Origin of the sequence: Streptomyces sp. NPDC002619 (genome assembly GCF_042889305.1) — a bacterium.
Classification (GTDB): domain Bacteria; phylum Actinomycetota; class Actinomycetes; order Streptomycetales; family Streptomycetaceae; genus Streptomyces.
Genome location: NZ_JBIAQV010000001.1, coordinates 514982 through 571022, shown reverse-complemented (window position 1 = coordinate 571022; position 56041 = coordinate 514982). Strand labels below are relative to the sequence as shown.

General features: G+C 68.6%; 53 protein-coding genes and 4 pseudogenes (1 of these 57 only partly in view). 31 read left to right on the top strand and 26 right to left on the bottom strand.

What is annotated here, in order from left to right:
* Positions 1-182: 182 nt before the first annotated feature.
* The gene (locus ACFYXB_RS02875; RefSeq protein WP_389577050.1) at positions 183-2213 is read right to left on the bottom strand and encodes a thioredoxin domain-containing protein; all 2031 of its coding nucleotides are present in this window, start codon (positions 2211-2213) and stop codon (positions 183-185) included.
* A 141-nt stretch (positions 2214-2354) separates the two neighbouring features.
* On the opposite strand from ACFYXB_RS02875, the gene ACFYXB_RS02870 reads away from it, so the two are divergent.
* Entirely contained in the window at positions 2355-3665 is a 1311-nt protein-coding gene (locus tag ACFYXB_RS02870) for a GH25 family lysozyme (RefSeq protein WP_389577048.1), read from the top strand.
* 180 nt (positions 3666-3845) lie between these two features.
* Positions 3846-7046, top strand: a complete 3201-nt coding sequence (locus ACFYXB_RS02865; RefSeq protein WP_389577046.1) for a tetratricopeptide repeat protein — start codon at positions 3846-3848, stop codon at positions 7044-7046.
* A gap of 10 nt (positions 7047-7056) precedes the next feature.
* On the opposite strand, the gene ACFYXB_RS02860 is transcribed toward ACFYXB_RS02865, so the two are convergent.
* Together ACFYXB_RS02860 and mca are read right to left on the bottom strand one after the other, a co-directional pair.
* On the bottom strand, positions 7057-7287 hold the full coding sequence (locus tag ACFYXB_RS02860; protein WP_351344364.1) for a hypothetical protein: 231 nt from the start codon (positions 7285-7287) through the stop codon (positions 7057-7059).
* Position 7288: 1 nt separating this feature from the next.
* A complete protein-coding gene (gene mca, locus ACFYXB_RS02855; RefSeq protein ID WP_389577044.1) occupies positions 7289-8170 on the bottom strand; it encodes a mycothiol conjugate amidase Mca in 882 nt (293 codons plus the stop codon).
* 148 nt (positions 8171-8318) lie between these two features.
* Between mca and ACFYXB_RS02850 the strand changes: the two genes are divergently transcribed.
* Both ACFYXB_RS02850 and greA read left to right on the top strand, forming a co-directional pair.
* A complete protein-coding gene (locus tag ACFYXB_RS02850) occupies positions 8319-8717 on the top strand; it encodes a DUF4307 domain-containing protein (RefSeq protein ID WP_351344370.1) in 399 nt (132 codons plus the stop codon).
* 169 nt (positions 8718-8886) lie between these two features.
* Positions 8887-9387, top strand: coding sequence for a transcription elongation factor GreA (gene greA, locus ACFYXB_RS02845; protein WP_389577042.1), 501 nt, complete (start codon positions 8887-8889; stop codon positions 9385-9387).
* 141 nt (positions 9388-9528) lie between these two features.
* On the opposite strand, the gene ACFYXB_RS02840 is transcribed toward greA, so the two are convergent.
* The 3 genes from ACFYXB_RS02840 to ilvA all read right to left on the bottom strand — a co-directional run bounded on the left by ACFYXB_RS02840 (position 9529) and on the right by ilvA (position 12830).
* Positions 9529-10386: an ABC transporter permease gene (locus ACFYXB_RS02840; protein ID WP_389577040.1), complete on the bottom strand. Its 858-nt coding sequence runs from the start codon at positions 10384-10386 to the stop codon at positions 9529-9531.
* Positions 10383-11396 carry an ATP-binding cassette domain-containing protein gene (locus ACFYXB_RS02835; protein ID WP_351344379.1) on the bottom strand — a complete coding sequence of 338 codons (1014 nt, stop codon included), beginning with the start codon at positions 11394-11396 and terminating at the stop codon, positions 10383-10385. The genes ACFYXB_RS02840 and ACFYXB_RS02835 overlap by 4 nt, the downstream gene beginning before the upstream one ends.
* 204 nt (positions 11397-11600) lie before the next feature.
* Positions 11601-12830, bottom strand: coding sequence for a threonine ammonia-lyase (gene ilvA / locus ACFYXB_RS02830; RefSeq protein WP_389577038.1), 1230 nt, complete (start codon positions 12828-12830; stop codon positions 11601-11603).
* Positions 12831-12992: 162 nt separating this feature from the next.
* Between ilvA and ACFYXB_RS02825 the strand changes: the two genes are divergently transcribed.
* The 4 genes from ACFYXB_RS02825 to ACFYXB_RS02810 all read left to right on the top strand — a co-directional run bounded on the left by ACFYXB_RS02825 (position 12993) and on the right by ACFYXB_RS02810 (position 14590).
* Positions 12993-13499: a MarR family transcriptional regulator gene (locus ACFYXB_RS02825; protein WP_351344384.1), complete on the top strand. Its 507-nt coding sequence runs from the start codon at positions 12993-12995 to the stop codon at positions 13497-13499.
* A gap of 106 nt (positions 13500-13605) precedes the next feature.
* Positions 13606-14136: a sigma factor-like helix-turn-helix DNA-binding protein gene (locus ACFYXB_RS02820; protein ID WP_389577036.1), complete on the top strand. Its 531-nt coding sequence runs from the start codon at positions 13606-13608 to the stop codon at positions 14134-14136.
* Complete coding sequence (locus ACFYXB_RS02815; protein WP_389577034.1) at positions 14133-14345, top strand: hypothetical protein; 213 nt, start codon at positions 14133-14135, stop codon at positions 14343-14345. Before ACFYXB_RS02820 ends, ACFYXB_RS02815 begins: the two co-directional genes overlap by 4 nt.
* Entirely contained in the window at positions 14342-14590 is a 249-nt protein-coding gene (locus tag ACFYXB_RS02810) for a hypothetical protein (RefSeq protein WP_351344393.1), read from the top strand. The genes ACFYXB_RS02815 and ACFYXB_RS02810 overlap by 4 nt, the downstream gene beginning before the upstream one ends.
* Before the next feature lie 13 nt (positions 14591-14603).
* Here ACFYXB_RS02810 and ACFYXB_RS02805 read toward each other — a convergent pair whose 3' ends face one another.
* A complete protein-coding gene (locus ACFYXB_RS02805; RefSeq protein WP_389577032.1) occupies positions 14604-15758 on the bottom strand; it encodes a cystathionine gamma-synthase in 1155 nt (384 codons plus the stop codon).
* 194 nt (positions 15759-15952) lie between these two features.
* On the opposite strand from ACFYXB_RS02805, the gene ACFYXB_RS02800 reads away from it, so the two are divergent.
* The 9 genes from ACFYXB_RS02800 (at position 15953) to ACFYXB_RS02760 (ending at position 24381) form a co-directional block, all read left to right on the top strand.
* A complete protein-coding gene (locus tag ACFYXB_RS02800) occupies positions 15953-17071 on the top strand; it encodes a hypothetical protein (protein ID WP_389577030.1) in 1119 nt (372 codons plus the stop codon).
* Between the two features lie 34 nt (positions 17072-17105).
* Positions 17106-17237 (top strand): hypothetical protein, encoded by a 132-nt coding sequence (locus ACFYXB_RS02795; protein WP_388502997.1) that lies wholly within the window; start codon positions 17106-17108, stop codon positions 17235-17237.
* Positions 17234-17443 (top strand): hypothetical protein, encoded by a 210-nt coding sequence (locus ACFYXB_RS02790; RefSeq protein WP_389577028.1) that lies wholly within the window; start codon positions 17234-17236, stop codon positions 17441-17443. The genes ACFYXB_RS02795 and ACFYXB_RS02790 overlap by 4 nt, the downstream gene beginning before the upstream one ends.
* 173 nt (positions 17444-17616) lie before the next feature.
* Positions 17617-18507 carry a trypsin-like serine protease gene (locus ACFYXB_RS02785; RefSeq protein WP_389577026.1) on the top strand — a complete coding sequence of 297 codons (891 nt, stop codon included), beginning with the start codon at positions 17617-17619 and terminating at the stop codon, positions 18505-18507.
* Between the two features lie 393 nt (positions 18508-18900).
* Positions 18901-19365, top strand: coding sequence for a YncE family protein (locus ACFYXB_RS02780; protein ID WP_389577024.1), 465 nt, complete (start codon positions 18901-18903; stop codon positions 19363-19365).
* Positions 19366-19484: 119 nt separating this feature from the next.
* The gene (locus ACFYXB_RS02775) at positions 19485-19940 is read left to right on the top strand and encodes a hypothetical protein (protein WP_389577022.1); all 456 of its coding nucleotides are present in this window, start codon (positions 19485-19487) and stop codon (positions 19938-19940) included.
* A 171-nt stretch (positions 19941-20111) separates the two neighbouring features.
* Complete coding sequence (locus tag ACFYXB_RS02770; protein WP_389577020.1) at positions 20112-21425, top strand: Dyp-type peroxidase; 1314 nt, start codon at positions 20112-20114, stop codon at positions 21423-21425.
* Between the two features lie 72 nt (positions 21426-21497).
* Positions 21498-22544 (top strand): beta-propeller fold lactonase family protein, encoded by a 1047-nt coding sequence (locus tag ACFYXB_RS02765; RefSeq protein WP_389577018.1) that lies wholly within the window; start codon positions 21498-21500, stop codon positions 22542-22544.
* A gap of 433 nt (positions 22545-22977) precedes the next feature.
* The gene (locus ACFYXB_RS02760) at positions 22978-24381 is read left to right on the top strand and encodes a sensor histidine kinase (protein WP_389577016.1); all 1404 of its coding nucleotides are present in this window, start codon (positions 22978-22980) and stop codon (positions 24379-24381) included.
* Between the two features lie 402 nt (positions 24382-24783).
* Here the strand turns inward: ACFYXB_RS02760 and ACFYXB_RS02755 are convergent, their stop codons facing one another.
* Positions 24784-25404 carry a hypothetical protein gene (locus tag ACFYXB_RS02755; protein WP_389577014.1) on the bottom strand — a complete coding sequence of 207 codons (621 nt, stop codon included), beginning with the start codon at positions 25402-25404 and terminating at the stop codon, positions 24784-24786.
* Positions 25405-26094: 690 nt separating this feature from the next.
* On the opposite strand from ACFYXB_RS02755, the gene ACFYXB_RS02750 reads away from it, so the two are divergent.
* Together ACFYXB_RS02750 and ACFYXB_RS02745 are read left to right on the top strand one after the other, a co-directional pair.
* Positions 26095-26511 carry a peptidase inhibitor family I36 protein gene (locus ACFYXB_RS02750; RefSeq protein ID WP_389577012.1) on the top strand — a complete coding sequence of 139 codons (417 nt, stop codon included), beginning with the start codon at positions 26095-26097 and terminating at the stop codon, positions 26509-26511.
* Between the two features lie 57 nt (positions 26512-26568).
* A complete protein-coding gene (locus ACFYXB_RS02745) occupies positions 26569-27453 on the top strand; it encodes a hypothetical protein (protein ID WP_389577010.1) in 885 nt (294 codons plus the stop codon).
* Positions 27454-27876: 423 nt separating this feature from the next.
* Here ACFYXB_RS02745 and ACFYXB_RS02740 read toward each other — a convergent pair.
* Together ACFYXB_RS02740 and ACFYXB_RS02735 are read right to left on the bottom strand one after the other, a co-directional pair.
* Positions 27877-28104, bottom strand: a pseudogene (locus ACFYXB_RS02740) (transposase); the annotation flags it as partial.
* Between the two features lie 193 nt (positions 28105-28297).
* Entirely contained in the window at positions 28298-28486 is a 189-nt protein-coding gene (locus ACFYXB_RS02735; protein ID WP_389577008.1) for a hypothetical protein, read from the bottom strand.
* A gap of 682 nt (positions 28487-29168) precedes the next feature.
* On the opposite strand from ACFYXB_RS02735, the gene ACFYXB_RS02730 reads away from it, so the two are divergent.
* Entirely contained in the window at positions 29169-30323 is a 1155-nt protein-coding gene (locus tag ACFYXB_RS02730; RefSeq protein WP_351344428.1) for a glutathione-independent formaldehyde dehydrogenase, read from the top strand.
* Between the two features lie 915 nt (positions 30324-31238).
* On the opposite strand, the gene ACFYXB_RS02725 is transcribed toward ACFYXB_RS02730, so the two are convergent.
* The 3 genes and pseudogenes from ACFYXB_RS02725 to ACFYXB_RS02715 all read right to left on the bottom strand — a co-directional run bounded on the left by ACFYXB_RS02725 (position 31239) and on the right by ACFYXB_RS02715 (position 32817).
* Positions 31239-31499, bottom strand: a complete 261-nt coding sequence (locus ACFYXB_RS02725) for a thiamine pyrophosphate-dependent enzyme (protein ID WP_389577006.1) — start codon at positions 31497-31499, stop codon at positions 31239-31241.
* Positions 31475-32028: pseudogene (locus ACFYXB_RS02720) on the bottom strand (recombinase family protein). The gene ACFYXB_RS02725 and the pseudogene ACFYXB_RS02720 overlap by 25 nt, the downstream one beginning before the upstream one ends.
* A gap of 120 nt (positions 32029-32148) precedes the next feature.
* Positions 32149-32817, bottom strand: coding sequence for a nitroreductase (locus ACFYXB_RS02715; protein WP_389577436.1), 669 nt, complete (start codon positions 32815-32817; stop codon positions 32149-32151).
* A gap of 150 nt (positions 32818-32967) precedes the next feature.
* Here ACFYXB_RS02715 and ACFYXB_RS02710 point away from each other — a divergent pair, with 150 nt between their 5' ends.
* A complete protein-coding gene (locus ACFYXB_RS02710) occupies positions 32968-33618 on the top strand; it encodes an FMN-dependent NADH-azoreductase (protein ID WP_388509242.1) in 651 nt (216 codons plus the stop codon).
* A 382-nt stretch (positions 33619-34000) separates the two neighbouring features.
* Here ACFYXB_RS02710 and ACFYXB_RS02705 read toward each other — a convergent pair whose 3' ends face one another.
* Positions 34001-34486: a MarR family transcriptional regulator gene (locus ACFYXB_RS02705; protein WP_351366144.1), complete on the bottom strand. Its 486-nt coding sequence runs from the start codon at positions 34484-34486 to the stop codon at positions 34001-34003.
* A gap of 52 nt (positions 34487-34538) precedes the next feature.
* Between ACFYXB_RS02705 and ACFYXB_RS02700 the strand changes: the two are divergent.
* From ACFYXB_RS02700 to ACFYXB_RS02685, 4 genes and pseudogenes are all read left to right on the top strand, one after another.
* Positions 34539-34778, top strand: a pseudogene (locus tag ACFYXB_RS02700) (DUF4291 family protein); the annotation flags it as partial.
* Positions 34779-34874: 96 nt separating this feature from the next.
* Positions 34875-35534 (top strand): hypothetical protein, encoded by a 660-nt coding sequence (locus ACFYXB_RS02695; protein WP_389577003.1) that lies wholly within the window; start codon positions 34875-34877, stop codon positions 35532-35534.
* 82 nt (positions 35535-35616) lie between these two features.
* Positions 35617-36036 carry a hypothetical protein gene (locus ACFYXB_RS02690; protein WP_389577001.1) on the top strand — a complete coding sequence of 140 codons (420 nt, stop codon included), beginning with the start codon at positions 35617-35619 and terminating at the stop codon, positions 36034-36036.
* A 129-nt stretch (positions 36037-36165) separates the two neighbouring features.
* Positions 36166-36618 (top strand): SRPBCC domain-containing protein, encoded by a 453-nt coding sequence (locus ACFYXB_RS02685; protein ID WP_389576999.1) that lies wholly within the window; start codon positions 36166-36168, stop codon positions 36616-36618.
* A gap of 302 nt (positions 36619-36920) precedes the next feature.
* Here the strand turns inward: ACFYXB_RS02685 and ACFYXB_RS02680 are convergent, their stop codons facing one another.
* From ACFYXB_RS02680 to ACFYXB_RS02670, 3 genes are all read right to left on the bottom strand, one after another.
* Entirely contained in the window at positions 36921-37562 is a 642-nt protein-coding gene (locus ACFYXB_RS02680) for a hypothetical protein (protein ID WP_389576997.1), read from the bottom strand.
* Between the two features lie 197 nt (positions 37563-37759).
* Positions 37760-38257: a hypothetical protein gene (locus tag ACFYXB_RS02675; RefSeq protein WP_389576995.1), complete on the bottom strand. Its 498-nt coding sequence runs from the start codon at positions 38255-38257 to the stop codon at positions 37760-37762.
* Positions 38258-39817 (bottom strand): sialidase family protein, encoded by a 1560-nt coding sequence (locus tag ACFYXB_RS02670; protein WP_389576993.1) that lies wholly within the window; start codon positions 39815-39817, stop codon positions 38258-38260.
* Between the two features lie 524 nt (positions 39818-40341).
* Between ACFYXB_RS02670 and ACFYXB_RS02665 the strand changes: the two are divergent.
* From ACFYXB_RS02665 to ACFYXB_RS02650, 4 genes and pseudogenes are all read left to right on the top strand, one after another.
* Positions 40342-40530, top strand: a pseudogene (locus ACFYXB_RS02665) (hypothetical protein); the annotation flags it as partial.
* A gap of 284 nt (positions 40531-40814) precedes the next feature.
* The gene (locus ACFYXB_RS02660; protein ID WP_389576991.1) at positions 40815-42032 is read left to right on the top strand and encodes a PP2C family protein-serine/threonine phosphatase; all 1218 of its coding nucleotides are present in this window, start codon (positions 40815-40817) and stop codon (positions 42030-42032) included.
* Positions 42033-42357: 325 nt separating this feature from the next.
* Positions 42358-42480, top strand: coding sequence for a hypothetical protein (locus ACFYXB_RS02655; RefSeq protein WP_389576989.1), 123 nt, complete (start codon positions 42358-42360; stop codon positions 42478-42480).
* 40 nt (positions 42481-42520) lie between these two features.
* Positions 42521-42652 (top strand): hypothetical protein, encoded by a 132-nt coding sequence (locus tag ACFYXB_RS02650; RefSeq protein ID WP_389577466.1) that lies wholly within the window; start codon positions 42521-42523, stop codon positions 42650-42652.
* An 81-nt stretch (positions 42653-42733) separates the two neighbouring features.
* Here the strand turns inward: ACFYXB_RS02650 and ACFYXB_RS02645 are convergent, their stop codons facing one another.
* The 3 genes from ACFYXB_RS02645 to ACFYXB_RS02635 all read right to left on the bottom strand — a co-directional run bounded on the left by ACFYXB_RS02645 (position 42734) and on the right by ACFYXB_RS02635 (position 45138).
* Complete coding sequence (locus ACFYXB_RS02645; protein WP_389576987.1) at positions 42734-43504, bottom strand: SDR family oxidoreductase; 771 nt, start codon at positions 43502-43504, stop codon at positions 42734-42736.
* A 95-nt stretch (positions 43505-43599) separates the two neighbouring features.
* Entirely contained in the window at positions 43600-43983 is a 384-nt protein-coding gene (locus ACFYXB_RS02640; protein WP_351351899.1) for a VOC family protein, read from the bottom strand.
* A 114-nt stretch (positions 43984-44097) separates the two neighbouring features.
* Positions 44098-45138: an NAD(P)-dependent alcohol dehydrogenase gene (locus tag ACFYXB_RS02635; protein ID WP_389576985.1), complete on the bottom strand. Its 1041-nt coding sequence runs from the start codon at positions 45136-45138 to the stop codon at positions 44098-44100.
* A 169-nt stretch (positions 45139-45307) separates the two neighbouring features.
* On the opposite strand from ACFYXB_RS02635, the gene ACFYXB_RS02630 reads away from it, so the two are divergent.
* Positions 45308-46201 carry a helix-turn-helix domain-containing protein gene (locus tag ACFYXB_RS02630; protein ID WP_389576983.1) on the top strand — a complete coding sequence of 298 codons (894 nt, stop codon included), beginning with the start codon at positions 45308-45310 and terminating at the stop codon, positions 46199-46201.
* 88 nt (positions 46202-46289) lie between these two features.
* On the opposite strand, the gene ACFYXB_RS02625 is transcribed toward ACFYXB_RS02630, so the two are convergent.
* The 5 genes from ACFYXB_RS02625 to ACFYXB_RS02605 form a co-directional block, all read right to left on the bottom strand.
* Complete coding sequence (locus ACFYXB_RS02625; protein ID WP_389576981.1) at positions 46290-49601, bottom strand: S8 family serine peptidase; 3312 nt, start codon at positions 49599-49601, stop codon at positions 46290-46292.
* A gap of 232 nt (positions 49602-49833) precedes the next feature.
* On the bottom strand, positions 49834-50517 hold the full coding sequence (locus tag ACFYXB_RS02620; RefSeq protein WP_389576979.1) for an ABC transporter ATP-binding protein: 684 nt from the start codon (positions 50515-50517) through the stop codon (positions 49834-49836).
* Positions 50518-50703: 186 nt separating this feature from the next.
* Positions 50704-52182 (bottom strand): ABC transporter permease, encoded by a 1479-nt coding sequence (locus tag ACFYXB_RS02615; protein ID WP_389576977.1) that lies wholly within the window; start codon positions 52180-52182, stop codon positions 50704-50706.
* A gap of 167 nt (positions 52183-52349) precedes the next feature.
* Entirely contained in the window at positions 52350-53600 is a 1251-nt protein-coding gene (locus tag ACFYXB_RS02610; RefSeq protein WP_389576976.1) for an Ig-like domain-containing protein, read from the bottom strand.
* A gap of 221 nt (positions 53601-53821) precedes the next feature.
* Positions 53822-54169 (bottom strand): hypothetical protein, encoded by a 348-nt coding sequence (locus tag ACFYXB_RS02605; RefSeq protein WP_389576974.1) that lies wholly within the window; start codon positions 54167-54169, stop codon positions 53822-53824.
* Between the two features lie 109 nt (positions 54170-54278).
* Here ACFYXB_RS02605 and ACFYXB_RS02600 point away from each other — a divergent pair, with 109 nt between their 5' ends.
* On the top strand, positions 54279-54596 hold the full coding sequence (locus ACFYXB_RS02600; RefSeq protein WP_351351876.1) for an LPXTG cell wall anchor domain-containing protein: 318 nt from the start codon (positions 54279-54281) through the stop codon (positions 54594-54596).
* Positions 54597-54826: 230 nt separating this feature from the next.
* Here the strand turns inward: ACFYXB_RS02600 and hutH are convergent, their stop codons facing one another.
* A protein-coding gene (hutH, locus tag ACFYXB_RS02595) for a histidine ammonia-lyase (RefSeq protein WP_389577434.1) crosses the window boundary here: on the bottom strand, positions 54827-56041 show its 3' portion. It continues 324 nt past the right edge of the window; only the last 1215 of its 1539 coding nucleotides appear in the window; its start codon lies off the right edge, out of view — the gene reads right to left on this strand; it ends in the stop codon at positions 54827-54829.

The window sequence follows — 56041 nt, the reverse complement described above, 5'->3', positions numbered from 1 at the left end:
TACCCCCTGCCGCAACGGTGAGTCACGCCTGCCGCGGCACTGTGGAGAGAGTAGGAAGGATCTGTGAAGTCCGGGAGCCGTTCAGATAAATAACGCGTTTCTGAACTCCCGTGCGAGTAGCGGGATGTATCCGAACACCTGCCCAATTCGGGCAGATCGAACGCCTCGCTCCACCCCGTCTTTCAGCCGCTCAGCGCCGTGCGCAGCCGCTCCGGGTCGGTCGTCGGGGCGTCACAGGTGAAGTTACGGCAGACGTACGCCGTCGGTTCACCGTCGACGAGCGGCCGGTCGGCGAGAAGCGGGAACTCGTCACTCTCCGCAGCCCCTACGGCGACGACCGCTCCGGGAGCGGTGCCCAGAAGTGCCGTGCGGTGCAGGGTTCTTGTCGCACCGTCGGCGAGACCGGTACCGACGACCGCGACCTCCCGCGGCCCGTCGAGCAGGGCCTCCGCGACCGCCAGCCCCCACCCGACGAACCGCGGGACGCGCGGCCCGAGTGTCTTCACCACGCCCAACGCCCGCTCCGCCGCCGTGCGATGGGGCTCGGACCCGGTGTGGGCGGCATAGCTCAGCAGGGCGCTCGCGGCGGCGGTCCAGCCGGACGGGGTGGCGTTGTCGGTGGGGTCCTGCGGGCGGCGGATGAGCCGCTCGGCGTCGGCCGCCGTGTCGTACAGGGCGCCGGACTCCGGGTCGGTGAAGCGGGCGAGCACCTGGTCGAGGAGCAGCCCGGCGAATTCCAGCCAGACGCCCTCGCCGGTCACGCCGGCCAGCGCGAGGAAGCCCTCGGCGACGTCGCCGTAGTCCTCCAACACCCCGGCGTTGGCACCGGCCCGGCCGTCGCGGCTGGTACGGGCCAGCCGCGCGCGCTCGTCGAGATGCAGCCGTACGAGGAGATCGGCGGCGCCGACCGCGGCCTCGACCAGGTCGGGGCGGTCGAAGTAGGCACCGGTCTCGGCGAGCGCGGCGATCGCGAGCCCGTTCCAGGCGGCGACGATCTTGTCGTCCCGGCCGGGCGCGGGACGCTCCGCCCGAGCGTCGAGCAGCCGGCGCTTGACGGACTCGACCTTCTCGGCATTGAACACACCTTCGTCCTGCGGGAGTTGCAGAACCGACTGCCTGTGCTCGAAGGTCCCCTCCGCGGTCACCCCGAAGTGGTGCGCGGCGAGTTCGGCATCGTCCCCGAGGACCTCACTCAACTGCTCGGGCGTCCACACGTAGTACGCGCCCTCGACATGCGCACCGCTCCCGTCGTCGCTGTCGGCGTCCAGCGCGGAGGCGAACCCGCCCTCCGCGGTGCGCAGTTCACGCACCATGAAGTCGGCGGTCTCCAGCGCCACACGCCGGGCCAGGTCGGAGCCGGTGGCCCGCCAGAGGTGGGCGTAGACGCGGCACAGCAGGGCGTTGTCGTACAGCATCTTCTCGAAGTGCGGGACGATCCAGTCGCGGTCGACGGAGTACCGGGCGAAGCCTCCCCCGAGCTGGTCGTAGATCCCGCCGCGCGCCATGCGCTCGGCGGTGTCCCGCGCCATCTGCAGGGCACCCTCGGAGCCGGTCCGCGCGTGGTGCCTCAGCAGGAACTCCAGGACCATCGAGGGCGGGAACTTCGGCGCGCCGCCGAATCCGCCGCGCTGCGGGTCGTACTCCCTCGTGAGCCCGAGAAGCGCCTGGGCCAGCTCCTCCTCACCGGGCAGCTGCGCCGTCTGGTAGCCGATCTCCCGCCCGGCGAGATCCCGCACGATCTTCCCGGCGACCTCGCTCACCTCGTCCCGCCGCTCGCTCCAGGCCTGCCACACGCCTTCCAGCACCTGCCGGAAGGAGGGCATGCCGTGCCGAGGGGCGGGCGGGAAATAGGTCCCGAAGTAGAAGGGCTCGGCGTCGGGCGTGAGGAACACGGTCATGGGCCAGCCGCCCTGACCGGTGGCCGCCTGGACGGCCTCCATGTAGACGGCGTCGACGTCGGGGCGTTCCTCACGGTCGACCTTGACGCTGACGAAGTGGTCATTGAGGTAGTCGGCGGTGGCCCGGTCCTCGAAGGACTCGTGGGCCATCACATGACACCAGTGGCAACTCGAATACCCGACGCTGAGCAGCACGGGCACACCCCGGCGCCGCGCCTCCTCGAACGCCCCGTCCGACCACGGCCACCAGTCGACCGGGTTGTCGGCGTGCTGGAGGAGGTACGGGGACGTCTCATGGGCCAGTCGGTTCGCCATGCCCCCATCCTTGCGCACCGGCCGGGACGTTGCCCGGAGCGCAGCCCGCTGTTCATATCCGCACTGTTGCGGCCATGACAATGCAGCTCGTACGGTTTACGCGCGTTGACCCTTCTCCCACCCATCCGGAGAGGAACACACATGCCCGCTCGCCCCGCCTCCCGCTTCAGACCCGCTACGGGACGCCCCCGTGCGCTCGCCACCGCCGCCGGGCTGCTCACCGCCCTACTGGCCCTGCTGCTCCTCCAGCCCGCCGCCGCCTCGGCACGCACCGCCCCGGAACCGGCCTCCGACGGCCACGGGACCCCGGTGCGCATGACCCACCCCGAGGACGACCACGCCGGCTCCGGGCTCCAGCGCCTCGGCACGGCAGCGCCGCAGGCCGCCACGCTCTCGGCCGCCGTCAGCACCGGCCCGGCCGGTCTGGACGTCAGCGGCTATCAGGGGAGCGTGAACTGGGCGACCGTCAAGAGCAACGGGGCCGCCTTCGCTTACGTCAAGGCCACCGAAGGCACCACGTACACCAGCCCCTCCTTCTCCCAGCAGTACGACGGCGCGTACAACGCCGGCCTCATCCGCGGCGCCTACCACTTCGCGCTGCCCGGCAACTCCAGCGGTGTCGCGCAGGCCGACTGGTTCGTCAGCCACGGCGGCGGCTGGAGTGCCGACGGCAAGACGCTGCCGCCCGCGCTGGACATCGAGTACAACCCGTACGGGGCCACGTGCTACGGGCTGAGCCAGAGCGCGATGGTCTCCTGGATCCGGGCCTTCAGCGACGAGGTGCGCGCCAAGACCGGCCGCTACCCCACGATCTACACCACCACCGACTGGTGGACCACCTGCACCGGCAACAACAGCGGCTTCGGCGCGACCAACCCGCTGTGGATCGCCCGCTACTCCAGCAGCCCCGGCACACTGCCGGCCGGCTGGACGAGCCAGACGATCTGGCAGTACGCCGACTCCGGCGTCTTCCCCGGCGACCAGGACACCTTCAACGGCACCACCAGCGACCTCCAGGCCTTCGCACGCGGCAGCTACTCGCCGCCGCCGACCGCGAGTTGGCCCACCGTGCAGCAGGGCGCCACGGGCGAGCGCGTCAAGACCGTGCAGTACCTGCTGAACACGCACGGCGCCTCGCTCACGGTCGACGGCAGCTTCGGGCCCGCGACCGACACGGCGGTGCGCTCCTTCCAGTCCGCGAACGGCCTGACCGCCGACGGCGCCGTGGGCCCCAACACCTGGCAGGCCCTCATCGTCACGGTGCGCCAGGGATCGACCGGGCAGGCCGTCAAGGCGGTGCAGAGCCAGCTCCACGCACACGGTGCCGCGCTCACCGTGGACGGCCAGTTCGGCCCCGCGACCGACAGCGCTGTGCGCTCCTTCCAGTCCTCGAAGGGCCTCACCGTGGACGGCGTCGTCGGCTCCAACACCTGGCGGGCACTGGTCGCCTGACCGGCACAGCGTCCGACGGGCGACCACCCCGCACGGGAGTGCCGGGGTGGTCGCCGCAGGAGCGGACACGGAGGTTCCGGGAGTGAAAGTCCGCGTCCGGTGATCGTCACCCCCTCGCGCTCACGCCCCGCCCGAAGGACACTCGTACACAAAGGAGTTGCCGCAGGAGGGGGACGGGACATGCGGGACGCCCATCGGGTGGAGGCCGAGCGGCTGGTGGTGCGGGCCGTGGAGGAGGAGGTACGGCGCTCCGGCGGGCGCGTCGACGGGCAGGTGCTGCTGTCGCGGGCCCGCGGCTCGCTCGACGCCATGGCCGAGACCGCCGCCGAGGAGTACGACGCCTACACACGCGCCCTCGACGAGACGGAGGCCGGCCGGCTGACGTTCGCCCAGCGGTACGCCCGCGAAGGAGCCGGAACTCCCCTACTGGTGGCGTGCGTTGCCGCCGTCGCCGCCACCGTGGCCGACCTGTCCCTGGGCACCGGCGCGAGTACGGCGCTCGGCGCGGGCGTCGCCGTCGGCGTCGTCGGCGCCGCCGCCACCGTCGTGAAGGTCGCCGGCGTCCATCTGCCCGCCGCCCACCACCGCGCCGGCGCGGCCGGCCAGCCCGGCGGCCCAGAGCAGCTGCGGCTGCAGTGGCTGACGGCGCTCGAGGTGCGCGGCATCCGGCCCTTCCTCGACCAGCAGCGGGTGCTCAGCGCCTCCACGGGCCCCAAGATGACGGCCCCCCGGCTGCGCGGCTCGGACAAGAGCGCGGCGGCCCGCAGGCGCACGGTGCTCGAGCAGTCCTTCGGTCAACTCCCCGAGCCCGAAGGCCCGTTCGCGGGACGGCGACAGGAGATGGCGCGGATCCGGCAGTGGGCGCAGGCCGCCCGCGCGACCACGGAGACCCGGGCGACGGTGGTCGTCCTGTACGGCGCTCCCGGCTCCGGCCGTACGGCCCTTGCAGTCCGCGCCGCGCACGACCTCAGGGACCACTTCCGGGGCGCGGTCGTCGTCGACCTGCGCGGCGACAGCAAGGAGGAGCCGCCGCTGCCCACCCGCGACGCGCTGCTGCATCTGCTCAACCGGCTCGGCGCGCCGCGCGAACAGCTCCTGTTCCGGGAACGCTCCTCCCCCGACCAGCAGGTCAAGCGGCTGGGCGAGCTGTACCACCAGCATCTGACCGGCCTGCCCGTGACGATCGTGCTCGACGACGCCTCGGACCCCGAGCAGATCCGCACCCTCGTCCCCGAGCGCTCCGACAGCCTCGTCCTGGTCACCGCCCGCAGGCAGCTGGACCTGCCCGCGGACCTGCCGGCCTGGGTGCACCAGCTTCCGGTCGAGGCCCTGGACGCGGCGGGCGCGGAGGAACTGCTGGGCGCGGCCGCGCAGGACACGTCAGGGCCGTACGACGCCGAATCCGCCGACCGGATCCGGGAGCTGTGCGGCGGGCTGCCGCTGGCGCTGCGCATCGCGGGCTCGTCGCTCGGCCCGCGTTCCCCGCGCCGGCTGGCCACGGACCTGAGCGCGTACGGCCCGGTCGACCCGGTCGAGCGCGTGCTGTGGCTGCGCTACACCGACCAGTCGGAGCCCGCCCGCCGACTGCTGCGCAGGCTCGCGCTGGCCGGCCGTGCCTCGCTCGGCGCCGCGGCGGCCGCGTCCCTGCTGGCCACCGACGAGGAGGAGGCCGGCCGTCAGCTGGTGGCCCTCGCCCGGGCGGGCCTGCTCGACCACGTCCGCGGCAGCCGCTACCGGCTGCACGACCTGGTCCGCGCCTTCGCCCAGGCCCGTCTCCTGGACGAGGAGGAACCGGCCGAGCGCACGGCGGCGCAGGAGCGCCTGATCGTGAACTACGGGGAGCTCGCCGACTCCGTGCTGCGGCTGGTCGACGGCAACATGTCGACCCGCTCGGACCGCTTCGGCTCGCACGGTTTCACCTCCCTCGACGAGGCGCTGCGCTGGCTGGACGACGAGTCCAGCTTCATCACGGCGGCCCTGCGCCAGGCGGAGGGCGTGAACCAGGCGGCGGTGCTGAATCTGCTGGGCGCCCTGTGCGACTACTGCCTGCTGCGCGGCGACCTCTACCGCCTCGGTGAGATCAGCGAGCTCGCGCAGGCCGTCGACCAGGGCCTCATGGTCCGCTCGGTGCAGTGGCGCACCGGTATCGCGGCCCGTCAGCTGGGCGACTTGGACAAGGCCCGTACGACGCTCGCCTCCGTCGTCGACCTGTATCTGGAGGCCCATCACGACGCGGGCGCGGCCCGTGCCCTGTGCTCGCTGGGCATCACGCTGCACCACCAGGGCAACCTCACGGAGGCGGCGGTCAAGCTCCAGGAGGCACTCGACCTCCAGGCGGCGCCCGAGCTGGCGACCGACCGTGCCTGGACGATGCACGCGCTGGCCGCGGTCCAGCGGGACCGCGCCCGCCTCTCGGAGGCCCTGGACCTGCTGGAACGGTCGCTGGTCCTGCACCGCGAGGGCGGCTCGGTGCACGGCGAGGCCTGGGCCCACTACCAGCTCGGCCAGCTGGCCCTGCGCATGGGCGACGTACCGCGCGCGGACACGGAGCTGAACGCCGCCCTGGAGCGCTACGGCCGCACCCGCGACGCCCGTGGCGAGGCGTGGGCCCTGACCCAGCTGGCCCGGGCCCGGCTGGTGGCCGGCGATTCGTCCCAGGCAGTGGACGGACTGCGCCGGGCGGCCACCCGGCACCGGGACAACGAGGACACGCGCGGCGAGGCCTGGACCTACTACTACCTCGGCCAGTCCCTGGAGGAGACGGGCAACCTGGACCTCGCGGTGCGTGAGCTGGAGCGTTCGCGGACGATGTTCTCCCGGATGCGCGACGTCTACGGCCTGGCCTGCGCCCGGCACCACTCGGCCCGCGTCACCCGCGACCAGCGCGCCGCCCAGACGGGGTCGCTCAAGAACTCGGGTTTCGCCCGGCAGCTCCTCGTCGACGCCCGCGCCGACTTCCAGCGCATCGGCGTCGCCCACGGCGAGGCCTGGACATGTCTGGAGCTGGCGGTCGTGGACGCCGGCAACACCCGCACCCCGCAGGCGCTGGCGCTGTGCGACGAGGCGATCGGTCTGTTCACGGCGTACGGCGACCGGCGCGGCGAGGACTGGGCCCGCTTCCTGCGCTGCACCCTGCTGCCCTACGCGGCCCCCGGTGGCGTGGAGGTCGGCACGGCGGTCGCGCTGGAGGACCTGGCCCAGCTCGCCCGGAGCAGCCACCCGGCCCGCGACGAGAAGCTGGACGAGTACGTGGCGGCGTACCGCCTGCTTTTCGAACGCGGTGTGAACCTGGAGACGGGCTGGCAGGCGTGGCGGCTGGGCATGGTGCCGAGCCGCCATGCCCGCGAGGTGATGGGCGTGGCGGTACCGGCCGGACAGTGACCGGCCGGGCTCAGCCCTTCTGTGCCCCGGGGTCGGCCGCCGTCCCCGGCTCCGCCTTCGGGTCCGGGATCTCCTTGAAGGCGACCTTCTGCATGTGCTTGTTCATGGACTTCATCAGTCCCCACACGGCCAGGGCCATCACCGCGAAGACGATGAAGCCGAGGACGCCGGGGGTGACCTTGTTCTCGTCGACCTCCTTGGCGAGGGGGACGAGGTGCGTCAGTGCCAGGCTCGCGCTCATGTCAGGCATTGTCGCGGATGCCCGCAAAGAGGTCGTCCTCGGGGATGGAGGTATCGACGAGAGACTTCGCCAGCTCGTACTCCTCCGTCGGCCAGACCTCCTTCTGGAGGTCCATCGGCACCCGGAACCAGCCCCCGTCGGGGTCGATCTGCGTGGCGTGGGCGATCAGCGCCTTGTCGCGGATCTCGAAGAAGTCGGCGCAGGGCACGTGCGTGGTGAGCGTCCGCTCGGTGCGCTCGAACTCGTCCCAGCGCTTGAGCCACTCCCCGTACGGCGACTCCAGACCGCGCTCCAGCATCGCCTTGTGCAGCGCCTCGGTGCGGGGGCGATTGAAACCCTGGTTGTAGTACAGCTTGAGCGGCTGGTAAGCCGGGCCGAACTCGGACTCCGGATACTTCTCGGTGTCCGCCGCGCCCTCGAACGCCACCATCGAGATCTTGTGGGTCATGATGTGGTCGGGGTGCGGATATCCACCGTTCTCGTCGTAGGTGGTGATCACCTGGGGACGGAAGGAGCGGATCTGCCTGACCAGCCGGCCGGCCGCCTTGTCGACGTCCTCCAGAGCGAAGCAGCCCTCGGGCAGTGGGGGCAGCGGGTCGCCCTCGGGCAGGCCGGAGTCGACGAAACCGAGCCACTCCTGCTTGACGCCGAGGATCTCGCGGGCCTCGTCCATCTCCTTCTTGCGTACCTCGTGGATGTGCTCCTCGATGTACTTGTCGCCCTGCAGCTTGGGATTGAGGATGGAGCCGCGCTCCCCGCCTGTGCAGGTCACCACCAGCACGTCCACCCCCTCGGACACGTACTTCGCCATGGTGGCCGCGCCCTTGCTCGACTCGTCGTCGGGGTGGGCGTGGACGGCCATCAGTCGCAACTGGTCAATCAAGACTCAATCCTCAGTAAGTCGGCGCCCCCGTGTCTTGGGGTGCGATCTGCGGCTTCTATAGTGACCGAATCCGGGGGCGAATAATTCCGGGGTCGGCTCCTGGGGCCCCTTTCGGGACATTCGTCCCGCTCCTGCCGAGAGGACGATCATGAGTACGGCGAGCACGCGGCTGCCCGAGGGCCGCTACGGCCGCTCCTCGGACGAGCGCGCGGACCGCAAACTCAAGGTCGCCGCGACCGTGCTCGGCGCGGCCCTGCTCGCACTGGTCGGCTACTTCGCCTACCACTACGTGGCGCAGAACGAGATCAGTGCGCAGGTGATCGCCTTCAAGGCGTCGGACGACGCGGTCGCGGTGCATCTGGAGGTCCACAAGGACGCCGGTGCCGACGGCTACTGCACCGTGCGTTCCCAGGCCGCGGACGGCGCCGAGGTGGGCCGCGCCGACTTCCGCTTCACCGGTTCCGCCACCCGCATCGACAAGGTCGTCACGCTCCGTACGACGGCCCGGGGCACCACGGCCGAGCTGCTCGGCTGTCACGCCGGCTGACACTACCCGCCGATGCATAGGCGCTGACCTGCGTTGACGTAATTCTGATGGCTTATGTCCTCCCCCTTCGGCCTTTGAATTGTTAGGCTCGTGGTTTCGCCCATCCGTGAAGGAACATTCTTCTGGGTAGGGCGATGCTTTGTATTCCCAGTACCGACGAGGAGCACCTGTGACCCAGACCAGCGAGAACGTCACCTGGCTGACCCAGGAGGCGTACAACCAGCTCAAGGCCGAGCTGGAGTACCTGTCTGGTCCTGCGCGCACGGAGATCGCCGCCAAGATCGCGGCCGCGCGCGAGGAGGGCGACCTGCGCGAGAACGGCGGGTACCACGCGGCCAAGGAGGAGCAGGGCAAACAGGAGCTCCGTGTGCGCCAGCTGACCCAGCTTCTCGAGAACGCCAAGGTCGGCGAGGCGCCGGCGTCGACGGACGGTGCCGTGGCGCCCGGCATGGTCGTGACGATCGCCTTCGCCGGTGACGAGGACGACACGATGACGTTCCTGCTCGCCTCGCGCGAGTATGCGAGCGCAGACGTCGAGACGTACTCGCCGCAGTCCCCCTTGGGTTCCGGCGTGATCGGCCACAAGGTCGGCGAGGACGCGGACTACGAACTGCCGAACGGCAGGAAGGCCTCCGTGACGATCCTCAAGGCCGAGCCGTACTCGGGCTGATCCCGAACGCCTGATCCCGGACCTCTGGTCCCGGAACCCGGAACTCTGATTCCCGGCCCGCCCCCGGTGTCCTTAGGACACCGGGGGCATCGTCATGTCCGGGCCGGGGCCGGTGCCGTACCCCCGTCTCCCGTGTCCGGGTCAGGCCGTGGCCGAGCGGTACTTGCGGACCGCCAGGGTGCGGAATATGACGATGATCAGGACCGAGTAGATCAGCGAGGCCCAGACCGAGTGCTGCATGGGCCAGGCCTGCGACTGTGACTGGCCCGGGTTGGCGAACAGGACGCGGGCGGCCTGGACCGTGGCGCTGAAGGGGTTCCACTCCGCGATGTGCCGCAGCCACGGGGTCATGTGGCTGGTGTCCACGAACGCGTTGGAGATGAAGGTCACCGGGAAGAGCCAGATCAGTCCGCCGGAGGTGGCCGCCTCGGGTGTGCGCACGGACAGGCCGATGAGGGCACCGATCCAGGTGAACGCGTACCCGAGGAGGAGCAGCAGGCCGAAGGCGCCGAGGGCCTTGAAGACGTTGGTGTCCCCGTTCGACCCGACCCGCCAGCCGACCAGCACGGCGACGACCGCGAGGACGAGCAGGGTCAGCGCCGTCTGGACCAGGTCGGCGAGCGTGCGCCCGGTCAGGACCGCGCCGCGTGCCATGGGCAGGGAGCGGAAGCGGTCGATGAGGCCCTTGTGCATGTCGTCGGCGATGCCCGCGCCGGAGCTGGCGGTGGCGAACGTGACGGTCTGCGCGAAGATGCCGGCCATCAGGAAGTTCTTGTAGTCGATCGCGCTGGTGCTACCGCCGATCTGCATGGAGCCGCCGAACACATAGGTGAACAGCACCACGAACATGATTGGCTGGATGAGCCCGAAGATGACCATCTCCGGGATCCGGGACATGCGGATCAGGTTTCTCTTGGCGACGATCAGCGAGTCGCGGACGAGCTGGCTGACGGGGTTGGCGGGGGCCGCTACCCGCACGGTGTCGGTGACGGCGCTCACTTCACGGTCTCCTTGCGGCTGTCGGTGCGGTTGTCCTTGCGGCCCTGAGCGCCGTTGCCCTCTTCCTTCACCTCGGCCAGGTGTCCCGTCAGGGACAGGAAGACGTCGTCGAGGGTGGGGCGGCGCAGGCCGATGTCGTCTATCTCGATGCCCCGGGTGTCGAGCTCCCGGATGACCTCGGCAAGCAGCTTGGCGCCGCCGGTGACGGGCACCGTGAGCTTGCGGGTGTGCTCCTCGATCGTGGTCTCGCCCTTGCCGAAGCCACGCAGCACCTCGACGGCGGTCGGGATGTGCTCGCGTTCATGGACGACGACCTCGACGCGCTCGCCGCCGGTGCGGGCCTTGAGCTGGTCGGAGGTGCCCTTGGCGATGACGCGGCCCTGGTCGACGACCGCGATCTCGTGGGCGAGGTGGTCGGCCTCTTCGAGGTACTGGGTGGTGAGCAGGAGCGTCGTACCACCGGAGACCAGCTGTTTGATGACCTCCCACAGCTGCTGGCGGTTGCGCGGGTCCAGGCCGGTCGTCGGCTCGTCCATGAACATCACGGGCGGTGACACCACGAGGGCGGCCGCAAGGTCGAGCCGGCGGCGCATGCCCCCGGAGTAGGTCTTGGTGGGGCGGTCGGCGGCGTCCGTGAGGTGGAACTGCTCGAGCAGCTCCACCGCGCGGGCCTTGGCCTCCCTGGCCCTCATCTGGTAGAGCTGGCCGACCATCTGCAGGTTCTCGCGGCCGGTGAGGTATTCGTCGACAGCTGCGAACTGGCCGGACAGGCCGATGGAGCGGCGGACGGTGTCGGGATGTCTGAGGACGTCGACGCCTGCGACGACGGCCTTCCCGCTGTCGGGGCGCAGTAGGGTCGTCAGACAGCGGACGGTCGTCGTCTTGCCCGCGCCGTTCGGCCCGAGCAGGCCGAGGACCGTGCCCTCGGGGACATCGAGGTCGACGCCGTCCAGTGCCCTTACGTCGCCGAAGGTCTTGACCAGACCTTCGGCATAGATGGCGCCTGGCATGTGAGTCTCCACGTCGTCGGGGATTTCGGGATCTGCGAAATCGGGGATCTGCGGAATCGAGATCTCGGAGTCGGGATCTGCGATCGGGATGGGCCGCGAACACACCATAACGCGATGTATCGCGTCCCTCAATGGGATTTTCCCGGGTTTACTCGAACGAGTGACGAAAAGGTCCTTGACCTGCGATTACGGTGCCGTGTCGCCTCAGTCGATGACCGTGTAGCCCGCCTTGCGCAGGGCCTGGCCGACCTCGACGCAGTGCACCGGACCCTTCGTCTCCAGGTGCAGCTCCACCTCCGCCTCCGTGAGCCCGAGCCGTGGATCGGTTCGTACGTGGCTCACATCGAGGACGTTAGCGTCGACCACTGACAACACCCCCAGCAGCGTCGCGAGGGCGCCCGGCCGGTCCGTCAGGCGCAGCCGAACGGCCAGGTAGCGGCCCTGCGCCGCCATCCCGTGCCGCAGGACCCGCTGGAGCAGCACCGGGTCGACGTTGCCGCCGGACAGCACGGCGACGACGGGCCCGGGAAGGGACCGTGGATCGCTCAGCAGCGCCGCGACAGGGCTCGCGCCGGCCGGTTCGACGACCAGCTTGGCTCGCTCCAGGCACAGCAGCAGCGCGGCGGACAGCTCGTCCTCGGTGACCGTACGGACCTCGTCCACCAGATCGCGGACGATCCCGAACGGTACGTCGCCGGGCCGCCCCACCTTGATCCCGTCGGCCATCGTCGCCGGGTTCTCGATCGACACCGGGCGGCCGGCCGCGAGCGAGGCCGGGTACGCCGCCGAGCCCGCCGCCTGCACGCCCACGATCCGCACGTCCGGCCGCAGCGCCTTCACCGCGACTGCGATCCCGGCCGCGAGTCCGCCGCCGCCGATGCCGACGACGATCGTGCCCACCTCCGGGCACTGCTCCAGGATCTCCAGGCCGACCGTGCCCTGACCAGCGATGATGTCGGGGTGGTCGAAGGGGTGGATGAACACAGCGCCGGTCTTCTCCGCGTACTCCTGCGCGGCGGCCAGCGTCTCGTCGACCACTTGGCCGTGCAGCCGTACCTCCGCGCCGTACTCCCGGGTGGCGCTGATCTTCGGCAGCGGGGCGCCCTCCGGCATGAACACGGTGGCGTGCACGCCGAGCAGCGACGAGGCCAGGGCCACTCCCTGCGCGTGGTTGCCGGCGCTCGCCGCCACCACACCGGCCGCACGCTCCTCGGGCAGCAGTCCGGCGATGCGCACATACGCGCCACGCAGCTTGAACGACCCGGTCCGCTGGAGGTTCTCGCACTTGAGGTGCACCGGCGTGCCGACCAGCTGGGACAGATGCCTGCTGGTCTCCATCGCCGTCACCCGTGCCACACCCGTGAGCATCTTCTGGGCGCCGCGTACGTCGTCGAGGGTGACGGGACCCGAGAAGCCGGCCGTGCTGTGGTTCATGACTCGAGTCTCGCAGTTCACAGTCGCGCGCAGCTGGTGTGACCAAGCTCCGAGACCGGTTTGCGCAGCGCCGGTACGGCCCGCGTCCCGGCCGCGTACCCTGTCCCCACATCCGAGCACTCTTCATGAAGTGAGCCCCCCGCCATGCCCACAACACCTGAAATGTCGATGGACATGACGACCGTCGGTGAGACCGGTCTCCTCGACACGCTGCAGCACGAGGTGGCGCTGTTCGCCCGCCGTGCCGAACAGACCCGGCTCGGCGGCGTCGGCCAGGTGCGCAACTCCATGGACCGCGCCGCGTACCTGCTGCTCAACCGCCTCGACATGGAAGGCCCGATGGGCGTCAAGGCGCTGGCCGCGAGCATGGGGATCGACTCGTCGACCGTGACCCGGCAGGTGGCTCCGCTGGTCGACACGGGGCTCGTGAAGCGCACCTCGCACCCGGAGGACGGGCGCGCGGTGGTGCTCCAGCTGTCCCCGCGCGGGCTGTCCCGGCTGGCGGAAGTGCGTTCGTCGAGGCGTCAGTTGATGGCCGAGCTGACACATGACTGGGCGCCGGAGGAGCGCGAGACGTTCTGCACGCTCCTCGCGCGCTTCAACACCGCCCTCTCTGCCCGGATGGCGGTCCCCGAGATGCCGGCGCCGGAGACTCCGCCGGCCACCTGAGCCCGGACTCTTGACCCCGGGCCGCCGCTGGCCTCATATGAGACCGGGTCCGTGTCGTACGAGGTTGCGTGGCCCATACCGCAGGGCCCCTCAGGCGGGAGGCGAGGTGCGAAGGCGGCAGGCATCGCAAGGCGCCCGCCGGGCCCGGGAGTTCGAGGCGTTCGTCGCGGGCGCGGCAGGGCGGCTGCTGCATGCCGCGACGCTGCTCACCGCCGAGGCGCCGGACGACAACCCGCGCGCACGGCGCCTCCTGACACGCTCGCTCGGGCACACGTACGCGTGCTGGGACCGGCTGCGCGGCGAGGACCCCTACGACAGGGCCCGGCAGTACCTCGCGGCGCGCTTCGCCCGCGCGGCCTGGCACCAGTACGGCGCCTTCGGCCGCGCCCGCCCGCATCCCGCGAGCCCGCTGGCCGTCCTCACACCCCAGGAGCGGCTGATCGTCGTCCTCCGGTTGTACGAGGGGGTCGCCGAGGAGCAGGCCGCGGCGCTGCTCGGGCTGCCGACGGAGCGGGTCCACACGATCTGCGACCGGGCCACGGCCACCCTGCTGCATCCGCCCCGCGCGCGGGCGACGCCGGTCGTGGGGGCGGAGGTGGCGCCGTCAAGAGGCGCCACGGACGCATCGCGGTCATGACGCGCCACGGACTCGCCGCCCTCGCGACGCGCCACGGACTCGCCGCCCTCGCGACGCGCCACGGACTCGCCGCCCTCGCGACGCGCCACGGACTCGCCGCCCTCGCGACGCGCCTCAGGCTCATCGTCGTCGTGGCGCACCTCAGGCTCATCGCCGTCGTCGCGCGCCACGGACTCGTCCGACAGCCGTGGACAGGGAGGCCCGTGTGAACCGGCCCGAGCGCGAGGCCGCGGTACGGCGGATCATGGAGCAGGCGCCGCCGCCCGTGCCGCCCGAGCTGTACGCGGAGGTCGTACGCCACGGCGGGCGCATGCTGCGCCGCAGGACCGTGGCCCGCCGCCTGCTGTGGCTGCTGCTGGTCGCCGCGGGCGTTGCCTTCACCGTCTGGGCCCTGACGGCCCGGCCCTGGGTGGAGCCGCCGTCGCAGACGACCCCACCGCTGACCGGCTGGTGAACCCGCGCCGCCGCTAGCCGAGCGCCTGCTGCAGGTCCTCGAGGAGGTCGTCGACGTTCTCGATGCCCACCGACAGGCGGACGAGGTCGGCGGGAACCTCCAGCGCCGAACCGGCCGCGGACGCGTGCGTCATACGGCCCGGGTGCTCGATCAGCGACTCGACGCCGCCCAGGGACTCGCCGAGCGTGAATACCTTGGCGCGGTTGCACACCTCGACGGCCGCCTCCTCGCCGCCCTCGACCTGGAAGGACACCATGCCGCCGAACGTCTTCATCTGCTTGGCGGCGACCTCGTGCCCGGGGTGCTCCGGCAGACCGGGGTACAGGACCCGCGTCACGCGCGCGTGACGGCTCAGCATGTCGGCGACCTTCGTGGCGTTCTCGCTGTGCCGGTCCATGCGCACCGCGAGCGTCTTCGTGCCGCGCAGCACCAGCCAGGAGTCGAAGGGACCGGCGACCGCGCCCATCGCGTTCTGGTGGTAGGCCAGTTCCTCGCCCAGCGTCTGGTCGGAGACGATCAGCGCACCGCCGACCACGTCCGAGTGACCGCCCATGTACTTGGTGAGCGAGTGCAGGACGACGTCCGCGCCGAGCGCCAGCGGCTGCTGGAGGTAGGGCGTGGCGAAGGTGTTGTCGACGACGAGCCGGGCGCCGGCATCGTGGGCGATCTGGGCGACGGCGGCGATGTCGGTAATGCCCAGCAGCGGGTTGGAGGGGGTCTCCACCCACACGGCCTTGGTCTTCGGGGTGAGGGCGGCGCGTACGGACGCCGGATCGCTGGTGTCGGCGACGGACCACTCCACGCCCCACCGCGAGACGACCTTCGCGAAGAGACGGAACGTACCGCCGTACGCATCGTTGGGGATGACCACATGGTCGCCCGGGCTGAGAAGCGTACGCAGCAGGGTGTCCTCGGCCGCCAGCCCGGACGCGAACGCGAGGCCGCGCCGGCCGCCCTCGAGGGCGGCGAGGTTCTCCTCCAGCGCGGTGCGGGTCGGGTTGGCGCTTCGGCTGTACTCGTAGCCGCCGCGCAGGCCGCCCACGCCGTCCTGCTTGTAGGTCGAGACCTGATAGATCGGCGGGACGACCGCGCCGGTCAGGGGATCGGCGGTGTTGCCCGCGTGGATCGCGAGCGTCTCGAAGTGCTGACTGATGTGCCTGTCGCTCATGTGCACCGAGCGTAGTGCGCCGACGGGGCTGCTGTCGGGCGGCCGGTCGAGCGCGGCCGCAGGCGAGGGTTTTCCCCAGGCGTGGCGGCCCCACCGTTAGGTTTTCCACAGGCGTGGGGGGTCTGACGGAAGGTTGTCCACAGGCGGGACGGACGGGTTGGCCAATTGTCGGCGGCGTCTGGTTCGCTTGAGGCATGGAGATTCTCTGGGTCCTGATCGCGTTGCTCATGCTGAGCTTCGTGCTGCTCCCCGTCCTTCGGCGCAGGCGCGGGTTGATCGAGCGGGTCACGCCGGACCATCCGGACGCCGCGGACCCGGCGACCTACGGCTTCGTGCGCGAGGAGGAGCTGGACGTCCGCCTGCCCGGCCCCGACCAGGACCTCGTCGACGTCCTGGATCTGGTGCAGCGCACCCAGGATTACCGCGCGGCAGGGCAGCTGCTGGCCGGCACCGAGTCGGAGGGCGAGCTGCGCTGGCAGCGCGTGCAGGCCTTCGCGGGCGCGGCGGCGCTGGAGCTGCGGCAGCGACCGGGCAGCGTCAGCGAGACGCCGGGCGGGCAGTGGCTCAGGGTGTGGCGGGCCGAGCAGCCCAAGGACGCGGGCGGCGCTGCGGTGCACGCGGAGTTCCTGGTGCAGCAGGCGTGGCGTACGTCGACGCCGGGCACGGACGAGTTCCGGATCATCATGGAGGAGGCCAGGGACACCTGCGGGCAGGCGGCGCTGCTGGCCCCCGGCGACCCGATCCCGTACATCGTCGAACTGTCGGTGGCGCGCGGACTGGCCTATCCGCAGCCGGAGTTCGAGAAGCTGTGGCTGAAGATCCTGGACCGGGCCCCGGCCCACATGGGAGCCCATCTCGCGGCCCTGCACTACTGGTGCGAGAAGTGGCACGGCTCGCGCGAACTGGCGTACAACTTCGCGGAGTCCGCGGCGGCCCGCGCCCCCGAGGGCTCCTTGCTGGCCGCCCTGCCGCTCTTCGCGGTCTTCGAGCACCTCCCCGAGGTGAACCTCGTCAGCGGCTTCTACCGGAGCGAGGTCGTCACGAAGGCGATGCACGGCGCGCTCCACGCGGTGCACGCGGCCCGCCCCGACGACCCGATGCTCGCGCACGTCCGCCATCTGCTGCTCTTCTTCCTGGTCCGTGCCGAGCGCTGGGCGGAGGCCATGGACCAGTTGATACACGTCGACGGCCACGTGGGGGCGCTCCCCTGGGCCCTGTCCACCGACCCGGCCGCCGACTTCGCCGTCTACCGCGCACTGGCGGTGGCGGGCTACGAGGCGAACGGCGGCAGCCCGGCAACGCTGCTCAGCTGATGCTTGGGATCAGAATCGCGCCCATGGAGTAGCCGTGACCACCTCCGCCGCTGGGCAACCACTCATCCCCCGGCCCCCCGGCCACGGTTGCTACTGGACGTGCATCGAGCAGTTCGGCGAGCGTGTGCACGCCGTGGTGGCCGGCACCGGGGAGCGGCAGGGGTGAAGAAGCCCGCCAACCGGCCGAATGCAGAACTCCTTCGGCCCGTTCAAGGCGGGCCGGCACGTCGTCCTCTCTTCAAGGATCCGCTCGGGGCGTTCGACCCGTGGATCGAGGACCCCTCCGTCGGCCGCAGCCCCGACGTCGTCACCCTGAAAATCACGGCAGGGCTCTTCCTGGTGACCGGTGGATCTCATTTCCGCACCGGGTAGCGCCTCCGGTCCGGGGAGCGAACGCCGCACGACACGGCGACTTGAGCCACGACCGGCGTACGGACCGGGCCGCCCGGCACCCCCTTGCCGCCGTCGGCCGCACGCGCTTCACTGATCGCTACCCGCATCCCCCACAGGAGATCACCCGTCCCACTCATCCGAAGGGTCTTCTCTTGACCGACCGACGTGCCACCACCCTGGCCCGCGCCAGCGCCGTCACCGCGGCCGCCTGCGCCGCCGTGCTCGCGACCGCGTTGCCCTCGTCCGCGATCAACTCCTACAACGCGACCCCTGCACCGGAGCGCACCGAGGTCGGCGCCCTCATCGCCACCTGGGACAACGACGACGACCCGGCGACCCCGGACCGCGTCGACTGGGTCTGCTCGGGCACCATGATCGACGGAAACACCTTCCTGACCGCCGCCCACTGCACCACGGACTGGCCGGACAACGTGAAGTTCTATGTGTCCCTCGACCAGGACGTCCAGGCAGGCCTTGACGCCGCCGCCGCTTCGCACCCCGGCGATCCGGCCGCGCAGGCCGCCGCTGTCGGTGTCCAGGGCACCGCCCACACCGACCCCGCCTACCCGGGCCCCGCGTCCAACCCGCACGACATCGCGGTGATCGATCTGCCCGCCCAACAGCTCAAGGCACGCTGGAACTTCACCCCGGCGACCCTCCCGACCGCCGACCAGTTCGGCGCGCTCGGGCCCCAAGGGCTCAACGCCACGGACTGGTTCGTCGCCGGGTACGGCACCCAGGAAGCCGTCAACGGACCGGGCGGACAGACCCACCCCGGCGGCGGTGTCCGTATGAAGGCACCCGTGAGCTTCAACGCTCTCAACCAGTCCTGGATTCGACTGGGCATGACCGCGCCGCAGGGCAACGGCGGTGCCTGTTACGGCGATTCGGGCGGTCCCAACTTCGCGGTCATCGGCGGCAAGAGCATCCTCGCCGCGACCACGATCACCGGCGACACACCGTGCTACGCCACGAACGTCACCTACCGCCTCGACACCCCCTCAGCCCGCTCCTTCCTCTCCACCTTCGTCGCACTGCCCTAGCAACCCGAGCGGGGCGCTCGCCGCGCAGACGCCGACACCGGCGTGGCGCCCCGCCGACCTTCGATACTCCCTGGCGACGTCGATGTCTGCGGCGAGCTTGCGCCGGTGCTCCTTGGTGGAGTGGCTGGGCCAAACCAGCTCCGTCGCCCGCGCACGCTACTGCCCCGTGTGGCTGGGATCGCGGTCAGGGTCGGCCCGCCGTGAACCATCGTGAACTCGTTCGGCGGACACCGCACGAAGTCTGCACCGCCGCGCACTTGTCCGCCCTTCGAGGCGGGCCGTACGAGTGAAAACCTCCGACCGAGGTGATAATGTCTAAAATGTCTGCGGATCCCTTGATGGCTGGACGATGATTCGAGCGACCGGCGTCATCGATCACGTGTTCGAGAATACGTGTACGCGTTCGGAGGCGGTGGCCTCGGCGCCGCGATGACAGGCGCCGCTCTCGACCACGGCTACGGTTCCCACGGCATCTGGCCGAACCCCGACAACACCAGGATCTACGTCGCCCTGCAGAACTCCGACGCGGTCGACGTCATCGACACGCACACGAAGTCGGTGATCAAGACCCTTCGCATCGGCCAGTCGCCGATGGCGCTGGTGTACGTGGCGCGCGGCACCCCGGCCACCAGCACAGGCAACCTGGGCCGACAAGGTCTGGGCATGCCCACGAAGAACCTCCCCCTGCGCGTCCTCGACAGCTCCGGCCAAGGCGCGGTCCTGATCCGGGCACTCCCGGGCATCGACGAAGACCTGTCCTACTCGTACTTCTTCGCCAACCACTACACCTCCGTCATCCTCAAGCCTGGAACTCCGCCCGGCGAGCAGCCGCCGGGCCCGGCAGACCCCATGGCATGACGGGCCAAGGGCCCAGGGCGGCGCAGTCGGTGTGGTCAGGGCGTGATCGGCGGGAGTCGGTCTGCAGCACCAGCCAGGCTTTCCGTGTCAGCTGTCCCCACGGTGCATCTGGAGGCGAGATGAACTTTCCCCACGCAGAGGCCACCCTGAGAGGACTGGCAGCTTGTTGCGCGGTCGGCAATGCCGTACTGCACTCGCTCCTCGTCCCCGATCATCTGGAGGAAATGTTCTACATCGGCGTTCTGTTCGCCGTGGGCAGCGCCGTCATGCTTGTGGTGGCCGTAGCGCTCGTCGTCATGAAGCGCCCCTTGGTCGCCTGGCTGACTGGGGCAGTCGTCAGCCTCGGCATGATCGCCGGGTTCGCCCTGTCGCGCACCGTCGGCCTGCCGGACGGCTACTACGAAGCAGGTTGGGAGCCGCCGTACGGCCCACTGTCACTGCTCGTGGAGGGCCTCTTCGTCTTCGCCTTCCTCGCCTGGCTCAGCGACAGGACAGCACGTGGCGCGGCGCCCCGACTGCCGCATCGGGCAAGGCGTGAGAGGGCCCCGATGGGGCAGGGCGCATCGAAGTACTAGTGACGTCGTACGGGAAGACCAGAGGCCCTACCGCCCGTGAGGCGGCAGGACCTCTGGCCGGTGTCTCTTTGGTTGCCGTCATCTCGGGGCCTACGAGGAATCGCACCGAGCACACTCTCGAATGGAGTAGAAGAATACGACTGACATGTCGCAATCTGTAACGATTCAGCCATGGAGCAAGTCATACCTGATGAGTCATCTGTCCCGGTGGGCGGCGTCCGAAGTGGCGGAGGGTGTCCGTTCGGCGGGATCGCCCGGCGGTCGTTTCTGCAGGGATCCGCCGCGGGCCTCGCCGGGGCGGCAGGTGGAGCGGTCGTGGGTGATGGCGTGGCCGTAGCCGGCACAGTGGGCCGGCAGACCGCAGAGCCGCATTCCCGCGTGATCCCTTTCCACGGAAGTCACCAGGCAGGTATCGCCACGCTGCCGCAACAGGACGCGATCTTCGTCTCGTGCGACGTGACCGCCTCCAGTCGCAAGGAACTGACCGAACTGTTCCGCACCCTGACCTCACGGGCCCGTTTCCTCACCGCAGGCGGGACACCGGCGAACGTGCCCTCCACCGCGGCGCCGTCGGACAACGGCATCCTGGGCCCCAAGATCGTCCCCGACGGTCTCACGGTGACCGTCGGGGTGGGGGCGTCCCTCTTCGACGACCGTTACGGACTGGGCCCGCGCAAGCCGGTGCAGCTCGTCACGATGAAGGCGTTCCGCCACGACGACCTGGACCCGGCGCTGAGCCAGGGCGACCTGCTGCTGCAGATCTGCGCCGACCACCGCGACACGACCGTGCACGCGCTGATAGACATCCTGACGCACACCAAGTCCGCCATGAAGTTGCGCTGGCGCATCGACGGCCAGCGCAATCCGGAGCGTCCCGTCGGTGTCCGGCGCGACTGGTTCGGCTTCAAGGACGGAATCGCCAATCCGGATCTCGCCGACGAATCCCAGTTGAACCAGGTGGTCTGGGTGCAGCCCAAGGGCGCCGAACCGCAATGGGCTGCGGGAGGCACGTACCACGTGGTGCGTATCGTGCACTTCTTCATCGAGGCCTGGCAGAAGGTGCCCGTCGCCCAGCAGGAGCGGATCTTCGGCCGCCGCAAGGCAAGCGGTGCCCCAATGTATGCGGTGGGCGACGACGTCTCGGATCTTCTCGACCCCATCTACACCAATGACCCTCAGGGGCTCATCACTCCGCTCAACTCCCATATCCGCCTGGCCAACCCGCAGACTCCGCAGACCGCGGCGACCAGCACCATCCTGCGCCGCAGCTACGACTACGACCGCAGTCCCAACCTTCCGGAACTCGACATGGGGCACGCGTTCGTCTGCTTCCAGCAGGAGCTCGACACCTACGTCACCATGCAGACCCGGCTGGAAGACGAAGCACTGGTGCCGTACATCAGCCCCCGCGGCGGGGGTTACTTCTTCGCGCTCCCCGGTGTCCGGGACGACAAGGACTACTACGCCCGCGGGCTCCTGACCTGATCCGGCCGCCCGGCCGGTCCGGAGGCCGCCCAGCGGCCGGATCCCACCATCGCACTGCGTACAGGAGGCCAGATGTTCTCTGCCCTGCGGACCCGAGCCGGCGGCCAACGGCCACGCGGCGGAACGTACCGGCTCGTCGTCGTGACCTGCCTCGGGATGCTGCTGGTCTCCTGTACGGCCGACGTCCGGGACCGCCAGGACGCCACCCGGGTGCCCGGCGAGCTCGCCCGCGCCGACTCCGCCAGCCGTGTCTACGTCACGAACCAACAGGACAACACCGTCTCGGTGATCGACGCCGGCACCAACAAGGTCATCGCGACCGTGCCGGCCGGTACGGCGCCCGAAGGCGTCGCCGTCACGAAGGACGGCGCACACCTGTACATCGCCAACAGCGGTTCGGCGCAGGTCTCGGTCCTCGACACCCGGAGCCGGAAGATCGTGGCGAAAGTGCCCGTCGGCAAGAGCCCCACGGGTCTCGCCCTCAGCCCTGACGGCAAGTCGGTCTATGTCGCCAACGGCGGCTCGAACACCGTGTCGGTGATCGACACCAGCACCAACCAGGCTTCCGCCACCGTTCCCGTCGGCAGATCGCCGCTGAATGTGGCCTTCAGCGGCGACGGCGCCACGGTCTATGTGGCGAACTCCGGGGCAGGCAACCTCTCGGTCATCGACACCCGCACCCGCCGGGTCACCCGTACGCTCGCAGCGGGCCATGCTCCCGTTGCCGTCGCCGTCACCAGGGACGGCAAGTCCGCCTACGTCGCCGACGAAGTCGGAACACATGTCCTCGCCATCGCAACCCGCACCGGCAAGTCGGCTGCCGTGACCGTCGGCCAGGGCCCCTTCGACGTGGCCATCAGCCCGGACGACCGTCTCGCCTACTCCGCCGACCTCGGCCCGGGGCACATCTCCGTGATCGACACGGGCAGCCACCGTGTGACGGCGACCATCAACGTCGGCCCTCCCGGCACCGACCCCTTCAACCTGGAGGTCACCGACCGCGCGATCTATGTCACCAACCAAGGTGCGGGCACCCTCACGGTCATCGACCCCGCGTCCCACAAGGTCCTCGCGACGGTGACCGTGGGAGCCAGTCCGTACGGCGTCGCGGTGGGCTGACCCCGCGTCCGGGCATCGGCAACGTCCAGCGACGGTCCGGTCATAGCTCACGGGCGGCCGGTGTCCAAGTCGAAGCGGCGGAGGAACGGCTGGCTCTCGCGCCTTCCGAGGCGTCCGCCGCAAGATCAATGTCGGGCGACGCCGGCACTTGCGACGCACAGTTCACCAGCGACAATCGCCACAGCAAACGATTCAATGCGTCTGCGCCCCTCGAGAGATTGGCCGGCGCGACGTCGAGCGAGACCATTCAGATGGCTCTCATATTCATCCCGCACACTCTCGGCATGTGGATGAGGGGGCCGGTGAGCGCAGGTTACTGCTGGCGCGCGGGGGCAGCCTCGGCAGTTCGCCGGGGCTGGTGGGCTTCCAGGACGTAAAGCGCTTGCCTCGTAGCGGCAAGGCCACGAAGTGAACACTCGGGGGATCGACTGAAATGAAGAACCCGTTCCGGGGCCTGACGCTGCGGCTGCGGCTGGGACTGTCAGCTGCTGTGGCCGTGGCCTTGGCCGTAAGTGCAGTCGCCATAGCGTCATGGCTCGTCACGCGTCAGCAGCTGACTGACCAGCTGGACTCGAACTTGCAGAGCGTGCAGGCATCGCCCGGGTATGTCCAAGACCTGCTGAGTCTGTGCGGTAGGGAGCTGCCGGACACGGATCAACGCAACGACACTCCCACCCCCTACGTGGTGCAGGTCATCACCGCGGACGGAACGGTATGTGTCGCACCTGGCAACAAGAAGGTTGAGGTCGACGGAAACGATCTCGCCGTCGCGCGCGGCGTCCTCGGATCGGCATTGCATGACGCTACGTCCGAAGATGGGCAGAAGATGCGCGTCTCGACAACACATCCCGATATGCCCCCGAGGCTTTCGGGAGAGTACGCGGTGTCCATCGCGCAACCCCTCAGTGCCGTGGACAAACCACTGAACAGTCTCGCCCTCTTCCTGCTCGGTTTTGCAGGAGTCGGCGTCGGCGGCGCGGCCACGGCCGGGTTCGGAATCAGCCGCGCCGGCCTGCGGCCGGTGGAACATCTCACAGATGCCGCTGAGCACATCGCACACACACAAGACCTGACAGTTCGGATTCCCGCCGACGGGAATGACGAGATCGCTCGACTTTCCAAGAGCTTCAACGACATGACCGAGGCTCTCGCGACCTCGCGAGACCTCCAGCAGCAACTCATCGCTGACGCCGGACACGAGTTGCGCACCCCACTCACGTCACTGCGCGCGAACATCCAACTCTTGATCAGAAGCCACACGTCAGGAAGAAAAATTCCTGAAAAGGCCATGAATGACCTACTTCACTCCGTTGAGTCGCAAGTGGGAGAACTTGCGGCCCTCATAGCCGACTTGCAGGAACTTTCCCGGCCAGATGTCAACCCCCACGAGACGTCCCTTCACGTCGTCGCCCTGCACGAGGTGGCAAGGCGCGCCATGGATCGAGTGAAGCTCCGCGGTAGTGAACTCGAGTTCACCAGCGACCTGGATGACTGGTACGTGTTGTCCGAACCCTCAGCTCTGGAAAGAGCGGTGGTGAACCTGCTCGACAATGCTGTCAAGTTTTCGCCCCATGGAGGAACCGTGAGCCTCCGCCTCGGCGACGGCCACCTGATAGTGCGCGACCAAGGGCCGGGCATTCCCGCCGACGAGTTGCCGCATGTGTTCGACCGATTTTGGCGCTCGCCGACAGCTCGCAGCCTGCCGGGCAGCGGTCTGGGCCTCGCCATCGTGGCAAAGACCGTTCAGCAAGCAGGCGGCACGGTGGCACTGCGGCCTGCTGACCCTCAGGGGACTGAAGCGGTCATACGCATCCCCGGTACCCACACCCATCCGTAAGCCAGGAGCCTCGACTTGCCACTAGGCACTGGCCAGTAGGCCCGACTGCCCACCCCACCCTGACGTCTGAGGAGCGGCAATCCAGGGGCGGGGCTCCCGGCCAGCGCCTGGAATACCACCCCTGCTGTGCCTACAGCGATCCTTCCCGGCGCCTGAAATGCCCTCAAGTTCGGGCACCCGAGCAGCTTCGTATGGTCGCGCCTGGTCATCGAACTGGCACTGCCGGGAGCCGCCTGCGCGGGCGCCTACCAGAGCCTGGACGAAGAGCAGAACCAGGTGGCCGTAAAGGCCCTGTTTCGGCTGATCGGAGATTTCCTGCGCGCCCGCGACACCGAGCGCGACGGGCTGCGCAGCATCTTCCGCGACTACTCACTCCGCTTCAGGGAGTGAGCTCCGGCGGGACTAGGTACGTGCGTCTCCGGTGGCCGATGGGCTGACGAACACCGCCAAGTAGCGGAACTCTCCGCCGGGTCCATCCTGCCTGGAGTGCTGCTCCCAGGCGAGGGGATAGGCACCTCGCAGCCTGCATGTGTTCCGCTCGTACGTCCCCTCTGCCCAAAGCAACGTCCCGGTGAGCTCGCGCCCCTCGTGAATCCTGAAGTCGTGATCACGGGTAGGTCGGCGGCCGGGGCCTGGCGGAGTCCACAGGGACGCTTCGTTGGTCAGCAGGAGTGCAAGGCCGTTCTGTTCGGACCGACGGCAGAAGCGCTCCAGCCGGGCGATGTCCCGGACGAAGTGCAGGCGAGCGAGGTCCGTGGCGGCATGCGCCTTCAAGGCGTAGTCCTCGGCTGGAGTGCCGGCCGTGCCCGTCCAGCTCCGGGTGAAGTACTTGAACTCGATGGCGGTACGAGCTTCCGGCCCGATGCACAGCAGGTCCAGGTACTCGGCCTTGCCCGATAGCCGCTGTGGGACCTCGAGCCAGAACTGCACCTCCGGCACCAACTCCCAGACCACTCGAGCGAAACCGTCCTGAAGGTCGGCCTCGGAGTGGAAGACCGGCCTGTGCCGGCGCAGCTGCGCCATGACCTCGTGAAGTGAGGTCCGTCCGGCAATACTCTCTGAGCCGTGCATTAATGCCATGGTCACGACGGCAATGAAGTGGTTCCTCGATCGAACTCTCAAGCCATAGCGCCACCTTCGGCCACTTGCGGGTGCCCGGGCCAACCCCAGCGACGGTTCGGTTCGCATGGAGTCCGACCAGTGTCGTACTTTGACTGATCTCCACCTACGCAGCCGGGCACCAAGCACGGGAGGCTGGGTGGGACGCGAATCAAGCCAAGTGACTCGTTCGCGACGAACTGGGGGGCGCCTTGCCCGACGGGCATCACTCCAGCGCCGGAAGCCACAGAGAAGTAGTCGTCCATGCTCGGATCTGAACCGACCGGCCGTGCCGCCGACCACCGCCCAGGATGGCGGCACGGTTTCGCGGGCCGTCCGTACCATCCGCTCCGCAGACGGCCAGCCTTCCTGGGATTCGTTTTCGGCCATATCACCCACTGAGGGCATGACTCGTTACGTCACCCGCCACCATTGCGTAAAACCCATTGCAGTACGGCCATTTTTGTCGATCTCGCGGCGCTTTCGACCATCTCTTTGACTCGAACCTAACGAAAGCTATACCTGAACTTTACAGGGAGAGAGATATGGCCATGATATGAATGCCTCGTCTTGATCAACAGTAAGAAGTGAGGGATTAAGCTGAACGTTCGAAAAATGCTTTCCGTTGTCGCCCCCGCGATCGCCGCGGCGACGCTGATCGTTACCGCGACAGGTCCTGCTTCGGCTTCCGCGGGAACGGGTTGTGTAGACGCTGGGCACGGTGGCTGCATTCGACTGTTCTACAACAGCAACAGGTCCGGCTCCAGCACCTACTTCAACACGAACGTCTCCGACCTGGCCGGCTACACCTTCCTGACTTCGGGTTCTGGGCAGGGGCAGCCCGTTAAGAACAACGCTGCCAGCGCACTGAACGACAGTCCCAACATCGTTACGATTTACTACAACAGCGGCTACGTCGGCGCCTGCGACACGCTGTCGAATTACGCGATTGCAGATCAACTCCACTACACCTACAACGAGGACGCTTCCTTCCGTTGGAGCTACACACGTAGCGATTGCTACAACTTCTAATGAAAGGCCCTGACTGACGGGAACGCCGCAGCCAGGGCCTTTCCCAAAAGGAGATATATGGGAAAACTTTCTCTTCTCGTCGCTGCGACAATTCCGGTGTTGCTCCTGACGTCGGCATGTTCCGACAAGCAGGTTGAGAGCGCGGAGCCGCTACCGGCGGCGAGCTCATCGGCACGGAGCGCCGACAAGAAGGCTCATTTCAGAAACTTCACCCATACCCTCCCCATCGCTAGGTACGAATACAGCGCCGGGCAGGAACGCCTGATCAACGCAGCGAAGGATGCGCTCACACGTAGGTGTATGCGCCGGTTCGGGCTTGGATACGCACTGGCCCGATCCGCGAGCGCAGACCCGAGTGAGACTCCCGATCGCCGGTATGGGATCTCGGACCCCGGCCAAGCCGCAGCCTACGGATATCATCTGCCTCCATCCACCGCATCCGTCCCGGTTCCGTCCACCGATCGGTCATATCCCGTCCTGTATGGGACAGTGTCGGTTTTGAGTGGAAAGAAGGTGCCAGAAGGCGGCTGCAGCGCCGATGCGGTTCGGGTATGGGAGAAGAAACGCCCCCGCACCGAAGCCAGCGATGCAGCGCGTAACGTCTCGGTCCGCAGCTTTGAAGAGGCACAGTCCGACCCATCGGTGATCAAGGCGACAAAAGACTGGTCGATCTGCATGAAGGAGAAGGGATTTACGTACTCCTCTCCCCTTGCGCCGCCAGGCGAGTATCCGCTGAGCAGTCCCACTGCGTCCGAAAAGGAGCGCCGGACGGCGATGGCAGACGTTGCCTGCAAGGAGAAGTCTCACCTCCTGAATATCTGGTTCGATGCTGAATCCGATCTCCAGAACCGTCTCATCAAGGAAGAACAGCGATCTTTGAAAATCTTGTCCGCCGAGCATGCGAAGGTGGCGGACTTCGCTCGTTCCCTCGCAGACAGTTGAGCGAGCAGAGCGGTCGCAGTTGAAGGCATCCGCTGCTCATGCGCCTTGCCCGTCGGCTGTGACCTCGTACAGTGTGGATATCTGTGTAGAGGCGGTCGACGGTGATGTGCGGGATAGAGCCGGACGCGAGGTCGGAGACCACAGCGGGGTGCGGTCCGGCACGGACGGGAATCGAACGTTGATTGCGTCCTGGGAAGTGGTGCACGGGCTCTCACCTGATCCGGGCATTTTCCCCGGCGTCGGAGTGAGTGGACGGATACAAGAACGGCCACCGGCCAATCTTCGAGGCATCGAAGCCTCGAATTAGCTCCCTATATTTTCACGTGACGAGTTATTTTATTACCCTAAAGGTAAGCCTGGGGCTGGATTCATAGGGGGAGGTCGAACGATTTAGCCGGTCGCTCCGGCCGACAGCTTCCCTCCCGAGGGCCTGGCCGCACCGGCGACACCGCGGCGTTCACGATCCCGCAGTACCCAGTTGCGCAGACTGCCCCTGCTGATGCCCAGGTCAGCGGCGATTTTCTTGTAGGTCGCCCCGGGCGTGGACTCGTACAGGGCCACGGCATCGGCCTTGAACTCGTCCGAGTAGCTAAGTGACCCGTTCGAGACGAACTGGGGCCTCCTCGACGGCCGGGGCGGCGGACGGGGCATCGCCGCGTACCTCCGCGACAAGTTCCTCAATCTCGGCAGCCGCAGCCTCGGCGGCCCGGATCCGGTCGGCCTGCTCCTATCGAATGGCCTGCACGCAGGTGGACAGGGCCCGCAGCTGGCCCATGGTCACGATCCTAGGGATAGAACCGCGTCGCGCTCTCGGGTTCGCGCCACGGCGCTCTGGGGCGTCACGTCAGAACGGGGCGATCGTGTCGATGCCCGCCCCCGCCCGCTCCGTCCCTCTCCGCGTCGTCGCCGTCGCGTCGAGGTCGAAAGTGAGCTGCCGGCCGAGCTTGGGTATGTCCACGATCTCCATCGATCCGGAGCAGGACACGAGGGCGTCGCCGAACTGGCTCGGCCGCTCGGTGGGTCGTGCCGCCACAGACGGCCATTGCTGGGGGCGTTGACCACCATCCCCGCGGCGATCTTCCGCTCGCAGGACGGCCACTCAACTCGGGGTTTCCCCAGTGTGCTTGCTGTACCAAGTCATCGGCCATACAAAGAGGTTACGTACGCAGGGGTGACCCTCCCCTCGTAGCGTAGAGACCGTGACTGGGTCGGTTCCCGGTCTGGGAACGCGGGTTTGCTGAGGGATCACAGGCGGTTCCTCTGGTACGTGAATTCGCTGGTGAGCGCGAGTGTCCGGCGGGCTTCAGCCGTGGTGGAGGGCTTCTTGCACTCGCGGATTTGTGGATGGCCCGGTTGGCTTCCTCCCTTGGTGAACGAGGGGGCCAGCGGGGACGGTGCCAACCGGGTCAAGGCCTCCTGATCGTTGTGCCGCATCGTGGCGGGCTGCAGTTGACATGCCTGACGGGAGTGGAAGGGTTGATGAGTAGGGCGCGGTGGTGGAGCAGCTGGAGCCGTCACCGAAGTGCAGGTAGTGCGAGGCGCAGAGTTACGCCGGTGCGCTGAATGCGGATGCTGCTGTGGTGTCGGTTCTCGTTGCCTGGCTCAGAGGGAATGACGCGCGATTTCCCGTTGGGTAGTGGTGCGTGGCCAGTGATGTCGATCCGGGACAGCCGTCTCGGAGCCACCGTGCGGCGAAGCGATTACAAGGGGCTGTCATGAAGGCGACCGTCTATGAGGGGCCGCGCGCCGTCAGTGTGAAGGATGTACCCGACGCGCGTATCGAACGACCGACCGATGTGCTGGTGAGGATCACCAGCACCAACATCTGTGGTTCGGACCTGCACATGTATGAGGGCCGGACAGACTTCGAGAGGGGCCGGGTCTTCGGTCACGAGAACATGGGCGAAGTGATCGCGGTCGGTGACGGTGTGGACCGGGTGCGGGTCGGGGACCTGGTCTGTTTGCCGTTCAATATCAGTTGCGGCTTCTGCCGGAACTGTGAGAAGGGCCTGACCGCGTTCTGCCTGACCACGCCGGTGGACCCGAAGATGGCCGGCGCCGCCTACGGCTTCGCGGGCATGGGCCCGTACAACGGCGGGCAGGCGGAGCTCCTGCGGGTTCCCTACGGCGACCACAACTGCCTGGTGCTGCCGGAGGAGGCCAGGGAGAAGCAGACCGACTACGTAATGCTCTCGGACATCTTCCCCACCGGCTGGCACTGCACCGAACTCGCCCAGCTGCAGCCCGGCGACACCGTTGCGATATACGGAGCGGGGCCGGTCGGCTTGATGGCCGCACTCTCGGCGAACCTCAAGAGCGCCTCCCAGGTCATGGTCGTGGACCGTCACCCGGACCGCCTCGCCCTGGCCGAGGAGATCGGGGCGATCCCCGTCGACGACTCAAAGGCCTCGCCCGTCGACCAGATCAACGAGCTGACCAACGGTCTGGGAGCGGACCGCGGCTGTGAGTGCGTGGGCTACCAGGCCCATGACCCTCAGGGCCATGAACACCCCAATATGACGCTGAACAACCTGGTGGAGTCGGTGAAGTTCACCGGCACCATCGGCGTGGTCGGCGTCTTCATCCCTCAGGATCCCGGCAGTCCCGACAAGCTCTACCAGCACGGAGAGGTCGCCTTCGACTACGGCCTGTTCTGGATCAAGGGCCAGTCGGTCGGCAACGGGCAGGCCAACGTCAAGGCCTACAACCGTCAGCTGTGCAACCTGATCCAGCAAGGCAAGGCCAAGCCGTCGTGGATCGTCTCCCACGAGCTCCCGCTGGACCAGGCCCCCGAGGCCTACCAGCACTTCGACGCCCGCGACAACGGCTGGACCAAGGTCGTCCTGCACCCCGACGGCGGCACCCGCTGACGTAGCACCGCGAGAGGTGCTGTGGGGTTGTTCGTACGTGTACGCCCGCAGTTCGATACATGGCCACAACTAAGCGACAGCGGGAAGAAGTTGCTGCCGCTGACGGTCAAGAACGCGGCGTCGGCTCCTGCTTCGAGCGGTCACGCGCACTGGGGTGAACGAGGCACTGTCGCAGATCGCTGATGCGCTGGAGGGCGCGAGCGAGGACGAGGTGGCTGCGGCGATGGCTGCTGTCGGCACTACGAGTCGTCGGCGGTCGGCGCCGCAGAGCGGGCCACGTACACCTCTACCGGGGCCTGGAGGCTCGCGGGACGTCCACTCAGTAGTGGAGTGGGCTGAGCCTGCAGCGGCCACTGTGCCGCGATGTGGATGCTTTGAGCCTGGTTTGCAGGGATCCAACTGAGCGCCGCTGCTCTTCAAGTTCCGATGACTCAGCCCGGTTTCCTTCCTCCGATCACATTCCTCCGACCACGCCTGAGTTACAACCTTCTCCACGGGGTTCAAGTGCCCGCGCAAGCGCGGGCTGGCCCCTTGTGCCCGGCCCTCTGCGCCTTCGGCGCCCAGGCCGGGCCCCTGGGGCCGCAGCAAATTACGGCCCTGAGTAGAGACCTGATCAACTGCTCAAGGACATGCCTCCGGCGGGGGCGCTACGGCACCGGGATGGACGGGCACCGTTCGCGGGTGCCGGCCGGTGCGTGGCGAGCGTCGTGGAGCTCCCATCCCGACCGCCTTCGGCCCAGGCAGAGCCGAGCAGTCGCGGCCCAGGGCGATCAAGGTCGTTCGTACAGTGGCGCGCTCCACCTTGACGCCCTGAACCACGCCCGCTCCACGGCGTGTGGGCCGAAGGCGGACGGGATGGAAGCTGGGGTGAGCGGTGGGTACCGATCCCCTCCGCGAGTGATCGATGGGTGCGGGTTACTCGAGGACGCCTTCGTGGAGCTGGGCGAAGAGTTCGGTGTTGCGGGTGTAGTCGACGGGCACGTCGATGATGGTGACGCCGGGCTGGACCCGGGCCTCCCGCGACAGGGCCTCGCCAAGGACCTTGGCGAACTGCTCCTCGGTCTCCACCCGGTAGCCGTGGGCGCCGAAGGCGCCGGCGTACTGAGCGATGTCGTAGTCGCCGAGCTGGACGCCCGAGGTCCGCCCGTACTTCAGCTTTTCCTGGAAGCGGACCATGTCATAGCTGTTGTCCCGCAGGATCCGAACGGGCGCGCCCCTCCTCCGGCTATCCGTCCGGCCTCGGCGGCCTGGCGGCGCTGTCGCTTCTGCCGCTCGGCCTTGTGCTCCGCCTCGTGGCGGGCTGCCGCTCCGAGCATGCGGGCCACCATGCGGCCGGTCGGCGTCGCAAGGTCGATCTCTCCACTCACGGTGGCAAGCTAGATGCCTTGACGGTCGGCGAGATCAATAACGTCTTCCAACTCGCGCGGCGACCGTGTCAGCCTGTCCACGTGCCACACCGCGATCGCGTCGATCTCGCCCTGCTGGATGTCGGCCAACAGCTCCCGCCACTTGGCCGGGGAGCTCCCGAGTGCGCGCTGACGTCGTTGTCTGGGTAGACGGCTACGACGTCCCACCCCAAGCGGGTACACAGTGCCCGGCAGTCCTCCTCCTGGCGCGCGACCCCGAGTTCCGCCCCGCCCCGGTCCTGGCTGATCCGGCTGTAGATCGCTGCTCGCCTCGCGCCCTTGCCCTTGGAGTTCGTCATGGGTCACATAGGTACACCCTCGTAGGCACCGGAGCCCCCTGCCCCATCGGCGTAGCGAAGGCAGATGGCTGCGCCTCTCTCATATGGGCAACGGCAACGTTAGGCCGAGGGCCGGCGGGGTCAGCAGCCGTCGACGAAGGTGACCGTCTCGGCGAGCGGCGCCCGGCCCGTACGGGCGTAGGCCACCGTGGCGTCCTCGAACCCGATCGACATGCCGCAGAAGAGGATGAGCTCGTCCGGGGGTGACAGGACCTCCGCGACGGTCTTGTGGAACTTCGCCCATGCCATCTGTGGGCAGCTGTGCAGCCCTTCGGCGCGCAACAGCAACATGACGGTCTGCAGATACATGCCGACGTCGGACCATTGGGCCGGGCCCATGTCGCGGTCGATGTAGCAGAACAGGGCGGCGGGCGCGCCGAAGCAGTTCCAGTTCGCGGAAGCGGCCCTCTGGCGCGCCTCCAGGTCCTCGCGCGGGATGCCGAGTGCGCCGTAGCGCTGCGCGCCGAAGGCGGATCGGCGCTCGCGGTACGGAGACTTCAGCTCGGGCGGGTACTGCTCGTACTCCGGCTCGTCCCAGCGGTCCCCTGTGGCCAGGCGCTCACAAGCGCGCTTCTTGATCTCCGCCAGTGGCCCGCCGGTCACCACATAGGCGTGCCACGGCTGGATGTTCGATCCGGACGGAGCCCAGGCCGCTGCGGACAACACGCGCTCCAGCGTCTCCCTGGGGACGTGCCGGTCGCTGAATCCGCGCACCGCCCGTCGGCTCGTGACCGCCTCGTAGACGTCCATGATCGCTTGCCTCCCCAGCTGCTCGATGAAATCCGATCCCATTACACTCGAAATAGTATCATTCAATACCATCTCGTGCTTCACTATCGCCGAGCATGAATCCTCAGCCCCAGGTCCCCCGCCTCGGGCCCGGCACCTTGGAGAAAGTCCGTGGCCACACTGCTGCACATCGACTCGTCTGTGTTCCCCGGCGAGGCGTCCTCGTCCCGTTCGGTCACAGCCGCCTTCCGCAGGGCCTGGGAGGAGCAGCACCCGGAGGGCACGGTGATCTACCGCGACCTCGCCGCCGACCCCGTCCCGCACATCACGGCCGACGCCTGGTCCGCCGGGTACGCCGCTCCGTCCGAGCGCACCCCGGAGCAGTCCGCCGCGTTCGCGGCGCGCGTGAAACTCATCGAAGAGCTGGAGCAGGCGGACACCGTCCTGATCGGCGCTCCCATGTACAACTACTCGGTCCCGTCGACCCTCAAGGCGTGGCTGGACAGCGTGCTCCTGCCCGGCCGCACTGCGGGCGAGACACCCTCCGCCCAGGGCACCCCGGTCGTAGTCGTCGCCAGCCGCGGCGGCTCCTACGCGCCGGGCACCCCGCGCGAGGGCTACGAGTTCGTACAGAACTACCTGGAAGCCGTTCTCAAGGGCACCCTCGGCCTGGACCTCGACTTCATCGTCCCGGAACTCACCATGGCCCCCCGCAACCCGGCCATGTCCGAACTGATCCCCCTCTACGAGGCCTCCCGCGAGCGCGCCTTCGAGGACGCGACCACCAAGGCCAAGGAACTCGCGGAGCGCCTCGCCGCGTAGCTCCCGGGCCATGGACGCCGCGTGAGGCCTGGGCCCAGGACGACCCTCACTCGCCGTCCTGTCTGCCCGCGGCCTCTGCCGGGGGCTGGTGGCCCGGCTCTGGGGCGGCGGGGGCGTTCACCCTGCCGGTGGGCCGCCCATCGACACCACGGCGATGCGGGCGAGGGCGAAGAACACACCACCGGTCCACGCGCACGGTGCGCCGGGCCGTGCCGGCCGCCCGACCCCCCCATGGGCGACGATTCCCTGATCGAAGCCCTGACCGCCGCCGACAGTCAGACCCGCGGCGCCGCGACGACGGCCGCAGCCCTCATGAGCGGGTCCGAAAGCTGCGCGAAGACGAGACGCGCCCACGCGGCAGGCAACCAGTGCGCGGGCGCGCTTACGCCTCGCCGTCTGCGGGGTAGGCGAACCTGGTCAGCAGATCCGCCAGCTTCTCGGGCTCGCCGGGCGCCAGTTCGGCAACGAGAATCTCGGCCAGCGGCTCGGCCGCCACATGGGCCGCATCGAAGAGCTCGAGCCCCTGAGGCGTGATCTCCACCGCCCGGGCCCGCCGGTCCCCCGGAACGTTCTTGCGTACGGCCAGCCCCTTGCGCTCCAGGTCGTCCACGACCCGCATGATTCCGGCCTTGTCCGTCCCCGTCGCCGTCGCCAGGTCCCGCTGCACCGTGGGCCCGTGGTTGACCAGCACGATCAGCACCGCGAAATGCCGCAACTCGATACCGAGCGGCCGAAGCGCCTCCCCCATCACCGCGGCCGCACGCCAGTGCGCCCGGCGCAGCAGCAGACCGAGAGCGAAAGGCGATTCGTCCCCGAGGCGGTCGGTCGCGCGCGGGGCGGTGGTTCGGTCAGGAACGTCGGCGGTCATGAGGCCACACTACAGCCGTCCATTCATTCGATACGGTATCGCTTGAAACCAAATGCGACTGCGCCCGCCGAGACGTGAGCGCGCCGCCCCTGACACAGTCGAAAATCGATGGCCGACGGGAGTCGGTGGCCTCACCCTGTACGGCACGGAAGAACCGCAACGCGGGATCCGTGCGCTCCACACGGCATCCACGATCACCGTCTACCAGGCGTACGCCCCGGAGATCGGCCTGCCCGCGGTTCGCCGGGGCCGTTTCCCCGCTGCTGGGAAACGGGACCGAATGACATGGATCATCAAGCCGCGTTCACAGCCTGCGAGGAAGCGTGCCTGAACGCAGTCACGCAGCAACTCCGTTGGGCAAGCGTGCCGAAGCGCGGATCATGGGGTCGTGACGAAGTCGACGAAGAAGGCAGCTCCGGTCGAGTGGCCAGGTCTTGAGCCAAAGCTCTCCGCGTACCAACAGGCGATGCGGGAACGGCTCCTCGCAGCCCCCGTTGTGCCTGCACCCGAACCCTGGCAACCCGTCGCCTTTGTCCCCGTCGGCGGGCTCCTCGGAATCGGCTTCGCGTCGCATCCCGAGGACCGCCGCGATCTGGTGATGGTCGTCTCACACGACGGTCACGGCCTCTTCGACGCCGTCACCGGGGAGAAGATCGCCAGGGACCGCGAACCTGACCCTGAGGACGAAACTCCCGACAGCACGCCGGACTTGTCCTGCCCCGGCCTGGGGCCGATCACCGGAAGCCGGGTACACATAGCGGGGCTCTTCGGCGGAGGACTCCGCACCACCACCGCAGACGGTTGGCTTCTGGAGGTCGTCACCCCGGCGTGGCCGAATGATCAGGTCCTGCTCGCCCGCGACGGCGGGCTGCCTCACTCCGGTCCTCACGGCGAGCGGTGGTGGCACATCTTCCACTCGAACTACTCCGAATTCCGGGCAGCCGGCTTCTCGCCCTCCGGGCAGACCATCGCCGTCGCGACGAGCAGCGACATTTCACTCTGGACACGCAGGACGGGCCAAGGTCACTCCAGCAGCGCCGAGCACTGACCGAACCAGACTGCGTGTCTGGTCCGGCTGATGCCACGCGGCTTGGTCGGGGAGGACCTGCCTCCGCTCACACTGAGAAAACATGGCGATGGACGAAGACGAGAGCCTGCACCGATACGGCCTGCACCCCGCAGGCGCGAACCTCGAAGAAGTACGAGGTCTGCTCACCGCACAGACCCGGCTGGAGAAACGTGCGCAGGGTGACGGCGACACCGAGCTTATGAAGCTGTGTTGCGTGCAACTCTTCAACGCCGGCTCCCTCGATGATGTACTGCTCATCTGGCAGGCCAAGTCCGCCAGCATGGACGCGGATTGCTCGATCGACATCCAGTTGCTGTGCGGAAGTGGACTGGTCAGGACCAAGGCATTCCTGTCGAGCCGGCGTCTGCCCGAAGCCGAAGCGGCGCTGCAACGGCTGATCCGCTGCGAAGCGGCCGGCGACTTCGAGGACTTCTCCGCCGAGGAACACTTCGCCCGGTACGCCGCCTACTACGCGCCGTGACGCACGGGGTCGACCGGGCACCTCACAGTTTCTCGCCGACAAGCAACCACCATGACCGATGAGTCTCCGCGCCCGCGGGCGTCTACAGGTGAGACAGTCCCGACCAGGCATGACACGAGGAGACGAAGCATGAGCACCGAGCAGACCACGCCGGCCAACGGCTTCTCCTACAAGCTGACCCGAACGCTTGACGCCCCCGCGGTGAAGGTGTGGCGGGCGTGGACCACCCCCGAGCAGTATGCACAGTGGGCTTACGCCGCTGCCGGCTCCGTCGAGATGGACGTACGGCCGGGCGGAGCGTGGAAGGCCACGATGGTCACGCCCGACGGCGGACAGTTCCCGCTGACCGGCTCCTATCTTGAAGTCGCAGAGAACCGCCTGCTGGTGGTCGGCATGGACGTACCCGGCAAGACCCTGCCCGTAGCCATGACCATGGATCTCGACGAGCAGGACGACCACCACACGCAGATCCAGCTCCACCAGACCTGCGACACCGCCGAGGAACGCGACATGGCCGAGCAGGGCAGCACCATGCTCCTCGACAGCCTGACCGCCTTCCTGGCCGGTGAGGCGAGGAACTGAACCCCGCTCAGAAACCACAACCGGTCGTGGATCACGGGGCAGGCCGGAACACGCCCGGTCCTGCCCTGGCCGACCGCCCGTGCACTTCGATCTTCTCCGTCACCAGGACATGGGTCATCAAGCCGCGTTGACAGACTCCTGTCCGTCGCCGACGACGGGGTTCGTGCACGCTCTTCCAGAGATGGGGTGTCGGCGTACATGTCGAAGCGCCCAGGCAGGTACGTACGAACATACTCACCGCGTCGCACACAATGACAATCCCGGGCCCCGCCTGCTTGGCCTGCGGAGCCGGGCCCGCCGTCCTACAGCTCCGGCGGTATAGCTGGCGCGGGAAGGTCGAGAACGCGGGCGAGGGCTGCTGTGACGGGAGCGCAGTGGCCAGGCAGGTGCCTGGAGGCCCAATCGGCTGCCAGCGCGAGGAAGTCGACCAGGTCGCGCTCGGCTCCGGTGAGCAGGTGGCGGAGTTCGGTGACGGACAGCTCGATCACTGGGCTGTCGCTCTGATCGGCATTGACCGTGAGCCGGACCGTGTCGCCGAAGCGCTCCGCAATCGGTGACACAGGGTCGTGGCCGAATCCGAGCAGGCTGCCGTCGTCGACGAACTGGTGCCAGTCGCGCCAGTCCTCCAGTCCATCGCAGCAGCCGGGCAGGAAGGTGACGCCTGCGGAGTTATCGGTGACTTGCAGGCCGCCGGCTGCGAAGAGGTTGTCGAATGTCAGCAGTCCGTGAAGGAACGAGTCAAGTGCCCCGGCCGGACGAGGCGGGCGGTCGCCGTCGGGGTCGATGTCATTGCAGCTGGCGATGCGCATCACCGCCGTCCCGACCTCAGCGGGTGAGAGCTCACCCCTGAGAGGCAGGAAGCCGAACGACTTGATCTCGGCGACAGGCCAGAGGTCAAAGCCGTCAGGTGCGCGTATCTCTAGAACGGGCTGCATCACGATCACCCGGCGCATTGTTCCGCATCCCGCGCCCGCCTCGCCTCGCGGTTACGCCGAGCATCCTCGTCTCGGCCATGGGAGCTGAGCACGTTCGGTTAGCGGTCTTCCAGTCCGAGGGGCCACCCTTCGGCCGACGTCGCACGCGGCGAAAGGTGGCCCCTCGCGGTTCCACCGGCCGGGAAGAGGCCTCGGTCGGGCCGAGTTCAGGAGACCGCAGACGTCAGGTATGTCAGGTAAACCCCTCCCTCGCAGTCGGGCATCTTCCGCAGCGTCCAGCGGCCCCGGACGGTCGTGGAGGAGAAGTTCGACTCGGCGTCGTCCTTCTCCACCTCACCGTCCTTCGGGGTGTATCCGGCCTTGGGGAGCTGCTTGTGCAGAAAGGCCAGGGTGGCGTCGAAGCCGCTCCGTACGACCGTGGCGACGATCAGCCGGCCGCCGGTGCGGTGCTCCACCGAGGTCACGACCGCGCCCTCGGGCACCGGCAGATCCGCCGGGAAGTCCTTGGGAAGCGGCAGTGAGGCGGCGGTGGGGCAGCCGCCGGGCGCGGAGGCGGCGGTGGGGCAGCCGCCGGGCGCGGAGGCGGCCGTGTACGGCGTCGCACGCAAGGGCCCGGCGTTCCGGGGCGCGGGCGAGCATCCGGTGACGGCCGCCAGACCGAGGACGGCGCCGACCAGCACGGCAGCCGGGGCGAATGGCTTCACCTAGCGGCCTCCCTTGGACATCTTGTGCTTGCCGGCGACCACGGAGTCGTACGCGCCGTACAGCGTGTTGCCGGAGGACTGGCGGGCGATGGAGGCCAGTGCGTCGTAGTTCTGCGCGCCACCGGTGGCGCAGGTGCCGGTGCAGCCGTCGGCGTAGGCGGCGAGCACGCGGCCCTGGGCGTCGAGGGTGACGTCGATGAAGTCCAGGAGGTTGCGGTCCTGGCCGCAGGTGGTGCCGCCCGTGCAGATGGACCCCTTCTGTACCGGGTCGGTGGGGGTGGCGTCGACGGTGACCCAGGACTGGCCGCCGTCGTAGGTGGTGGCCACGTACAGGTGCCAGACGCCCTTGAAGTTGGCCGTGTCCTGGTAGTTGCCCCCGGTCGTGGTGCCCAGGAAGACGAAGGCGGCACGGTTGTCGTCGCCCGCGGTCACGGCGGGGAAGACGATGTTCTTGATGCCGAGGGACGCGCCGACGTTCTGGTCGTACAGCCACGTCTTGCCCTTGTCGTGGCTGACGGCGATCCGCGCGGTGCCGTCGCTGTTCTGGTAGCCCATGTACGCAGTCCCGCCGGCGCCGATTCCCACGCTCGGGTCGGAGTCACCGGGGGTGCTGGACGGGTTCTTGCGGACGGTCCACGTCAGCCCGTTGTCCTCGGACACGGCCACGGCCTGGTTGCCGCCGCAGCCCTTGTTGGGCACGTACACCGTGCCGTCCGGGGCGACCTTCACATGCCCGTGCAGGCCGCCACAGTCCAGCAGCGAGTACATCGGAACGGCGGGCCCGTACGTCAGACCGCCGTCCCGGCTGACCGCGCAGGAAGCGTCGGCGATGTCCTGGGAGCAGTAGTAGACGGCGTTCGGGTACGACGTGACGGCGCCCGGCGCGCCCGTGGTGAAGGGGCCGCCACCGATGGTCTGGTGGTCCACACCGGAGTTGATGCCCGAGCCGCCTGTCGGCGTCCACGTCTCGCCGTCGTCGTCGGTGTAGCAGGTCAGGGCGGTCTTTCCGGCGAGCTGCGACTCGAAGGTGCGGTGGGTGGTCGGGTCGGTGAACAGGATCGGGTCGAGGCTGGTGATGCTGCCCTGGGGACAGCCGTTGCCCGCGTTGGCGCTCTTGTCCTGCCAGGTGGCGGCGCCGGCGCCGTCGTAGGTGACCTTGAGCGTCGAGGTGTACGCCTGGAACATCGTGGCACCGGTTGCGCGGTCGACGCCGATCGAGGGTTCGCCGGCGTTGTGCGCGTCCTTGATGCTGTCGGGCGCCGAGGAGTTCGCGTACATCGGCGGGGTCGCCGTACTCGGCGGCGGGTCGGCCGGATCGGCGACCAGGCTTGCGGTGCCGGTGAAGCTGTCGCCGAGCGGGGCGTACGGCACCACGCGCACGGTGTACGACGCCGTCACCGCCGGAAGCAGCACGGTCTCCGGGTCGCTGGAAGAGGCGGAAGCGGCCACCTCGCGGCCGTCCGCGTCGAGGACGTACAGGTCGAAGTCGGCGGCGGAGTCCGGCCACTTGACATCGACGCGCAGGCTGTGACCGGCGTCGTAGCCCACGGGCACTGACACTTTCAGGGTGTAGTCGTCGCAGAGTTGCGCATTCCCGCAGCTCACCGTCCCGGCAGTGCCGGAGACGTTCGGAACGGCGAAGGGACCGGCGCTCCACGTGGTCGTGGGCGCAGTGTCGCTGACCGATCCGGAGGGCGGGGTGGCGGCGTCGGCCGACACACTCGGCAGGGTTCCGGCGATGAGTGCCAGCAACCCGACGGCGAGACGCCCCCGCGACCGCGGGTGGCGGTGAAGACGGAGTGTCGAGAGGAGAGCCACAGGTACCTCGTGGGTTCGCGAGTCGGACCAAGGGGGGTGGTGCGTAGCGGTACAGGTGGTGCCTTCATCTGCTCTACGAGGAGGCAGGCGGCGTCCGTCGCGAGAAACCGAACTCTTTTCGAAGCGGGCCGGACAGTGCGCACGGGGTGCACCAGAACGGACTGTGAACGCGGCTTGACGTGAGTCATCACGCCGCGTTCGCAGACGTCATCCATGCCCCTCTGCTCGTGCACCTGCCAACGCAGCAGGTGCACGAACGCGGGAGTGACGGCGGGTTGCCCCACTCCGGTCCGCACGGAGAGCGGTGGTGGCACATCTTCCACTCCAGCTACTCCGAGCTCCGAGCCTTCGGCTTCTCACCGTCCGGGCAGACCCTCGCCATCGCGACAAGCAGTGATCTGTCCCCGTGGACCCGCCGGACCGCCCACGGCCGAGATTGCGGCGCCGAAGGCTGACCGAGCCGGGCTGAACCCTGTCGCGTACGCTGCCCGCCCCCCTCTGGAACTGCCCGTGCAAGAAGCTCTGCTGTTGCAGGCGGCACGATTCGCAGAGCGCATGCGGTACCGCGTTCCACGCTCGATATCGAGGACTCGCGCCGAGTAGCGGACCGGCTGATCACGTGGCTGGTGCATGAGGTGCGCCCGGCCAACCTCAGCTGACCGCCCTGGCGTCGCTTTCGCCCTCGCCACGGCCTGACGTGAGAGACGACGGGATCGGTGTGAAACTGGCCAGGGAAGGGGTGATCCCCGTGTCGGACCCACCGCACGCGTCCTCCGGTCCTGACACCGCCGTCGACGAGAATCGGCTGGAAGAGCTGATCATCGAGGCGCAGACTGCCCTACCAGTCGAACTGCCCGCCTTGGCGAACCGGTGCGCCTCGTCCCTCGGCCTGGACGCCGCGCTGATCTACCTCGTCGACCTGCAACAACAGCAGCTCATCCCACTCGACGAGGCTTTCGAGCCGCTGCCGGTGGACCGCTCGTCGGCCGGTTGGGCGTACCGCACGGTCTCCCCGCGGGTGGCCGAGGCCGACGACGGCTTGATCCTCTGGATGCCTCTGGTCGATGGTGCGGAGCGGCTGGGCGTGCTGGCGGTGCGGACCGCCTCGCTCGACGGGGTGCGGATGCGCCGCAGCCGGATGCTGGCCCATCTGTTCGCCATGCTGATCACCTCCAAGCGCGCCTACAGTGACTGGCTCGCCGCCCGCACCCGCACGGCGACCATGCAGTTGCCCGCCGAGATGCTGCGCGCCTTCCTGCCACCCCGCACCATCGGCAGCAGCAGGTGCGTATCGACCGCGGTCCTGGAACCGGCGTACGACATCGCCGGCGACGCCTTCGACCACTCGGTGGTCAAGAACATCCTGCACACCATGATCCTCGACGCCATGGGTCACGATCTGACCGCCGGCCTGACCACGTCGGTCGCCATGGCGGCGGCGCGCAACGCCCGCCGGGGCGGTGGCGACCTAGCCGACGTCGTCGGCTCCGTCGACCAGGCGCTCGCCCAGTGGCTGCCCGACTACTTCTGTACCGGCGTGCTGTGTCGGCTCGACGCCGAGACCGGGGTGCTGCGCTGGGTCAATTGCGGTCACCCCCCACCGCTGCTGATCCGTGCCGAGCGGGTGATCGCCCGGGCGCTGGACAGCCCCCCACAGCCGCCGATCGGCCTGGCTGGTCCACTCGCCCCGGCAGCCCGGCAAGTCCACGAGGCAACCCTGGAACCGGGCGATTGCGTCCTGCTCTACACCGACGGTGTCGTGGAGGCTCGCGACGCGGACGATGCGGAGTTCGGCCTTGACCGGTTCACCGACTTCATCATCCGCTCCTCCTCCGCCGGACAGCGCCCGGCCGAGGTACTGCGGCTGCTCATCCACGCCATCCTCGATTACCAGCGCAACCAACTGCGGGACGACGTGACCATCCTGCTCTTCGAATGGCGTCCGCAGCACCGGTGACGCGGTATTGCGCCGAGCCTCGCTGTGCTCGTGGGCCGCCTCCGACTTTGTCTCTGCGCAGGTCAGGGCACCGTGCGGGGGCAAGATCGGGTGAGAGGGGACAGCAGCCGATGCCGCACCGGGCCGCACTGTCCAAACGGTCGCCGTTCCCAGCATCGGCCCCGCCGTATGCGCCGGTCGCAGAAAGGGCTGTCAGCGAGGCTTGACGTGGGTCATCAACCGCGTTCACAAACGCCATCGATGCTCCTGGCGGTGTGTCGGGGGCGTTATGCCGGGGTGAGGGTTGGCTCCCGGTAAGCCGGTTGGCGGGTGATGAGGATCTGAAGTGACCCCGCGGGACCATGCCTACGACGGTGGCGCGGACGTCATCCTCGCCACGCCCGGGGAGAGGAATGTCCTCCGCGACAGACACGCCGACTGGCTGTCCGGCCACCCGGGCGGTCTGTGAAAGGTGAGCATCACCTACGGGGAGGCAGGCGGTGCCACTCATGACCGCACCCGTCCGCGCCGCCGGTTTCTCCCCCTCCGGGCAGACCCTCGCCGTCGCGACCAGCAGTGACCTGACTCTGTGGACGCGGCGCGGCAGCGATTTGCGCGAGCATGGGTTGCCGTTCAGCTAACGCTCCCGTCCAGTGTCCAACGTCTCCCGGTCCTTTCGGCCGGCACGGCGATCTCCCGTACCGCCCGTCCTCCCCCCGGCGTCACCCCACCGTCTCCGCCACGAAGTCCTCCCACGTCCGCTTGCCCACGTCCTGCCCGGTCAGGGTCAGGTTCGCGCCCGCCCGGTAAGCCCGTCCCGCCTTCCCCGGGATGCGTACCGGGAGCGTCGGGCGGTGGCGCTTGCCTCGCCCGGTCAGGTAGGGGGCGGTCAGGGCGGCGATGTCGTAGACGTTCGGGCCCGCCAAGTCCCGGACCAGGGCCGATGGTTCGCCCAGTGCCAGCTGCGCCAGCCGTTCGGCGACGTCGCGCGCGTCCACCGGCTGGAGGCGCAGGCCGCCAGGGACCGGCAGGAACGGCAGCTTCGTCAGCTTAGAGACCATCGTCAGGGCCAGGTCGTGGAACTGGGCCGCCCGCAGCGTCGTCCATGGGATCCCCGAGTCGGATACGGCTCGCTCCGCGGCCAGCTTGGAGCGCAGCCACGCCAGTGGGACGCGGTCCGCTCCGATGACCGAGATGTAGACCAGGTGCCGTACACCTGCGGCGGACGCGGCCCGCACCAGGTTGTGGGTCGCCACGTCGTCGCCCTTGGGGCCGCCCGCCAGGTGCAGCACGGTCTCGGTGCCGGCCGTCGCCGCCGCGACGCCCTCGTCGGCCAGCAGGTCACCGGTGACGTACTCGACGCCGTCCGCCGACGGGCGGGCGTGCCGGGTGAGGATCCTGACGTCGTGGCCGGCCGCGCGCAGCAGCGGGACGACGCGGCCGCCCAGGGTGCCCGTACCGCCGGTGACCAGGATGGGGGACGTTGCCGTCATGAGTCTGTTCACTGCTCCCTCGTCGAGCGGGGCCCTTCCGCAGGGACCCTCTTGCCGCTACGACGCCGGGCGGCGAGGGAATGTGACAGGTGCGCTCAACTTCCGCTGCCGTACGGCCGCGTGAGGATCTCCAGGTTGTGTCCGTCGGGGTCGTCGAAGTACACGCCCCGGCCCCCGTCGTTCCGGTTGATCTCGCCGGCGCGGTGGTGGGTCGGGTCCGCCCAGAACATCAGCCCCGCCTCCCGGACCCGGGCGAAGATCGCGTCGAAGTCGGTCTCGGAGACCAGGAAGGCGTAGTGCTGCGGGGTGACTCTCCCGGCCGTGTCCATGTAGTCCAGAGTCACGCCGTTCGGTATCTCGACGGGGACGAACGGGCCGAAGTCCGGGCTCGGTTCGAGCCCGAGGATGCCGGCGAGGAACTCCGCCGAGGCGTGTTTGTCGTGTGCGGTGACGATGGTGTGGTTCAGCTGCACGGTCATCGTTACAACCTCCTCGTCCTCCTGGTCCTCCTCCTCTCCAACGTACTCCGGCGAGAAAAAGGCCCCCAGCGGCCGCGGAGCGACGCAGCCACCGGGGCCCTCTTCGTAAAGCGCTCAGATCGTCGCCGTGTCGATCACGAACCGGTAGCGGACGTCGCTCGCCACCACCCGCTCGTACGCCTCGTTGATCTGGTCGGCGCGGATCAGTTCGATCTCGGCGCCCAGCCCGTGCTCGGCGCAGAAGTCCAGCATCTGCTGGGTCTCGGGGATGCCGCCGATGCCGGAGCTGCTCAGGCTGCGGCGGTTGCCGAACACCGAGGAGAGCAGGATGCGGACCGGCTCCTCGGGGATCCCCACGTTCACCATCGCGCCGTCGGTGCGCAGCAGCGACAGATAGGCGTCGAAATCGAGGGGTGCCGACACCGTGTTGAGGATGATGTCGAAGGTGCCCTTCAGGTCCTCGAAGGTCTGCGGGTCGCTGGTCGCGTAGTAGTGGTCGGCGCCCAGCTTGAGGCCGTCGTCCTTCTTGCGCAGGGACTGCGACAGCACGGACACCTCGGCGCCGAGCGCATGAGCGATCTTGACGCCCATGTGGCCGAGGCCGCCGAGACCGACGACGGCGACCTTCTTGCCGGGGCCGGCGTTCCAGTGGTTGAGCGGCGAGTACGTGGTGATGCCCGCGCACAGCAGCGGCGCCGCCTCGTCCAGGGACAGGCCCTCGGGGATGCGGACGACATAGTTCTCGTCGACGACGATCTTCTGCGAGTAGCCGCCGTAGGTCGGCTGCCCGTCCTTGCCGACACTGTTGTACGTCCAGTTCGGGCCCTTCACGCAGTACTGCTGCAGGCCGGCCTTGCAGTTGTCGCACTCACGGCAGGAGTCGACCATGCAGCCGACGCCCACGCGGTCGCCGACGGCGTAACGGGTGACACCGGGGCCGACCTCGGAGACGACGCCCGCGATCTCGTGACCGGGCACCATCGGGAAGATCGCCTTGCCCCAGCCCTCACGGACCTGGTGGATGTCGGAGTGACAGATTCCGGCGAACTTGACGTCGATCAGTACGTCGAACTCGCCCACCGCGCGCCGTTCGATGGTCGTTCGCTCCAGCGGGGCCTTCGCAGCGGGCGCGGCGTACGCAGCAACAGTGGTCATGCCGGGGTTCTCCTAGCAGAGGTTCTGTGCCCGGCTGCCTTCTGACCGGGTACTTCACCAGCCTGCAGCACTCGGCGCCGCTCACCCAGTCCACACCTCTGTGTACGTCCATGGGTCCTACCACTGGCGGGGTCAGGTTCCTGTACGTACGACCGTGAATACTGGACGTATGGACATAGAGGCCGGAACCGCCGGCGGGACCCTGGACCGGCGTGCCGAGCTGAGCGAGTTCCTGCGCAGCAGGCGGGCCCGGCTGAAGCCGGAGGACGTGGGGCTGCCGGACTTCGGGCGGCACCGCCGGGTGCCGGGGCTGCGCCGCGAGGAGCTGGCGCAGCTGGCCGGGGTGTCCGTGGCTTACTACACGCGGCTCGAGCAGGGCAACGGGCGGAACGTGTCGGCGGAGGTGCTGGACTCGATCGCCCGGGCGCTCAGGCTCACGGACGCCGAGCACGCGCATCTGACGCACCTCGCGAAGCCGAAGCAGCACAAGAAGAAGGCGGCGGGGCGCACGCAGCAGGTACGGGGGGCGCTCCGGCAGCTCCTGGACACGATGGACGGCGTACCGGCGTACGTCACCGGGCGGCGCTCGGAGATCCTGGCCTGGAACCGAATGGCGGTGGCGCTCTTCGGTGACTGGGGGGAACTGCCGGTCACGGAGCGCAACTGGGCGCGGCTGGTGTTCCTGCGGCCCGACTACCGCGACCTCTTCGTCGACTGGGAGCAGAAGGCGATCGACATCGTCTGCTCCCTGCGCATGGACGCCGGCTGCTACCCCGACGACCCGCGCCTGTCCGCGATCGTCGGGGAGCTCTCCGTGAAGAGCGCGGACTTCCGGCGGCTGTGGGCGACGCATGACGTCAAGGAGAAGAGCTACGGCGTCAAGCGTCTCCACCACCCCCTGGTCGGCGAGCTGTCCCTGAACTACGAGACGCTCAAGGTCGCCGACGACAGCGACCAGAGCCTGATCGTCTATCACGCGGAACCGGGCTCCCCGTCGGCGGACGCGCTGCGCCTGCTGGCGAGCTGGGGGACGGATGCGGCGCGGGTGGTGCCGTCGGCATGACACGGTCCGGAGTGGGACGGCCCGCCGGAAGGTGTTCCTCCGGCGGGCCGCTCGTTGTGCGTCTACTGGGCTGTCGGCAGTCGACGGCTCACTTGGCGTAGTACGCGTTGTAGATCGAGATCGTCGACTTGTTGCCCTTCTTGTCGGCGATCTTGGCGTGGAAGGAGATGGCCTTCCCCTTCGCCGGGTTCTTCACGGTGATCTTGCCGTGCTTGACGGTGATCTTCTTCCAGGTCTGGCCGTAGTCGTACGACACCCACACCGACAGCGACTTCAGGTTGCTGCCTGCTGCCGCGCCCTCGACGGTGACCGGGAAGGTGACCGTCCGGCCGGCCTCGACCCGGCTGTCCAGGCCGGTCTTGGCGTTGAAGCGGACCGTGGACGCCGGGAGCCTGACCGGGGCGCGGCCGGACGGTTTCTTCGAGCGGAAGGTCCAGCTCGCGTCGATCCGGGTGGACGCGGCCGCGACCTTGACCGACCGGATCACCGAGGTGGTCAGCTTGTACTCGGCGTCACCGGAGGGGACCTTGAAGGTCTCGGCGCCGAACAGCGGGTCCGTGTTGGAGCCGACCTTGGTGCCGTTGCGGTACAGGGTCGTGGTCACCTTGGTGAAGAGCGACGAACCCGCATGCTTGTTGGCGTCGGCGAACAGCGGGATGAGACCGGAGACCTCGTTGTCCTGGCGGAACAGACCGAACTCGGTGTTCAGATGCGGGCCGAAGACCGCGGTGTTGAACGTCTTCGAGTACGTCTGCCCGGCCTTGAACGTCTGCGGCTCGCCCAGCGTGTAGTACGCCTCGGTGATCGGGAAGCCGTCCTGGTCGACCCCGCCGTCCTGCTCGAAGTCCAGCCCCCACCGCACGCCGCCCTGCGTGGACAGGTGCAGGGTGCGGGTGCCGGGGAGGGGCCGCTGGACGCCGATGGAGGAGGCGCCCGTGCTGTCGGCCAGCCAGCCGACCGCACTGACCGAGCCCTTCTTGCCGCTCGACGCCGCGCCCATGTTGGCCTTCACCGTGGCCAGTTCGCTCGCCTTGTAGTGCCTCGTGTAGCCGGTGGCGAGCTGATTGACGCGGGCGCCGACGGTGGTGTCGTACTGGTCGGTGTCGCCCTTGACCCAGTGGCCGTCCCACTGCTGGTACAGCGAGCCGTCGGTGATCTGCGGGCCGACGTGGGCGGTGTGGAAGTTGTCGTACGTGTCCAGGAACCAGCCGAAGCCGTACCCGCCGTCGGCCGTCTCGATGTCGTACTCGGGGTAGGCGAACGCCGACTTGGCGGCCGCGTCCGGCACGGTGATGTCGACCGGCTTGGCCTTGCGGGCGTCCAGCGTGATCGTCGTGGCCTTGGTGACGCTGAGCTTCGGCTGGGCGAGCCAGTCGGTGCCCTTGGTCGCGTCCAGGGGGTCCACGAACAGCGCGGAGTTGAGGATGTACGAGCCCTTGGGCGCGCGCAGCTTCACCGTGCCGGAGGGGTCGTACGGCGTCAGGTCACGGCCGCTTGCCAGGCCCGAGACACCGGTCAGGTCGACGTTGTAGTACTTCGCCGGCTGCCCGTCCCGTCCGATGACGTGGAGCGTGACGTCGTACGACTGCACCTCGCGCTGCACCGCGGCAGCCGTGCGGACGCTCTGACCGCCGCCCGTCGCGGTCACATAGGCGGAGTAGGCGCCGTCGAGGGTGCCGCCCAGCTTGGTGTTCACGGTCAGGTCGACGGAGGCCTTGCCGCCCGCCGGGACGGTCAGCGACGTCGCGCCGAGCTCGAAGAATCCCGCCGGGGCCGCCTGGCCCTTGGGGTCGGTGGCGGTGGCGGCCAGGGTGAGCGTGACGTCCTTCGTGCCCAGGTTGCGGTACGTCAGCTGCTTGGTGACCGGCGTGTCGTCGGTGTGCGGCCACTGCTGGGTGCCGAAGCTCACCGACACCGGGTCGGCGACGACCGACTGGCCGATGGCCTTGTCGACCTGGATACGGCCCGAACCCTGCTCGAACGGCGTGTACGCGCCGCCCTTGGTGGAGCCGGTCAGGGCGCCCTTCAGCTCGGCGTAGCCCCAGTCGGGGTGCTCCTGCTTCAGGATCGCAGCGGCGCCCGCGACGTGCGGGGTCGCCATCGACGTACCGGAGAGGGTCAGATAGCCGGGCGGCTTCTCGCCGAGTTCCCGGTCGATGACGCTGCCCGGGGCCGCGGCGGCGGTGATGTCGACGCCGGGCGCGGTGACGTCCGGCTTGATGGCGCCGTCGCCCGCGCGCGGGCCGGTCGAGGAGAAGTCGGCCAGCTTGTCCTTGTCGTCGACGGCGCCGACGGTGAGCGCGGCGTCCGCGCTGCCGGGCGAACCGATCGTCTCGGGGCCCTCGTTGCCCGCGGCGATCGCGAACAGGACGCCCTTCTCGGTGGAGAGCTTGTTGACCTCGGCCTCGAGCGGGTCGATCTCGGGGGTGTCGTAGCCGCCCAGGCTCAGGTTGACGACGTCGGCGCCCTGCTGGGCCGCCCACTCCATGCCGGCGAGGATGCCGGAGTCGTCCCCGTAGCCGTCGTCGTCGAGGACCTTGCCGTTGAGGATCTTGGCGTCGGGCGCCACGCCCTTGTACGTGCCGCCGGACTTGGCGCCGGTGCCGGCCGCGATGGACGCGACGTGCGTGCCGTGGCCGAAGTGGTCGGTGGCGTCCGTGGCGTCCGAGAAGTTCTTGGACTCGATCACCTGGTCCTTGAGGTCCGGGTGGGTCGCGTCGACGCCCGTGTCGAGGACGGCGATCTTGACGCCCTTGCCGGTGTATCCGGCCGCCCACGCCTTGGGGGCGCCGATCTGCGGCACGGACTTGTCGAGGCTGGCCTTGCGGACGCCGTCGAGCCAGACGTGCGCGATCCCGGAGGCGGCCTTGTCGCCGTTGGTGACCGCGTCCCACAGCTCGTGCGTGTCCTTGGCCGGGGTCTGCACGGCGTCCGCGTCGATCGCCTTGAGGCTGCGGCGCAGGGTGCCCGCGTCACGGACGTCGGACTTGGCGGCAGCGGCGCCGCCCTTGTACCCGACGATGACCTTCAGGCCGTTCTTCTGGGACGCGCGGGTGGTGGACCTGTTCAGCTCGGTGACGTCGAACAGCCGCTGGTCCAGCTTGCCGGTGGCGATCAGACGGGCCGCGTCGGCGGGGATGACGAGGGTGTGTCCGGCGGCCTTGCGGACCTGGAAGGGTATGTGTTCGCGCCCCTTGGCCCGGTCCAGGCCGACGACGCGGCCCTTGCCGTCGACGGCGACCCGGTCGCCGGTGATCAGGGTGATGCGGTGCTTGGCGGTGAGCGCCGGAGCGGCGGTCTGGGCATGCTGCTCGGGCTTCGCCGACGCCGGGCTGGTCATTCCCGCGGCGAGGGCGACGGCTGCGGCAGCGGCGACGGTTGCCGCGGCCACGCTTTTCACTTGTCTGCGCAAGACTCCCCCTGGGAGTTGGAGTACCGGGCGAATTCCCCGTTCACCCGGCCGGGGGCTGTCCCGTACGCATGCGCGTCAACCCCCCGGAACACGGAGTATGCCGGGGGGTGATCAGCAGGCTCAAGAGATGAGAGAACGGTGAGAGGCGGCAGTGGGAAATGTTACGTCGCCGGGGGAACTCCGTTACCAGATCGTGCGGTTGAACCTCTTGGATTCTGTGTTATGCGCCCGCGTTCTCCTTGACCGTGATCTTTCCCTTGCGGATGGTCGCGACGCGCGGGGCCTTCTTCGCGATGGCGGAGTCGTGGGTGACCATGATGAACGTCAACCCGTGCTCCTTCCACATGCGTTCGAGTACGTCCATGATCTCGTCCCGCATGCCTTCGTCGAGGTTGCCGGTGGGCTCGTCGGCGAGCAGCACCTTAGGCTGCTTGACCAGGGCTCGGGCGATGGCGACGCGCTGCTGCTGGCCACCGGACATCTCGCCGGGGAGGTGGGCGAGGCGCTCACCGAGCCCGACCGACTTCAGTGCCTCGGCGGCCCGTTCGCGCCGGTCCTTCGTCTTCACGCCGAGCGGGACGAGGGCGGTCTCGACGTTCTCCTGTGCGGTGAGCGTCGGGATGAGGTTGAAGGACTGGAAGACGAAGCCGATGTTCTCGCTGCGGACCCTGGTGAGCCGGGCCTCGGAGAGCTTGGCCAAGTCGGTTCCGTCGAGGACGACTTCGCCGGCGGTCGGACGGTCGAGCCCGCCGAGCATCTGAAGCAGCGTCGACTTGCCGCCGCCGGTGGGACCCTGGATGACCAGCCGGTCGCCGTCACCGATGGTCAGATCGATGCCGTCGAGGGCGTGAACGATGTCTTTGCCTCGGGTGTAGCGCTTGGTGACGCTTCTGAGTTCGTACATGGGACAACTCCTGGAAGCCGTGGTTACGTAGCTGCGGGCAGTCGTGCCGCTGGGGCGATGGGGGTCCCCCCGCTCGAGCGAAGCCGAGAGTGGGGGAGGGTGGGCGCAGGCGGCACCCTGCAAGCGCGGGCGAGCGAAACCCCACCCGCCCAGCACCAGCGCCGGGTACCGCCGCACAACGGATCGCTACTCCACGCGCCGCAACGCATCCGCAGGCCGCAGCCGCGACGCCCGCCACCCCCCGAACGCGCCCGCGATCAGCCCGCCGGCCACCGCGAGGCCGACGGCGAGCGCGATGGTCGTAGGACTCACCGGCGCGGTGAGCGCGACCTCCAGCGACCTGGCCGTCTGCCGGCCGGGCCCACCGAAGCCACCACCGCCGCCACCGCCGCCGAAGGCACCGCCGCCGCCCAGACCACCGCCGGCGCCGCCCCCCGCACTCCCGAGCTGCGCCTGCAACGTCGGGCTGATCGCCGTAACGGCATACGCACCCGCCAGACCGAGCGCGATCCCGAGCGCACCGCCCACGAGACCGTTGACGACGGCCTCACCGACCACCTGCCGGGTCACCCGCCCCGACTTCCAGCCCAGCGCCTTCAGCGTGCCGAACTCGCGCACCCGCCGGGAGACGGCCGCGGACGTGAGCAGCCCGGCGACCAGGAACGCGGCCACGAGCACCGCGATCGACAGCCACTTGCCGACGTTGGTCGCGAGACTGGACGCGGTGGACAGCGAGCCGGAGACCGTCTTGGCGAGGTCGGCGGACGTGGTCACCGTCGTACCGGAGACGTTCTTCTGGATGGCGCTCTTGACGGTGTCGATCTGCTGGGAGTCGGTCGCCGTGACGTAGATCGTGGTGACCTTGTTCTTCTCGCCGGCCAGGGTCTGCGCCTGCTTGAGCGGAATGTACAGGTTGGCCGCCGAGTCCCCGCTGTCGGCGGTCGCGATGCCGACGATCGTGAACTTGGTGCCCTTGATCGTGACGGTCGAACCGACTTTGTACTTCTTCTCCTTGGCGTACGCCGAGTCGGCCACGGCCACCTTGGCGTTCGTCTCGGTGGTCTTGAAGGTACGGCCGCTGGTGATCTTCGAGGACGTCAGCGGGCCGAGCGCGGACTTGGTGACGTCGGTGCCGAAGACGCTGTACTGGTTGATGTCGAAGTTCGCGCCGCCGCCCTTGACTTCACCCTGCGGCGCGCCCGTGCCACCCCCGCGCTGGAATCCGCCGCCGTCGCCGTTCTGCTGGAACTGGCCGCGGGTGAACTGGCCGCTGACCTTGAACACCCGGAGGTTCAGCCCGCCGACGGCGGAGGAAACACCCGTCTGGCCACCGACCTTGGTGACCGTCGAGTCGGCCAGGGTGGTGAAGCCCTGCACCATGACCCGGTCGCTGCTCTGGGTCGAGTCGTCCTCGCTGCCCTTGGCGTCGAACTGGAAGCGGGGCCGCTGCGAGGTGCCGGCCGTCGGGTCCGCCGCCTTGGTGACGGTCATGTCCGTGCCGAGGCCGTAGAGCGACTGGAGGACCTTGTCCTGGGCTTTCCCCATGCCGTTGGACACGGAGTTGACCACGATGACCAGCGCGATGCCCAGCGCGAGTCCGGAGGCGACGACGAGGGCCGCCTTTCTGCGGCGGCGCAGTTCGCGCCTCAGGTAGGTGAAGAACATGGCCCGCAAGCTAGGTACGGACCGTGATGACTCGATAAGGCCGTAATAAGAGGAGCATGAGAAGGCTGTGCCCAGCCCTCGGAACGCCTTCCTGCGGCCCCGAAAACACCGGTGCCGCTCCTCGGAAGGAGCGGCACCGGTCCAGCTGTCGATCTGTCGGGCGAGGGTCAGACGGCCGAACCGGCCTTCCACTGCGCCCAGTCCATGTTCCAGCCGTTGAGGCCGTTGTCCGGGGCGACGGTCTTGTCGCCCGTGTTGGAGATGACCACGACGTCACCGACGATGGAGCTGTTGTAGAACCACGCGGCGGGCATGCTCGCGTCGTTCGCGCCCTTCTTGTCCTGCAGGCCGACGCAGCCGTGGCTGGTGTTCACGCTGCCGAAGACCGAGGGGGCGCCCCAGTAGTTGCCGTGGATGAAGGTGCCCGAGGTGGTCAGGCGGATGGCGTGCGGCACGTCCTTGATGTCGTACTCGCCCTTGCCGTCGTCGTCGGTGAAGCCCACGGTCGCGCCGTTCATGCGCGTCTCCTTGAACTTCTCCGACATCACCATCTGGCCCTGGTAGGTCTTGTTGTCGGGCGAACCGGCGGAGATCGGGATGGTCTTGACGACCTTGCCGTCCTGCGTGACCTTCATCTGCTTGGTGTTCGCGTCGACGTAGGAGACCTGGTTGCGGCCGATGTGGAAGGAGACCGTCTTCTGCTGCACGCCGTAGACGCCGTTCGCACCCTCGACGCCGTCGAGCGCGAGCTTCAGCGTGACGGTGGAGTTCTCCTTCCAGTAGTCCTGGGGGCGGCAGTCCATGCGCTGGGTGCTGAACCAGTGACAGACGACCTCCTGCCCGCTGCTGGAGGTGACCGTGATGCCCTTCTGGACGGCGGTCTTGTTGGTGATCGCCTTGTTGAAGTTGATCGACACCGGCATGCCCACGCCGACGGTCGAGCCGGCCTCGGGGGTGAAGTTGCCTATGAAGCTGTTGTCCGGGGAGACCGTGGTGAACGAGGCGTTCTCGTGGGCGACGAGACCCTTGGCGTCCTTGGCCTCGGCGGCGACCTTGTAGGTGGTGGACCGCTGCAGCTGGACGCTGGGCTTCCAGGTCTTCTTGTCGGCGGACAACTGGCCCTGGACGTCGGTGCCGTCGGCAGTGGTCATCGTCACGCCCGTGAGCGTGCCCTTGGTCACGGTGACGGCGGCCGAGTTGTTGATGGAGGCGTTGTCCGAGCCGTCCTTCGGCGTGATCGTGATTTCGGCTTCGGACGCCTTCTGGGCAGCCGCCTCGTCCACCTTCGCCTGAGAGGTGTCGCCGTTGCCACTGTCCGAGGCGTTGGCATCGCCACCGGAACAGCCTGTGAGCACCAGCACACCGCCGAGCAGTGCGGACGCGGCCAACAGGCCCTTGCGCCGCTTACTGTCCGTCATCACACGCTTCTCCATCGCTTCCGAATTCGCGAAACCCCGACAGCCCGTCAAGAACCACCAACGCTACGACCGGTTCGTCCCGTTCCACACCCCTCGACAATGTGGGGCATCCCACGTCTGCGAAGGGGAAGGGGTGGTGCGGGAGTCGGTCCGTGCGCCCCCTGAGACGACGAAACCCCGGACCGCGGTTGCCGTCCGGGGTCACGAATTCCCCAAGACGCTCAGCCCTTGCCGTCCTCGTCCTCGTCGTCGTCCTCGACATCATCCTCGTCGAGATCCCAGTCGGGCGAATCGGGGTCGTAGTCGACGCGCTCGCTGGACCAGGAGGCCTGCTGGAGCTCGACCCCGGGCACCTCACTGACCAGGTCGAACGGATCCACCAGATACGCGACGGCCTCCGCCGTGTCTTCCGTCACAGCGGCCTCGGCGTGGACGCGCTCGTCGTCGGGCATGTCGGCCTCGCCCGCAAGGCGTTGCAGCGCCCGCTTGGTGATCGCCTCGTCGTCCTCGATCTCGAGGACCAGCTCCACCCGAAGGCGCACAAAACGTGATGTCTCTGGAGTGCTCATGCTCGGAGCGTACGGCCGAAACCTCCCGTGACTTTCCCGTGACCCGCGATTTTCACTAACATCACCTCACACGGCCAATTCGCCAGCGCCACAAGGGGATCGATATTCCGTGTCATCCGTTCGCCGCCCGCTGCTGACCGCCACCGCCGCGGGTACCCTGCTCGCCGCCCTGTGGTTCGTCCCGTCCGCCAACGCGACCCAGGGCGACCAGTCGAGGGTGCAGTCCGCGACGGCAGAGGTCACCCAGCAGGCCCGTGCGATGTCCGAGGCCACCGCGCAGTCCGCCGCGGACTCGGTGGACAGCACCCGGCTCGCCGACACCGGAAGCTTCGACACCACGCCGTACGTCGTCGCCGGCACGCTGTTCCTGGGCGTGGGCGCCGGGTTCGTGGTGTATTCGGTTCGCCGGGAACGCCTGGGTTTCTGACGTCGCTTGACGATTCTTCGACTCGCGACGCATCGGGGGTGCGGCTGTGTGCCACCGCCGCCGTGAGCGTGCTGTCGCTCGCCGTCATCACCGGCTGTTCCGAGGGGAGTTCGGACGACGCCGAGGGTTCGGCCGCCGGCGAAGGCCGCCGAGGCGCTGAGCACCGCGGAGTTGAGCCGAAGTGACGTTTCGGGGCCCTGCCGACGCAATCGGCAGGGCCCCATCGCTGCCTACTGGAGCGGGCCGGTGACCTTCTCGGCGGCGGCCACGAGTCCGCCGGCGCGCACGAAGGCGTCGGCGGCGGCGAGGTCGGGCGCCAGGAACCGGTCCGGGCCGGGCCCCTGCACCCCCGCGGCCCGTACGGCCTCGATGACCGCCTGCGACGCGGGCGCCGGGGTGAGTCCCTCGCGCAGTTCGATGGCGCGGGTGGCGGCGTACAGCTCGACGGCGATGATCCGGGTGAGGTTGTCGACGGCGATGCGCAGCTTGCGCGCGGCCGACCAGCCCATCGACACATGGTCCTCCTGCATCGCGGAGGACGGGATCGAGTCCGCGGACGCCGGTACGGCGAGCCGCTTCATCTCGCTGACCAGCGCGGCCTGCGTGTACTGGGCGATCATGAGCCCGGAGTCGACACCCGCGTCGTCCGCCAGGAACGGCGGCAGGCCGTGGCTGCGGTTCTTGTCCAGCAGCCGGTCGGTGCGGCGCTCGGCGATGGAGCCGAGGTCGGCGGCGGCGATGGCCAGGAAGTCGAGCACGTAGGCGACCGGGGCGCCGTGGAAGTTGCCGTTGGACTCGACGCGACCGTCGGGCAACACCACCGGGTTGTCCACGGCGGAGGCCAACTCGCGCTCGGCGACCAGACGGGCGTGCGCGATGGTGTCCCGGCCGGCACCGGCGACCTGCGGGGCGCAGCGCACCGAGTAGGCGTCCTGGACACGCGGGGCGTCGTCCTGGTGGTGGCCGGTGAGCTCTGAATCCTTCAGTACGGCCAGCATGTTGGCGGCGCTGGCGCCCTGGCCGGGGTGCGGGCGGATGGCGTGCAGCTCGGGCGCGAGCACCTTGTCGGTGCCGAGGAGCGCCTCGAGGGACAGGGCGGCGGTGATGTCGGCGGACTTGTAGAGAGAGTCGAGGTCGGCGAGAGCCATGACCAACATGCCGAGCATGCCGTCGGTGCCGTTGAGAAGGGCGAGGCCCTCCTTCTCGCGCAGCTCGACGGGCACGATGCCGTGCGCGGCGAGCAGCTCACCGGCGGGGCGTACAGTCCCGTCGGGCCCCTCGGCGTCGCCCTCGCCCATGAGCGTGAGGGCGCAGTGCGACAGGGGGGCCAGGTCACCGGAACAGCCCAGGGAGCCGTACTCGTGCACAACGGGCGTGATTCCGGCGTTCAGCACGTCGGCCATGGTCTGGGCGACCTCGGGCCGCACGCCGGTGTGTCCGGAGCA

What these genes read in the sequence shown, in the direction of transcription:
- ACFYXB_RS02630 (WP_389576983.1), top strand. Translation starts at nt 45,308, where the DNA reads ATGGACATAGAGGCCGGAACCGCCGGCGGGACCCTGGACCGGCGTGCC.
- ACFYXB_RS02750 (WP_389577012.1), top strand. Translation starts at nt 26,095, where the DNA reads ATGCTTTCCGTTGTCGCCCCCGCGATCGCCGCGGCGACGCTGATCGTT.
- ACFYXB_RS02605 (WP_389576974.1), bottom strand. Translation starts at nt 54,169, where the DNA reads ATGAGCACTCCAGAGACATCACGTTTTGTGCGCCTTCGGGTGGAGCTG.
- ACFYXB_RS02690 (WP_389577001.1), top strand. Translation starts at nt 35,617, where the DNA reads ATGGCGATGGACGAAGACGAGAGCCTGCACCGATACGGCCTGCACCCC.
- ACFYXB_RS02650 (WP_389577466.1), top strand. Translation starts at nt 42,521, where the DNA reads ATGACCGCACCCGTCCGCGCCGCCGGTTTCTCCCCCTCCGGGCAGACC.
- ACFYXB_RS02800 (WP_389577030.1), top strand. Translation starts at nt 15,953, where the DNA reads ATGGAGATTCTCTGGGTCCTGATCGCGTTGCTCATGCTGAGCTTCGTG.
- ACFYXB_RS02620 (WP_389576979.1), bottom strand. Translation starts at nt 50,517, where the DNA reads ATGTACGAACTCAGAAGCGTCACCAAGCGCTACACCCGAGGCAAAGAC.
- ACFYXB_RS02875 (WP_389577050.1), bottom strand. Translation starts at nt 2,213, where the DNA reads ATGGCGAACCGACTGGCCCATGAGACGTCCCCGTACCTCCTCCAGCAC.
- ACFYXB_RS02645 (WP_389576987.1), bottom strand. Translation starts at nt 43,504, where the DNA reads ATGACGGCAACGTCCCCCATCCTGGTCACCGGCGGTACGGGCACCCTG.
- ACFYXB_RS02705 (WP_351366144.1), bottom strand. Translation starts at nt 34,486, where the DNA reads ATGACCGCCGACGTTCCTGACCGAACCACCGCCCCGCGCGCGACCGAC.
- ACFYXB_RS02615 (WP_389576977.1), bottom strand. Translation starts at nt 52,182, where the DNA reads ATGTTCTTCACCTACCTGAGGCGCGAACTGCGCCGCCGCAGAAAGGCG.
- ilvA (WP_389577038.1), bottom strand. Translation starts at nt 12,830, where the DNA reads ATGAACCACAGCACGGCCGGCTTCTCGGGTCCCGTCACCCTCGACGAC.
- ACFYXB_RS02715 (WP_389577436.1), bottom strand. Translation starts at nt 32,817, where the DNA reads ATGGACGTCTACGAGGCGGTCACGAGCCGACGGGCGGTGCGCGGATTC.
- ACFYXB_RS02635 (WP_389576985.1), bottom strand. Translation starts at nt 45,138, where the DNA reads ATGACCACTGTTGCTGCGTACGCCGCGCCCGCTGCGAAGGCCCCGCTG.
- ACFYXB_RS02825 (WP_351344384.1), top strand. Translation starts at nt 12,993, where the DNA reads ATGTCGATGGACATGACGACCGTCGGTGAGACCGGTCTCCTCGACACG.
- ACFYXB_RS02850 (WP_351344370.1), top strand. Translation starts at nt 8,319, where the DNA reads ATGAGTACGGCGAGCACGCGGCTGCCCGAGGGCCGCTACGGCCGCTCC.
- ACFYXB_RS02860 (WP_351344364.1), bottom strand. Translation starts at nt 7,287, where the DNA reads ATGAGCGCGAGCCTGGCACTGACGCACCTCGTCCCCCTCGCCAAGGAG.
- ACFYXB_RS02765 (WP_389577018.1), top strand. Translation starts at nt 21,498, where the DNA reads ATGTTCTCTGCCCTGCGGACCCGAGCCGGCGGCCAACGGCCACGCGGC.
- ACFYXB_RS02685 (WP_389576999.1), top strand. Translation starts at nt 36,166, where the DNA reads ATGAGCACCGAGCAGACCACGCCGGCCAACGGCTTCTCCTACAAGCTG.
- ACFYXB_RS02640 (WP_351351899.1), bottom strand. Translation starts at nt 43,983, where the DNA reads ATGACCGTGCAGCTGAACCACACCATCGTCACCGCACACGACAAACAC.
- ACFYXB_RS02770 (WP_389577020.1), top strand. Translation starts at nt 20,112, where the DNA reads ATGGAGCAAGTCATACCTGATGAGTCATCTGTCCCGGTGGGCGGCGTC.
- ACFYXB_RS02760 (WP_389577016.1), top strand. Translation starts at nt 22,978, where the DNA reads ATGAAGAACCCGTTCCGGGGCCTGACGCTGCGGCTGCGGCTGGGACTG.
- ACFYXB_RS02835 (WP_351344379.1), bottom strand. Translation starts at nt 11,396, where the DNA reads ATGCCAGGCGCCATCTATGCCGAAGGTCTGGTCAAGACCTTCGGCGAC.
- ACFYXB_RS02870 (WP_389577048.1), top strand. Translation starts at nt 2,355, where the DNA reads ATGCCCGCTCGCCCCGCCTCCCGCTTCAGACCCGCTACGGGACGCCCC.
- ACFYXB_RS02610 (WP_389576976.1), bottom strand. Translation starts at nt 53,600, where the DNA reads ATGACGGACAGTAAGCGGCGCAAGGGCCTGTTGGCCGCGTCCGCACTG.
- ACFYXB_RS02865 (WP_389577046.1), top strand. Translation starts at nt 3,846, where the DNA reads ATGCGGGACGCCCATCGGGTGGAGGCCGAGCGGCTGGTGGTGCGGGCC.
- ACFYXB_RS02805 (WP_389577032.1), bottom strand. Translation starts at nt 15,758, where the DNA reads ATGAGCGACAGGCACATCAGTCAGCACTTCGAGACGCTCGCGATCCAC.
- ACFYXB_RS02775 (WP_389577022.1), top strand. Translation starts at nt 19,485, where the DNA reads ATGAACTTTCCCCACGCAGAGGCCACCCTGAGAGGACTGGCAGCTTGT.
- ACFYXB_RS02745 (WP_389577010.1), top strand. Translation starts at nt 26,569, where the DNA reads ATGGGAAAACTTTCTCTTCTCGTCGCTGCGACAATTCCGGTGTTGCTC.
- ACFYXB_RS02755 (WP_389577014.1), bottom strand. Translation starts at nt 25,404, where the DNA reads ATGGCGCAGCTGCGCCGGCACAGGCCGGTCTTCCACTCCGAGGCCGAC.
- ACFYXB_RS02730 (WP_351344428.1), top strand. Translation starts at nt 29,169, where the DNA reads ATGAAGGCGACCGTCTATGAGGGGCCGCGCGCCGTCAGTGTGAAGGAT.
- ACFYXB_RS02725 (WP_389577006.1), bottom strand. Translation starts at nt 31,499, where the DNA reads ATGGTCCGCTTCCAGGAAAAGCTGAAGTACGGGCGGACCTCGGGCGTC.
- ACFYXB_RS02815 (WP_389577034.1), top strand. Translation starts at nt 14,133, where the DNA reads ATGACGCGCCACGGACTCGCCGCCCTCGCGACGCGCCACGGACTCGCC.